Source organism: Nocardiopsis sediminis (genome assembly GCF_042650565.1).
GTDB classification, from domain to species: domain Bacteria; phylum Actinomycetota; class Actinomycetes; order Streptosporangiales; family Streptosporangiaceae; genus Nocardiopsis_B; species Nocardiopsis_B sediminis.
On the sequence record NZ_JBHSBH010000015.1, the window covers coordinates 254,032 to 310,018 of the forward strand.

The following is a 55,987-nucleotide window of genomic DNA, read 5'->3' on the forward strand; positions in this document are numbered from 1 at the left end:
CCCCCCGACGGTGGCCGTGAAGTCCAGGCCGGTCGGGACGGTGAAGGCGGTGGCGCCCACGGGCAGGGTGAAGCGCAGCAGGCGCGGCCCGGTATCGGCGGGGTCGAGGTCGGGGACGACGTCGAGCACCACACCTTCGGCTCCGGCGGGGCGCTCCAGCCACGATGCCCGCGGCAACGGGTGCGGCCGCGCCTGGAGGCAGGAGAACCGCGGGTCCTGCCACTGCCGGTGGCGGGGGCGCAGGGCGACGGGGTGACCGTCGCGTTCGGCGGTCCAGCCGCCGGCGCCGCTGAGCAGGCCCAGCCCGCCGCGCGAGCGGGGGACGGAGTCGACGAGCACCGCGGGGGTGCGACCGGCGTCGGTGCTGCGCAGGACGAGCCGGTTCGCACCGGCGCGCAGGAAAGGGGCCAGGTCGTAGGGGTGCAGGCGGGCGAAGCGGCGCTCGCCGTAGGGGTCGAACGCGCTCTGGCGGCCGACCTCCACGCCGTTGAGCAGGACGGTGCAGGGCTGCTCCGAGCCGATCTGCACCCGCGCGTCGGTGACCACATCCGGCCCCGCCACGGTGAAGTCGGAGGCGACCTCCAGGGTCGCGGCGGGGATCGAGCCGTCGCCGGGCTCCAGCCATTCGGGCCGCCGGTAGGCGGCGGGGTCGGTGACCAGGGCGAACGAGGCGCGGACGGCACCGTCGTCGGCCGCCCGGAACGCGATCTCCACGGTCCGGCGGCCGGGGGCGATGGGGCTGGTGGTCCAGTAGCCCTCCCCCGCCACCGGGGCCGGTGCGCCGTCGATGCCGACGGTGCGGTCGGCGTTGCCGCCGACGGCGAGCACCACCCCCTCGCCCCCCGGGACCTCGGGGACGTCCAGGACGGTGCGGACCCGGGCCCACTGCCCGCGCCGCAGCTCCGGCCAGGCGAGGAACTCCTCGGGCACGTACCCCTTGGGGCCCAGGGTCGCGCCGTGGGCGGGGTCGTTCTCGATGCCGCGGGACAGCGACCACTCGGCCCGTTCCCAGGCGTCGCCCTCCCCCACCGTGACCAGGGCGAACGGGCCGTACCCGGCGGTGACGGGCCGCCAGTCCGCCGGATCGGGGTCGGTGCCCTCGGCGTGGTCGAACCGCCACACCTCCACCGGGAGGACCTCGCGGCGGTCGCGCGGGCCCGCGTCGCCCCAGGTGTTGTCGAGCGTGGAGCGCGCATCGAGGCGCCAGTCCCGCAGCTCCACGCAGGCCCCGGCGGGGCCGGGCGCCGCGGCGGTCGCCGCGGGCAGGCCGGCGCCCAGGACCAGGATGGCGACCGATCCCTCCGTGAAGCCGGTCTCCACGGCCAGGCCGCCGCCGGGCTCGCGGACGGCCGCGACGTCGCGCCGGGTCCCGTCGCGCGGGTCCCACTGCTGGACGGCGACGTCGCCCAGGCCGTGCACTACGACGCGGGCACGCCGCCCGGTCACCGGCCGGAACGTGTAGCCGTTCTCGGTGGCGGAGGTCCAGTAGGTGTCCCAGGCGCCCTCGATCCAGGTGCCGCCGTCACCTGCGGTGATGATGGGCTGGGCGGTTCCGGTGCGCTCGTCGTGGGCGAACAGGGCCAGCACGTGGGTGTCGCCCACGCGGCGCAGCAGGGCGGGCGCGTCGGCTTCGGCGTGGACGGGGCCGCGCAGCAGCGCACCGGGGACGTCGTCGGCGTCCTCGACGCAGCGCACCGTGCCCGCGGCCAGCGCGGCGCGGAAGCGGGCCCCGGCCGTCCCGTCGTCGCCGGGGAACCGGGCCGGGGGCGCGCCGACGCAGACGACCCGGCCCCCGGCCGCGGCGAGGTCGGCCAGTACCGCGGCGGTGGCCGCATCGAGCGCATCAGCGGCGGGGACGATCACGTTGCGGTAGGTCTCGCGGTGGACGCGCAGCCCGCCGGGGCCGACGGTCCCGGAGGCGAGGGTCGCCTCGTCCAGGACGGCGTGGTCGCGGCCGGCGCGCTCCAGGCTGCCGGGGCGCTCGGCGTACCACGCGGGGGTCCCGTTGACCGCGTGGTAGGCGGCGCCCGCGGCGACCGCCTCGGGCAGCGGGCCGTCGAGGGTGGCGCCGGACTGGGCGGTGGTCGTGGGGAACAGCAGGACGGTGTCGGTGACGTGGTCGCCGGTGCTCAGCAAGGCGCACAGCCGCGCCACGGCGTCGGCGAGCACGTGGTAGGCGGGCCAGTAGGGCTGGCGCCAGCAGGTGGAGGGCGGGGCCCACTCCCACCAGCCGCCGGGGGTGGCGTAGTAGACGGCGTGCGGGTCGTACAGGGTGGCGCCGCGGCGCAGGAACGGGGCCAGCCAGTCGTAGGTCTCCTCCAGGGTGCCGCCCCAGCCCGAGGAGTGGAACGCCTCGATCCAGGTGCGCGGGTGGCCGTTGGCGTGCGCCATCGAGCTGTGCACCTTGGGGTCGCCCCAGTGGTCGCTGCCGGGGGCGCCGAACAGGGCGTGGGTGCCCAGGTAGTCGCCGTAGAGCCGGGCGGACCCGGCGGGGTCGCCCTCGCGCGCGGGGCTCTGCTGGTCGAACCCGCAGATCAGGCCGTTGGCGTCGAACCAGTCGCGCAGCGGGCCGAAGAAGGCGCGGCGCGCGCGTTCGGCGCGGTGGCGGTGGTAGTCCAGGCGCACCTGCGCGCCGTCGATCGCGGCTCCGTCGGCGCGGCCGAGGTCGACGGGGTCGCCCCACAGGGCGGCGAGCGCGCCGGTGAGGTCGTAGCCGTGCGCGCCGGCGAAGGACGCGGCGAAGCCGCGCCCCCAGGTGGGCATGGCGGGCAGCTCGTCCTGGAAGAAGCCGGCGATGACCGACCCGAACCACCGGCGGGCGCGGCGGGCGAACTCGCCGTGCACGGTGTCGATGAGCGCGGCGCAGGCGTCGGGGTCGAAGTAGTCGAAGCCCTGGTCGTGGGCGTAGACGAGGAAGAGCCGTCCCTCCCCGTCCCAGCGCGCGGTGCCTTCGCGCAGTTCAACGGGCACCGCCGCGCCGCCGTCGGCGGGAAGGGCGTAGGCGGCCAGCGGAACGGCACCCTGGGGGCACACCGCCTCCAGCGGGCCGCCGCCGTCACGGCCGCCTTCGACGCGGCCCAGCTCCTGGCCGGCCCAGCCGGGGTCGGCGGTGACCAGCCGGCCCTGGAGGTTGGCGCCCGAGAAGCCGATCTGGTCGTAGGGCCAGAACCGGAAGCCGAGCTCGGCGGCGTCGGCGCAGGCGCCGAGGAACACCTCCCACCACGCCTCGCTGAGGAACGGGGGGTCGTCGGCGAGCGCGCCGTGCAGCGGGCCGGTGGGGGCGAGGTTGAGGATGACGGCCTGGGCGACCCCCTGGGAGAGCAGCCGCTCCATCTGCCAGCGGAGCCGGTGGCGCTCGACGGGGGCGCCGCTCCACCACCAGATGGGAACGGGGCCGAAGGCGGCGGCATCGGGGGTGGCGAACGCGTCCGCCAGGGCGGCGGCCGGGGTGGGGCTGTCGGTCACTGCGCATCCTCACTGGTGCCAACGGGGGCGCCGGAACGGGGGGCCGGTGCCGCGGGGGCACCGGCCCGATCGCCTCGGCCGGGCGGTCACTCCCCTTCGGCGTAGGCCTCGTCCATCCGGGTCAGCGCCGCATCGACGTCGACCGACCCGGACAGCAGCTCCTGGACCACCGCGAAGTGGGTCTGCTGGACGCGGGCGTTGGGCCACAGCTGGTCCATGAACGGGTCGGTGCGGCCGTCGGCCTGGTACTCCGCCAGCGACGCCAGCGCGGGGTCGGCGGTGAAGTCGTCGTTGGGGATCGCGGGCAGCCCGTTGTTGGTCTCGGCGTAGGTGTTCATGCCCTCGGGCGAGGCGAGGAAGTCGATGAACTCGGTGGCCAGCTCGATGTTGGGCGCGTCGGCGTTGATCGCGTAGGAAGACCCCGCCGCCCCGGCCATGCGGGTGTCCTCGGGGTCGTCGGTGGCGGGCACCGGCAGCATGGTGAACTCGGTGTCGGGCGACTGCTCCCCCAGGGCGGTCAGGGAGTCGTTGACCTGGATGACGCCGAGCGCGTCGCCCGAGGCGACCGCCTCGAGGCTCGCCTCGTAGCTCGTCCCCAGCGGCTGGTCCTGGAAGCACCCGGAGTCGGCCATCTCCATGTACTGCTCCATGGTGTCGCGCCACGGGGAGTCGGCGAAGGTGGCGTCGCCCGCGGCCATCTCGGCGGGGAACTCCGGGTCGGGGCCGTAGACCAGGGTCGGGGCGATCGCGTAGTTCACGAGCTGGGTGACCCAGGGCGTCTGGGCGCCGAGGGAGAACGCGGGCACGCCGGCGTCCTGGGCGTCGGCGCAGAACTCCAGCAGCTCGGTGCGGGTCTCGGGCGGCTCCAGACCGGCGTCGGCCACGGCGTCCATGTTGTAGACCGCGCCGATCCCGGAGAAGGTCACCGGGGCGATCCAGGTCTGGCCGTCGATCTCGGTGACGGGCCGGATGCCGTCGGGGATGTCCTCCACCCACGGGCGGTCGGAGAGGTCGTGCAGGAACCCCGCCTCGGCGGCCACCTGCATGGCCATCGGGTTGCCGTCGCCGGGCCAGACGAAGAGCACATCGGGTGCGCTGCCGGAGGACAGCTGGGTGCGGGTGGTGGTCTGGTACTGGTCCACCCCCGAGGTCGTGACCTCGACGGTGACGCCGGGGTTGGCCTCCTCGAACGCGGCCGTGATCGCTTCGAGCACGATCGTCTCGCCGGAAGCGGCGGTGACGGTGAGGGTGTTCTCATCGCCCGAGGAGCTGTTCTGCCCGCAGGCGGCGAGCAGTCCGGACGTGGCAAGGAGCGCTGCGGCGGCGCTCAGTCGGCGGTGCTGCATGGGGGTTCCTTAGGGTCCGTTGAGGCACGGGGAGGGTGCGGGTGCGGCCGCGGGCGGCGCCGCCCGGCGGTGGGCGGGGTGCGGGCTCAGCCCTTCACCTGGCTGGCGAAGCCCTTGATGATGGTGCGCTGCATCAGGAAGTAGACGAGCAGGATCGGGGCGATCGTGATCACCAGGCCGGCGAACACGAGGTTCCACTGCGACACGTACTGGCTGACGAACGAGAACAGCGCCACCGGCACGGTCTGCTGGGTGCTGCCGGTGAGGTAGAGCAGCGGGGTGAGGAAGTCGTTCCACACGTGCACGACGTTGAGGATCGCCACGGTCCCGGTGACCGGGCGCAGCAGCGGGAACACCACCCGGACGAACCCGTTCAGCGGACCGCACCCGTCGATGGCGGCCGCCTCCTCGTAGGCGACCGGGACCGCCCGGATGAACCCCACGTAGAGGAAGATCGAGAAGGGCACCTGGAGCCCGGCGTAGTAGAGGACCAGCGACCAGCCGCTGCCGAGCAGGCCCAGGTCGCGGATGGTCGTGTAGAGCGGGATCAGCGCGAGCTGGAAGGGCAGCAGCAGGCCGAGCATGAACCCGTAGAACGCGAGCCGCGACCAGCCGCGCGCGACCCGCGCCAGGGGGTAGGCGGCCAGTGAGGAGATCACGACGATGATGAGCACGCTGGTGACCGTGACGAAGACGCTGGTCAGCAGCGCGCCGCCCAGGTCGGCCTGGGTCCAGGCGGCACGGTAGTTGTCGAAGGTGGGCGAGGTGGCGGGCGCCAGCGGCGACGACGGGTCGTCGGGCCGCTTGAGCGACAGGTTGACCAGGACGTAGATCGGCACGAAGAAGAGCGCGCCGACGGCGATCATCACGATCTCCAGCAGCAGCGTCCGGCCGCGGTAGCGCTCCATCACTTCCTCCACTGTCGTGACAGCAGCCCGTATTGCGCGCCCGACAGGACCGCCACGAAGCCGGTGAGGACCAGGGCCATGGCGATGCCGTAGGCGAAGTCGTTGAACTGGAACGCGTTCTTATAGATGAGCGTGGAGATGTTGTCGGTGGCGTTGCCGGGCCCGCCGCCGGTCATGACCCAGATCTGGTCGAAGAGCTTCAGCCCGCCGATGACCGACAGCATCAGGTTGATGGTGAGCGCGGGGCCGAGCTCGGGCCGGATGATCCACCAGAACCGGCGGACGGCGCCCGCGCCGTCGACGCGCGACGCCTCGATGATCTCGGCGGGCACGCCCTGGAGCCCGGCCAGGAAGATCACCATGGAGTAGCCGGCGTACTGCCAGATGACCACCCCGACGATCGACCATAGGGCGATGTCGGGGTCACCGAGCCAGTCCTGGCGCAGGGCGGAGAGGCCGGCCAGGTCGAGCAGCCGGTTGACGGCGCCGTTGGGGGTGAGCATGAACTGCCACAGGTAGGCGGCTGCGACCGGGGTGATGACGGCGGGGGCGAACAGCATGACCCGCAGCACGTTGCGGCTCTTGATCTTGGCGTGCACGCCCAGGGCCAAGAGCAGGCCGACGCCGTTCTGCACGATGGTGATCGCGGCGGCGATGAGCAGGGTGCGGCCGATCGCGCTCCTGGCCTCGGGGTCCTCCAGCAGGCGGCGGAAGTTGTCGGCCCCCACGAAGCTGCGGACGGGCGACAGGCCGTCCCAGTCGGTGAACGCGAACCCGGCGCCCTGGAGGCTGGGCCAGACGACGGAGAAGACGTAGAACGCGGCGGCCGGGAGCACGAACCACCAGGGGACCCGCACGGCCGGCCGCACCCGGCGCCGGCGCACGCCCGCGGCCGGGGTCGTCATCTCCCCCGCCGCTGGAGAGGCGTGGCGCGGATCCCTGCGTGCACGTCGGTCATGGGGGCGACCCTCCGGCTCGATTGAGACGTTTCAATTAGAGGCCGAAGTTAAGTGTGACCTAGGGCACAGGTCAAGGGTGCGTAACAGAAACGTGACACGAGAGGTCGGAGGAACACATCCCACCACCGGCCGATCCACCGGCAAGGACGCAGACGACGTCAACCCGCGGGACATTCGGGCAAAGCCTCAGCGGATCAAGGGTTTGAACGATTTAGTAGCGGCGGGATCCACTCTGCACGACCGGCGAAGATCGCGAAGCAAGCGCTTTCCACCCGGGCCGCGGAACCCACCGGGCGGCCGCACGGAGCCCGGCCTCGCGACCGCTCACCGGGTCACCGACATGGACCGGGGGTCGACGGATTCGGGACGTCAGAAATGAGCGCAGTAGAGCAGGCCGTGATAGGGAGTCAATCCGGTCCCGTACGAGCCGATGAAGCCGATGTCAGGAACGGGCTCAGGTTCGGTCCACTCCTGCATGTCCGGGTCGGCCCCCATCTTCGCCCACCAATTCTCCACGAACCCCCCGGCCTCCCGATATCCGATTGCATAAATCAGGCCGTTATAATGGGATATCCGCGTGCGATAGCTGTGATGCGTTCCTTTTATCTCCTCGTGCGGGCGCCACGCATCGGTCTTGGAGTCATAGGACGTCCATCGCGCATTTCCGCCGCCGCAGTACATGACGTACAGCCGTCCGGCATAGGCGGCGATCGACACCGGATATTGCTGGCTGGAGACATCCCAAAGGGGTTTCCACCCGGACCATTCATTCGTCTTCGAGCAATACATGTTCCACTGGAGCCGACCTCCGCGGTCCGGGACCATGATATGCAGAAAGTCGTTGTACGCAGTGATCGACGGGGGGCGATCCGAGGATATTCCGACGAGTTGCCGCTCCGGCCCCCATGAACTCTGCGGATCGGCGCCACGGAATCTCCATTGCACCTTCTTGTCGATATCCGTATAGCACAGGTGCAGGTAATCGTGGTACGGGGCGATCGTCCCCGTACCCATCGCGCCGAGGTTCACCGCCGGACTCCACGTGCCCTGCCCACCACCCTGCCTCGTGTACACGGTCCAGTTCAGCCGGTCGGAGGCATCGTTGTAGACGCAGTGCAGCCCCCCGGCGAAGGCCTCGATCGAGGGGGCCCTTTTCCCGGTGAAACCCAGTTCCTGACCTGGGGTCCAGGACTGCGTCGGCCAGTCGTAGTGGCTGAAGACCATATTGTTCTGACGCGGTCCGGATTTCTTCTTATCGCGATTGTGGACCAGCCGGCCGGCCACATACGTGGCCTCCACCGCACGGTCATCGCCCAGGGTCGCCAGAGCGAACAGCAGTTCTTCGATGCGACCCTCGCTCTTGCGGGTGCGGTTGGCCAGGACGGGGGTGGCCTCGGGGTCGAGGACGATGAAATCGGCCTCATAGCCCGGCTCCAGCTTGCCGATCTTCTTGTGCATGCGCAACGTCCGGGCCCCGCCGAGCGTCGCCAGATAGAAGAGGCGCACGGCGTCGACCGGGTAGTCCTTGAGCGCGGCGATCTTGTACGCCTCATTCATCAAGGCCAGGACCGAGAAGCTGGTACCCGCGCCGACATCGGTACCCAGGCCGACCTCGACCGGCCGGGCCCGACGTTTGGCGTCGCGGAGGGAGAACAGGCCACTGCCGAGGAACAGGTTCGCGGTCGGGCAATGGGCGAGAGCCGATTGCTTCTTGTGGCAGGTGGCGAGCTCCTTCAGCGTCAGATGGACGCCGTGGGCGAAGATCGCCCCCTTGCCGAGCAGCCCGTGCCGCTTGTAGACGTCGAGGTAGCCGTCGGCATCGGGGAAGAGGCAGCGCACTTTGGCGATCTCGTCGGGGTTCTCCGAGACGTGGGTGTGCATCAGGAGCCCCCGCCTGCTCTTCCACAGCTCGCTCGCGGCGTACAGCATCTCGCTCGTGCAGGAGATGGCGAATCTGGGAATGACGGCGTAGACGCTTCGGCCGTTCCCGTGCCATTTGTCGATGAGTTTCTCGGTCTGTCGCTTGGCCTCCTCGACCGACTCGTCGAGCAGCTCCTTTGGCGCATTCCTGTCCATAAGGACTTTCCCGGCCGCGAGGCGCATTCCTCGTCTATTGGACGCCTCGAAGAGCGCGTCGACCGACTGCGGATAGGTGGCGCACATCACCAGCGCGCTCGTCGTCCCATTGCGCAGCAGCTCGTCACAGAACAGATTGGCGACCTTATCCGCATACTCCTTCTTTCGGAATTTCATCTCCTCCGGGTAGGCGTATTTCTCCAGCCACTCGATCAGCTCTTCGCCGTACGACGCGATCATCCCGGTCTGCGTGTAGTGCGTGTGCGTATCCACGAACCCCGGCATGATGATGTGGTTCGGGTAGTGGACGAACGTCGCCCGCGGCGGCACCGCATTGCGCGCGGATTCATAGGGGCCCGCGTAGGTGATCTTCCCGTCCTCACAGACCAGCAGCCCGTCCTCGTAGTAGTGCACGGCCTTGCTCGGACAGGTGAGGAAGGGGTCGTCCCCGAACCACAGCAGCCGCCCCCGAACCGCCGTGAGGGAGCCGGGGACCAGGCTCCCCTCCTCAGCCGGGGTCGGCCCCCGGTCGGCCGGGCGGTCGTCGGCGTACCTCGCGTCCGGGACTTCCGGCTCGTCGTCGAACCCTTCCATGTCCAGCCTCCAGGAGTGGCAACGTCACGTCGAATCGACTGGGGTCCACCACCCGATCCACCGTGACCCGCGATGCCCCCGGTACTCGGCTCCCGGCTACCCGTACCGGATGCGGTCGTAACGCTCGGCGATCATCCGTTCACCCGTATCGACCCCCTGCCCCTACAGCGGCTGCGCCGCGCGCAGCCGTGTGTTGCGCGCCTCGATGGCCTCCCAGGTGGCGGGGACCACGAGGTCGGCCCCGCCGTGCGCGAACTCCTGGGCGGCCGCCGCGTGGGGGCGCCGGCGCTCCTCGTAGGCACTGAAGGCCGCCTCGATGTCGTCGCCGTGCCGGCCGAGCTCCTCGGCGAGCGTCCACGCCCCGAGCAGGGCCAGCGAGGTACCGCGCCCGGCCATCGAGGTCGCGCAGTGCGCGGCGTCCCCGATCAGCACGACCCGTCCCCGGTGCCAGGCCGGCATGTGGATCTGGGCGATCGCGTCGAAGTAGAGCTCGGGATCCTGCTGGGCGGTCTCGATCAGCTCGGGGACCTTCCAGTCCTCGATCCCGGCGAAGGCCTCGGCCAGGATGCGCTTCTGGGCGGCCAGGTCGCGGTAGTCGTGGTCGATCGGGTCGGACCGGAACTCGAAGATCGCCAGCGCCTTGTCGCGGTAGCGGGCCACGCCAGCGAAGCGCCCCGGCAGGTTGAGGATCTCCGTCACGCGGGTGCCGCCGGGCGTCGCCTGGCCGGGCGCGTCCGCGATCGCGACGTACACCCCGAGGGGCTTGGTGAACTCCTTCTCCGGGCCGAAGACGAGCCGGCGCACCCCGGAGTGCACCCCGTCGGCGCCGACGACGATGTCGTAGGCGGCCTCGCGGCCGGAGGCGAAAGTGACCGCCACCCGGTCCCCATCGTCGGCCAGCGTCGCGATGGACTCCTCGAAGCGCAGGTCGACCTCCTCGGGCAGGGCCTGCCGCAGGATGATCATGAGGTCCTCGCGGGGGAGCTCGATGTCATCAGTGCTCTCGTTGATCTCCTGCATCACCAGGGAGGCGACCGTCGCGCCGGACCGGTCGACGAACTTCGTCTCTTCGGTCATCGTGATCCGCCGCTCGTGCACCGCATCCAGGATGCCCATCTGGCGGGCCGTCTCGAGCGCGTCGCCGCGCACGTCGATGGGCGAGCCGTTGACGCGCAGGTGGTCCGAGCGCTCGACGATCTCGACCTCGTGCCCGGCGCGTGCCAGGTCGATGCCCGCACACAGCCCGGCCGCTCCCGCGCCGCTGACCAGGATCTTCATGGTGTCTCCCCTCAGCCCCATACCGATATAGCTAAAGCAACAATAGGTTGCTTTAGAGTCGCCGGACGGTCCCCGAGCATGGTGTGACTCGATCGTTGTGCCCGCGTGCTGACACACCCCGCGGACCGAGAGAGCCACGGTCCGAGGGAGCCGTTCACGTCGCTTCATCCGCATCCGGCTACGCGACCTCACCGCTTCAAAGAGCACCGGCTAAGCCGACCCGACGCGCAGGCGCCACAGTGACGTCGTCTCGGCCGCGCGGGCCCGGTGGAGGGGGTCGGCCGGGTCGGCGGCGCGCCGGTGGCGGGGCCGGGTGTCCGTCCGGCCGGCCACGCGCAGCCCGGCTGCCTCGATCTCGGCGAGCAGGCCGGCGCGGGTCCGCAGCCCCAGGTGCTCGGCGAGGTCGGACAGGATCAGCCACCCCTCGCCGCCCGGTTCGAGGTGGCCGGCGAGGCCGCCGAGGAACCCGCGCAGCATCCGCCCGTCGGGGTCGTATACGCCCTGCTCCAGGGTGCTGGTCGGCTCGGCAGGGACCCACGGCGGGTTGCACACGACCAGTCCGGCACGTCCCTCGGGGAAGAGGTCGGCGGCGACGACCTCGGCCCGCCCGCCCAGCCCGAGGCGGTCCAGGTTCTCGCGCGCGCATTCCCGGGCGCGCGGGGAGATGTCGGTGGCGACCACGCGCCCGGCACCGCGCCGCGCGAGCACCGCGGCGAGCACGCCGGTGCCGGTCCCGATGTCGAACACGGTCAACGGGGCCGACGCCCCAGACGTCCCGGGGGCCGCCCCACCCGAGGGCACCGGCAGCGGGGCGTCGGCGACCAGGTCCACGTACTCGCCCCGCACCGGGGAGAAGACGCCGTAGTGGGGATGGATCGGGTCACCGCCCAGAGCGGGGATCGCGACGCCCTTCCGGCGCCACTCCGCCGCGCCGACCGCGCCGAGCAGGTCCTTCAGGGCGATCATGTTCGGTCCGCCGCCCGGCGGCCCGAACGCCAGGGCACACGCCGGCCCTGTATCGGGGGCCCGGCGCAGAGCGAGGGCGTATCCGGCGTCGAGCTCCACCAGCAGCATGCCGAGGATGCGTGCCCGTCGCGCGCGGTCGCGGCGGTGCCGGTGGAACGCGGCGGCGGGGTCCGCGGCGGGGTCCGCGGCGGGGCCGCCGCCCCGCGCCGCGGGCGCGCGGTCGCAGCGCCGGGCCAGCGCCCGCAGCAGCTGCCGTGCGCCGTGGAAGTCGCCGCGCCACAGCAGCGCGGTGCCGGAGCGAGCGAGGCGGTGGGCGGTGTCGGCCCGCATGCGGTCGTCGGCGACGACGACGCGCCGCGGGGTCGGCCGGGTGGTGGAGAGCCAGCGGGCGGATCGGCGCTCGCCGGCCTCGGTCCAGTGGATTCGGGGCACATCGGCTCCAGGTGTTCGGACGTGGTCAGGGCACGTGGAACACCGATGCGAGAAGCCGGACGGACCGGGGCCGCGGCAGGCCGGAGAGACCGCGGGCGCGGCTCTCGGGATGGGCGGCCGTCCGGGGACGGATCCTGGGGGATCCTCCCGGGAATCACAGAGGACGCCGAAGGACCGGATCGGCCGGACCCGCCCGCCGAAGCGGCACGGGCCGGCACGCCCGGGAAGCTACCGGAGGACTGCCAGCTCCCGCATCGATGCGTGAGCCGGGCCGTCGTACACGACCATGCCGGGGACCATCGTCGTCCGCCTCCTTCTCGCCATCCATCGCCGCCGCGAACCGGGCGGGGAGCCGTGGGCGCCTCCCGGGTCCCGCCGCCTAAGACGGCACCGTCCCGGGACGTCCCTGGATGATAGCCCGCCCCACGGAGGAGAGCCGCGGTCGACGGGAACATCGGGGCTCGGCGGAGGGCGCCGGCCACGACCCGAGCAGCTCCCCTGCCACCGTCCCGGCCCCGAGTAATGTCCGCACCGACTCAGGGGACCAGCACGACCCTGCCGAACACCTCGCCCGCGTCCATCGCCCGGTGGGCCGATGCCGCCTGGTCCAGCGGTAGGACCTCGTGCACCACCGTGCGCAGGTCTCCGCGTGCGGCCTCGGTGAACTGGGACGCGCGCACGGCCTGCTTGTCGGGGCCGGGGACGGTATCGGTGCTGAGCGTGGCGAACGAAACGGACCGGCGGAAGGCGTCCATCAGCCGCACGCCGAAGTCCGTCGGCGGCGGCCCAGCGACCACGCCGAGGGCCACGAACCGCCCATTGGGGTTCAGCTTGTCCAGGAAGAGGGGAAGCAGGGAACCTCCCACCACATCGATCACCACGTCGAAGCCCGCTGGTGTGTCCGCGCCACAGCCCTCGCCTGAACGGTCGACGCCATGGGTCGCGCCCAGCTCCCGCAGGCGGGCGCCGCGCTCCGCCGACGAGGTGGTGACCGCCACCGCGCCCGCGCCGCCCCTGGCCGCGAGCTGGACCGCCGCGATGCCGATGCTGCCCGCGGCGCCGCGCACGAGCACCGACTCGCCGGGCGCGAAACGGGCGCGCTCCAGGGCGAAATGGGCGACCACGCCGGATCCGCCGAGGGTCACCGCGTCGGCGCTGGTCAGACCCTCGGGTAGCGGCAGGACGTCCTCGACCGCGGCGACGGCCTGCTCCGCGTACCCGCCGGACAGGCCGGTGAACGCCCACACCCGCCGCCCCGCCCACGAGGCATCCACTCCCTCCCCCACCGCGGTGACACGTCCCGCGACCTCGCTGCCGAGGAGATGGCCCTTCCGGAAGCCGAGGCCCGCCATCGTTCCCCGGCGGATCACGGCGTCCACGCCGCCGACCCCGATGGCCTCCGTGGCGATCCGCACCTGCCCGGGTTCGGGGACCGGTACGGGCAGGTCGACCACCTCCAGGCCCTCGGGGTCCCCGAACTCTCTGATCACGACGGCTTTCATCTTCACTCCTCGGGTCGGCGAACGCACGGGTCGCGGCCGCGACGGCCGCGGGCGGCGAGCCGACACCACGACCGGGGGCGGCGCCACCGCGACGGGACGCTACCGGACGCCCCCCGTCCGGTTAGCTAAAGTGAGAAGCGATGACCGGTCATTTGCCTCACCCCGTGCGCTCCGATGCCCGCGACAACCGGGCCCGCATCCTCGACGCCGCCCGCGCGGTGTTCGGCGACGAGGGACTGGACGTGCCGATGCGCAAGATCGCCCGGCACGCCGGTGTCGGCCCCGCCACGCTGTACCGGCACTTCTCGACCAAGCGCGCCCTGATCGTGGAGACCTTCGCCGAGCAGCGGCGGGGCTGTCATGCCATCGTCCGCGACGCCCTCGCGGACCCCGACCCGTGGCACGGATTCCAGAGCCTGATCGAGCGGATCTGCGAGCTCCACGCGCACAGCCGGGGGTTCGCCGACGCCTTCATGGCCGAATTCCCCGAGGCCATCGACTTCGCCGCCGACCGGGAGCGGATGGTGCACGCGGTCGCCGAGCTGGCCCGCCGCGCCAAGGCGACCGGCCGGCTGCGCCCCGGCTTCGTCGTCGACGACCTGATCCTGATGCTCATGGCCCACCGGGGCGTCCAGGACGCGCCGCGTGCCATCCGTCTCGCGGCCTCCCGCCGTTTCGCCGCCTACATGATCGAGGGGTTCAGCGCCGGACCGGAGACGGGGGAACACGCGCCGCTCCCGCCGGCTCCGCGGCTGCCCGTGCCCGGTCCCCCGGTACCGGGCCTGTAGCCGGCGTCGCGGTCAGCGGATCGGCGGGGCACCGGCCCCATCGCGCCACGCGAGCACGAGCAGCCCGATGGGGATGAGCACGCCTGCCCCGAGCGCGGCGATCAGGCCCGGCACGTCGACCGGATGCACGTGACCGGTGCTGATCCCGTGGAACAGCAGGTGCGTCGCGGCGTAGGTCAGGTAGCCCAGCAGAGCGGTGATGACCATCCGGCGCTCCATGACGACGGCCGCGCCCACCACGACCACGCCCAGCGCCAGGTTCAGCCCGCCCACGTCGCGCAGGAGATGGTCGTTGTAGGGCGGGTACGCCCCCACCCATTCCAGCGCGAAGAAGGAGCGCGGGAGCAGCGACTGCCAGAGGCCAACAGCGAGGCTGGACAGGCCCAGGAACCACAGTCCCGTACGGAGGAGGAGGGCTGGTGCGCGCACCGTGGTCACCCCCGCCCGTCGGTGCCGGCCGCGGGGACCGCCCGCACGGCGAGGTGGTCGGCGAAGGTGACAGTGCCGCGCTCTCCCCCGCCGGCCAGGTGACGTCCGGCCCGGTAGGCGGCGAAGGCGCGGCCGGGCACGGATACCGGCACCACGGGGCGGCGCCGTCCGGACCACCCCAGGTAGTGGCGCGCGAGGTCGGGGAACCGCTCGACGCGCGGCCCGCCCAGGTCGGGAACGCGCCCCGCCGGGGCGCCGACGGCGAGTCCGGCCAGGCGGTCGGCGACCTCGCCGGCGTCCACGGGCTGGACCGGCACGGCGGGCACCGGCAGCACCGGCATCCGTGACAGGCCCGCGCAGATGCGGCGGACCAGGTCGTGGAACTGGGTGGCGCGCAGCACGGTGAAGCCCAGGCCGGAGGCCTCCAGGGCCTGTTCGATGCGCACCCGGGACCGGTAGTAGCCGATGCCGACACGGTCGCAGCCGACGATGGAGACGGCGACGGTGTGGGGTACCGCGGCGCGGTGGGCGGCGGCGATCAGGTTCGCGGCCGAGCGCTCGTCGCCGCCGGTGTAGGTCGTGGCGCAGTGGACGATGGCGTCGGCACCGTCGACGGCGGCGTCCAGCCCCTCGCCGGTGCGCAGGTCGACCGCCATGTACGCGGGGTCTCCGGCTTCTCCGGCGGCGCCGCCTCCGGGGCGGGCGCGGCGGCTGAGCACACGCACGTCGTGCCCCTGTGCGAAGAGCCGTTCGACGACGGGCCGGCCCACCGTTCCGGTGCCACCGGTGACCAGGATCGTTCTCTTCAAGGCTGCCCTCCTCCGTGGCCGGGCCGGACAGGGCCGGGACGGCCGGATCCGGCGCGACGGCCGGTGTCACCCGCTAAGAACCGGCGGGCCGGCCCGGATGTGACAGTGGAGGTCGCGCGGGGCGCGGCGGAGGGGAGGACTGGCGGCCGAGGAAGCGGAGCTTCTCCGGGTTGAGCACGGAGCGCGGCCGCAAGGTACAGCGGTTCCCGGCCACAACCAGGCCGGAAGCACCCGGCGAAGGCCCGCTTCAGAGGTCCAGGGGACCTCTGAAGCGTCCCGCCGCCGTCACGCTACGCGGCGTGGGCCTTGATGAACTGGGACATGATCTGCTTCGCGGCGGCCCCGGTGATGTGGTCGCCGACGTGCTCCGCGCTGCCCTCGGCCTCACGGGCGGCGATCACCGCGTTGGTGGTGGCGGTGCCATAGTCGCCGTCGATTCCCGCGGCACCGACCGAGTGGCCCGCCTTGACCAGGAGTTCCTGGAGGAACTTCACCCGTTCCCCGGTGTCGCCCTGACGCAGTCCGACCATGTCGCCGTCTCCCGTCTGTGCTGAGCCCGCGGCGATGCCCCACGGGGAGGTGTCGTCGTACGGGCCCGTGGACTGGCCACTCGGCCCGACCCCCACGGACACGTGCATGTGCAGGTCGTGCGGGTTGGCTCCGGTGTAGGGGCGCCACCCCTCGGAGGCGCGCTCCTTGCTCCAGATGCGGCGGTTCCAGATCACGTACTTGACGGCCGGGTGGTTGAACGTGCTCAGCTGCACGGACAGCCTGTCCATGTCGGCACCGGCCCCGGGGTCGTTGGTGAGGTCCATCGCGCACACCACGCCGGCGGCGTTGGGGTTGTGATCGGACGGTCTGGTGGCGTGCGCGGCGTCGCCTATGGTGCCGTCCTCTTTCTTCGATCGCTCCGGCGCGATGGTGTTCACCTCGGTACGCAGCACCTCCAGGCTGCGCGCAAGTCTCCAGTCCATGGGCGGCCTCCAAATGAGAAGCCCCCGCCGAGGCGGGGGTACCCGGACTCTGCTGCCCAGATGACCCACAGGCGAAACCGGCCCGGTGTCCGCCCGTCCGGCCTGGGATCTGGAGCCGCCCGGTTCCGGGGCGGAGGCCGGTGTGTCACCCACTAAGAACCGGCGTGCCGGCCCGGATGTGACAGTTGTGACAGTGGAGGATGCGCGGGGTGTGGCGGAGGGGAGGATTGGCCGCTGAGGAAGCGCAGCTTCTCCGGGTTGAGCACCGACCGCAGGGCGCTGATCCGGTCGCCTGCGATCTCCACGACCAGGACCCCGACGAGGCGTCCGCCGCGGTGGCCGGTGATCGCCGGTGCCCCGTTGACCTCGGCCACGGAGATCTCCACGCCGTCGAGGTACTTGCCGAACCCGCCGGTGAGCAGCCGGGCGACGCGGGCGCGGCCGACGACCGGACGGCGCCCGGCGGTGGCCCGGCCTCCGCCGTCGGACCACGACACGACATCGTCGGTGAGCAGCTCCTCCAGTCCGCCGATGTCGCCCTCGCCCGCCGCCCGGAGGAACCGGTCGACGAGCCGGCGCCACTGCGCGGGGTCGGCGGTGAACCGGGCCCGGTCCTCGCCGACACGGAGCGATGCGCGCCGGTGGAGCTGCCGGGCGTTGGCGGGCGACACGTCGAGGGCCGCTGCGATCTCGCGGTGGCCGTAGCCGAACGCCTCGCGCAGGACGAAGGCCGCCCGCTCGGTGGGGGTCAGCCGCTCAAGCAGCGTCAGCAGCGCCAGCGACACGGCGTCGCGCTGCTCGGCGGAGTCGAGCGGGCCGAGCGTTCCGTCGGAGGTGAGGACGGGCTCGGGCAGCCAGGGGCCGACGTAGCGCTCGCGCCGGGTCCGCGCGGAGGCGAGCCGGTTCAGGCAGATGTTCGTCACGACCTTGGCGAGCCAGGCCGGAACGGACCGGATGGCGGCATGGTCGGCGCCCGCCCAGCGGATGTAGGCGTCCTGGACGACGTCCTCGGCCTCCTCGGCCGACCCGAGCATCCGGTAGGCGAGCCCGAACATGCGCCCGCGCTGCCCTTCGAACTCCACCAGCGACCCGTCCGCCACGCCACCACCGTAGCCCTCGGTCGCGGCGAGCGTCCGCCGCCCCTTCCCTCGTCCCCCGGTTCGCTCAAGAGCCGAGCCGAGTCGGCGGTCAATTGGCACTGCCGCTGCCGGAGGGGCCAGGCGCTGGGCAGGAGCGGGCTGGACACGGGCCAGGCGCGGATTCCTCGGTTGGTCACGGGCTCGGGGTCACGGCGGGCGGCGACGGCTGGTGGGGCCTGGGGCTGCGCGGACGGTCTGCGTGGTGCGGTGGCTTGGGTTCAGACAGGCGGCGACGGTAGCGGGGAGTTGGGCGGGGCGCGACCCCTGCGGGTGATCGCGGTGTTGGGGTTCAAGCTGGCAGCGACGGTCGGCGGCGGGGAGGGGTTCGCGGTCGGGTTCCGGCTTCCCGGTGGTGGGGTTCCGGTGTCGCGGGGTCGTCCCTGGCTCCCCTCCAGGCCCTGCCCTGCGGGGTGCCGGGATCCGGGCGGCTTCGCCAGGCCCCGGAACGTCCGGGCTCTCTCCCCTTCGGGCGGCGGGCCCGGTCCGCGGGTGCTCCGGCTTCCCTGGGCTCTTCGCGTCCTCAGGGCCCTTCGGGTTGTCCGGAGGATTCGGGGCTTTCGGGGTTCCTCCCCCCTCCCTGCCCCCTCTCCCGCGGTCCCCTTCCCGGCTTCCCGTGGGTTATTGGCTGGGGTAGGGGTCGCGGGTGGTGGTGTGGGTGCGGTTGTGGGGGGTGCGCCAGACCAGGGTGCCGGGGGAGGGCTGTGTGAGACTCCATGCCGGGTGCTGCTTGAGCCGGTGGTGTCGCCTGCACAGCGCGGCCAGGTTGCCCGCGCTCGTTGGACCCCCGAGGTGGTGGGGGGTGGTGTGCCCCACAGTCGGATTGAGACGATTCTGTAACCTGGCTGGCTCTAGGGCCGTGGTTGGCCGCTGACCTGGCTTCATGCGGAGGTTGCGGCGCTCCGAGCTGCGCCGTTCCGGTATCCAGCCGTCGTGGCGGTTCGATCCGGGGCGGCGCCTACCGGTGGTCGCATGGCGGCGGTCGGCCCGTCGACCTCGGTGCGGTCGTTGGCTTTTCCGGTCCCGCCTTCCGTGTTCGTTATGACCAGCTCAACCCCCCGACCGGTTGTTCCAGTCCCCGGCCACAGGGGGGCAACCCCAGCGGACCGTGACGGAGATCGCCTACCCGCACCACCACCTCAACCCCGCGCGCGTCGGTCACGCCGCCTGTGCCGTAACCCTGGCCGTCCGGCGCGGGTCGTGTTCCCGGCGTCGGTCACCACGGGGTTGGTCTCAGCCATCGATCGTCGTGAGAGCGACCGGAGAGGATGCCCACAGAGAATCGCTCCCAGTAAAGCGATTCCCGCGTGGAGGCGTGTCACGCGACCGCGCGGTCAGAGACCCACACGGGTTTCCCGGAAAGCGGCCCGGACGGCGCTTCGGGGCCTGGTGCTCGTTCCCGGTGCGTTCTCGCGCAGGTGAGGGCCTGTCCGGTGCGTCACTGCCGGCCGTAGCTTGCGTAGGCCGGAGCACTGGACAGGCGGGAAAGCCCGGTCTGATGCGGTCGTTGTTCGCGCGGGCGGGAGCAGACCCCGGACACAGACGGCGGGCGGGGTCGCAGCACGCGGGGAGGGCGGGGAGGGTCGGGCGGCGGGCGCCCGCGCGAGCACGCGACGAAGTCGCGCGCGCAGTCGCGAGGATGTCCGCAAGCCCGGACCGACCAACGGCCGTCGCTCCGGCGGACGTGCGGAAGCCGCCCGCGCGTAGCGCGGGCGGCTTCCCTTGATCTAGATCTAGTAGGGAAATTTGTAACCGATCTGCCTAACCGGCGTCTTCCCCCTGGTCGGCGAGCGGCCCGGCTGCGATGAACGCTTGGACGTCGGCGTCGCGGTAGCGCAGGTGTCGGCCCGGTGTGCGGATGCCGGTGAGCTTGCCTCGGCGGGTCCAGCGCGCGACCGTCTTGGCGTCTACACGGAACATCCGGGCGACTTCGGCGGCGGTCCACAATCGGGTGCTCTCGATCCCGGGCGGGGCTGCGTAGCGGCGGTCGGCGTCGGGTGGTGCGGCGAGTCGCGCGATCGGTCTGGGCGCTCCCTCCTCCGCCTCCTTCGTGGGGGTGGCGCCGGGGTCGCGCTTGGGAAGCGGGGGGCGGTCTGTCACGGGGCGTCTTCCTGGTGTCTGCGGCGGGTCCGGGCGGTCGTCGTCGGCTACTTCCACCAGCCTTTGCGCTGTTTCTCCTCCGCGCGTTCGGCGCCCTGCTCCCTGGCGTGGTGCACCTGCTTGAACGCCTTCCACCGCTCCACGCACGCCGGGGAGCAGAACACCGAGATGTCGTAGTGCACGGGGGCGGTGACCTGCCCCTCGCATTCCCAACAGGACTCCAACGTCAGACCAGCTCTCTTTCGGTCGGGGTGAAGGCCGCCGGACAGGGTCTGGGTTCGGCGACCGGTCCGCCCCCGGGTGACGGTGGCCACCAGGGTGCGGGGCATGGGGGCGTGCCCCTGCCTGCCCCCCGTGCTTGGGCGGGGACACGCCCGGTTCAGGGCCAGCGCAGGTAGAAGTACACGCCCCCGTCGTCGGGGAGTCGGTCCCAGACGTTGGTGAATGCGTCGATGAGCGCAGTGGCGTACCGCTGGGTGTCGGCATCGGCACGCGGCCACGGTGCGCGGGCACACACGCTTTCGCCGGGGCGGGCCTCGACGTAGAGCCAGTCGGCGCCCAGCGACACCGAGAGCACGACCGCGCCGGTACGGGCCATGGCGGCGGTCATCGCCTCCGACAGGCACAACACGGCGGCGGCGGCCGTGTCGTCGGGGATCCCGGCGCGGATGGGCAGCAGCGCCGTCAGCCACGCGCGCGCGTCGGCGACCTCGGCGCCGGAGTGGAAGACGCGTTCGCTGGTGCTGACCTTGGGAGCTTGGGCGTGCATCACGCGGCCACCAGGTCGTGAGCGCTGTAGGCGCCGGTCTCCCACGCGGCGTAGCCGCCGCGTACCACGTTGGCGGGGGGTGCGAGTTCGATCCGGTTGACGACCGGTGCGGGCTTGGGCTGGGGCGGTGCGGGGTTCAGGCGGTGCCTGGCCTCGTAGCTGGGGGCTCTGCGGCTACGGACCCTTTTCCCGGTGTGCGGGGGCCACACGGCCCGACAGAGCACCCGCAATGGGGCGATAAAGTCCATGTCGTCAGCAGCTCCTCATAGCTGGTGGCCACGCCCCCGGACGTTCTCCGACAGTTCGTCGCGGGGGTCTTCTGTGCCCGAAAAGCTATGGGGATGCTGGTCACCGGAGGGGTAGCACTCCTACCCCCTTAATCAGGGGTACATTCTGTACCCCCCGCCTTGGGCTCTAGGAATGCGGAGTAACCCCGATCTCACGCGCTAGATGCTCGGCGTCGGCGCGCACTAGGGCATTTCCCCGCGTCGCCAGGTCATTTACGGCACTTCGGGTGAATAGGTTGAATTTCACCGTCTCGGGAGATTTGGCGTACGCCTTGGAGAGGAGATGCATTACCGCGACATCTTCCTTTTGCAGCCGGTAGGCGCGCGCGGACTCGATCATATGGAAGCTCTGCCGGGTGAGCGATGGTATGGAGTTGAAGTCCACCTTTCCCGCTGCCTCAACAGCACTTCCGCTGCTGACGGAATCGAGATTGATGGTGATTGCGTACGCGTCAACCATTCCCCGTCCAAACAACAGCCAAGGGTGCGAGTATCCATCGCCAAGCTTTCTTGCGATACGGTCCGCCTTGTCCCAGTAATGATGTGCATCGCCAGACCTACCGATTTTAGCGAAGGATAGCGCACAGGCGAGTTGCAACAATCCGAATTCGGCGAGATCTTCGCGACTGGCGTCTGGGTCTAGCGTGCTTGCGGCTCGAACGGCCAAATCCACGCGCGATTCATGGGCTTCTCCCGCGTCCCGAAAAACGTGCGACATGTACCATGCCGCTGCGGCAATAGACCTCGGAGAATCTGCGTCCTGCGCCGCTGTCATTGCTCGATCACCCGTGAGGGTAACGAATTCTGCGGCAGGCTGGAAGCTTAGGAAAAGCTGCGAAATATGGTATGCTTGAGCAAGTAGTTTTCGGACCTTCCGTCGCTCATTGCCTTCATATGCGCGCTCGGCTTGACGCAGATCGGAAATCAGGTCCGGGATTAGTTCCGAAACCCCCGTCCGATGATATGGGGTGCCGTGCCACACCTTCCATGCGCGTGACACACGGTGCTCCAGTGAATCCACGGTTTCGGGCTCATCGCTGATTTCCCCGAAATGGTAGGCGGTGAGTGCTCGCCTAACGTCCGCCAGTGCATGATGGGAGGATTTATTGTACGTGACCGCCGACATGCCAGCATCCCCGACCAATTCACTGATGTCACTAACTCCGATGATCTCCCCAAGCCTCATCAGGACATGAATCCGAGGAATCTGCAATCGACCATTCTCTACGGCCTTTACCCATTCTGCGGACTTTCCCAGCAACTGGCCGACCACAGGTCGAGTGAGCCCGGCGCGTTCCCGGGCCGCCTTAACCCGTTTACCAAACGTACCCTCGTCATTCGACATATACAGCCTCCAAATACCTTGGTTTCCCAGCATAAGGGATGCGTGCCCACCACACCGAGCGGGCAGGCGTCGTAGCTGTTCCTATGAGCACATGGGGGGTGCTAGCGGGCGGGGGTGTGTAGTCGTCGGCGACGGCGGATCCGGGCGGTGTGGGCACCCCTAACAAGCTCCCCGGCGACCTGCCCCCCGCCGCGCCCGCCTCGCCCTGCTCCTCGCGCCCGGCCGCGCTACCGGCGCCTAGCACACGAGAGGGGGCGCCCCCGGGTCCTTCCCGGCGGCGCCCCTTCGTCACGCTCTACGCGGCGTCGAGCACCTCCACGCCGTCCCACGCGTGCCTCTTGCCGCGTCCTCTGCCGAGCGGATACAAGACGACTCTGAAGAGCAACCGCAGGATTTCCCGGCGGCGACCCAACGACAGCGTGTCCCACAACTGCGCGGCATTCTCCGCCCCCACGAACGGCGACAACGGGCTGTGGCTGGTGGATTCCGACAGCTTTCCGTCGATCTCCGAAATCTGCGCCTCCACCACCGTGGAAATCGTCGCCAGCTGCGCCGCGTCTATCTCGCCGTTCGCGAACGCCATAGCGGCCTCGCTCTTACGCGTGCGAAGCGTCGCCTTCTCTGCCCGGAGCTTCGGTACATCCACGTCGGGCTTCGCCTTCACCAGGTCGGCGAGATCCGGGCGCGACAGCCGGTCAATCACACAAAACTCCAAGTACCGATCAAGGGATTCAGCGTCGTGGTAACAATGACCTCCCTCGAAGCACTTGTACGCCAGCTTCCCCCCAGATTTCCGTCCCACCGCGTGGGTAGACTCGGGGTGCTCGGCGCACTCTGCGATACGGGACGCGAACCACCGGGGCGTATTCCCCGGGCTCACCCTCCTTGCCGGGTCGGAGAATAGCTCGATGAAATTCTGGCGCCGCTCCTCCGAAATGATCTCCGGCCACGCATTCCATTTCACAATCTCCCCCTTGTGCACCGAGTGTCCGGATACGCGTGGATGCGTGAGGATCCCGCGGATGACTTTCGACGTCCACCCCTGGTGCTCGACATCCCGGCCGCCGCGCCGGAGCGTTTTCCCTGCCTTCTGCGACACCGTCAGTACACCGCGTTTCTTCAGGTCAAGGAGGATCTGGTTCAGCTTCACGCCGTCGTCAAGGTCGTCGGCCCACCTGCGGATCTCGTCGCGCTCCTCGATGTTGTGCTGCGTCATGTCCAACACGGGGCGTTCCTCGTAGACCCTTTCCAGCGGCGGTGCCTTCGGGTTCACGCACACACTACGCACACGCCCAGAATCGACCCCCCACCCATAGGGGCGGCGTCCACCGCCATAGGTCCCATTGCGCCCCTGACGGCGTCGTGCAAGCGCAACCCGGTCGCCCCTGTGGCCGGACTCCCCCTGGGCCTTAAGCGTGTCCTCTAGGAAGTCCTGGCGCCCCTGATGGCGTCTGAAGTTGTATTCGGCGCCACGCGAATAGGAGTAGACGCGAACGTTCATCTCGATGCAGAGCTGCATGAACGCGTCGGCCTCGACAACTTGGCGGTGCAGTCGGTTCGCGTGCCAGATGGTCACCGACGCAATGGTGTTCAACCTGATGTCGGAAAGAAGGCGCTCGTAGTCCTTCCGAGGTGCCCCAGAGAACGCCGAGACGTCATTGTCGGCGTAGGAGCGGGTGATGTCGCGTCCGTCTTCAGCCGCGAAGTCGACGTTGTCATCGTGCTGCGAGCTGACGCCGTCCCCGGTGCCGCTCTGGTCCAGCGAAATGCGCGAGTAGTCGACGTGGATGCGGTCGTCGGTCGTGTGTTGAGGGGCCATGAATCCATGATGCGCCTCAATTCGACTTTCGGCTGGTCGGCATCGCATTCGACCGCGGGGCGGTTGCAGTGGGGGAACCGGCAGGTCCGGTCCCGGGAATCGATATGGGAGCGGAGTAGTGGGGGCGGCCGGTAGGCGGTGGTGCCATCGGCCACCGGGTTTCCGTCGTCGTCGACCACCGTGTAGCACCAGCGGGTGGCCTTGGAGGTCGCTCCCTTGGCCAGGTCCCGGGCGGCTTCTGCGAGGATCGGCCCGTGCCCCGCGATCTCCCCCAGCGCCCGGGACTCCTTGCCGCCCATCTCCTTCGGCAGCGCCGAGAGCGGGATGATCACGTGGAGCTTCCCCACGGGGCTGAAGGGCGCGGGGGTGGCGGTGGCCATCCCGGGGATGACCACCTGCGCCCGCCCCTGGTCCTCACCCGGTGTCTGGCCGGGGGTGCGGCCGCAGGCGGCGCACGCAGCGGCGGCCGGGGCGGCCGCAGTGCCTTCGGACCGCTCGGCGCGTTCTGCTCCGGTGTCCTCGACACCATGCTCGGCGGCATCGACCGGGATCTCCAGCCCCAGGGTCAGCGGCAGACGCCCCAGCAGCAGGCCCACGGCCACATCGGCGCGGATCTGGTCGAGGGTGACCTTCGCGGCCCAGTGGTCCATGTCCTTGGCGCCGGGGGCATCGGCGCGCATCGCGCGGGCGATGGCGGCGATGCGCTGTTCGACGGCCAGGGCGTCGGTGGCGTCGATGTCGGTGATCTCCACCGAGCCGGTTCCGGCTTCCTGGGGGCCGCCGTCGTAGATGCGGAGCTGGCGGTTGGCGATGGTGCGGGCCTTGCGCTCCTCGGCCTTGGCCGGGTCCAGCTCCACCACGGTCTTCTTGGCGAGGTTCATCAACGCGCGGCCGGACTTGTCGCCCATCTTGGCGAGCATGCGCTCCTGGTAGGCGGTGGTGGTGGCCGGGTCCCAGTCCTCGGGGGCGGCGTCGGCGACGACGCGGGTGCGGTACTCGTCGATCTGCCCGGCCACCAACGCCTCACGCACGGCGGGGAAGGTTGCGCCCAGCCTTTGGGCGTGGGTGAGGCGGGCGTGGGCCAATCCGGGCGGGATGCCGAGTTCGCAGCCGATCTCGGCTGCGGCGTCCTCTTCGGCGGAAACCTGGAGGGGTGCGGGGGCTTCGCGTGTGCGGGTGAGGGCGAAGGTGGCCATGGCGTCGAGCTGGAAGGCCTCCAGCCACCGCTTGCAGGTCTCGGCTCGGACGATCAGGTCGAGCTGTTCGTCGCCGGTGAGGGTGGCGGTGTCGAGGGTGAGCATCCACTCCGGCATCAGCCCCCCGGCCAGCGGCTCAGGCGCAAGGGCGGACTGGTCGTCGTCGGGGGTCACCTCCCGGGGGAGGTCGGTGATGGCGTGGGGAGTGCTCATGACCTCATTCTATCGAACACCTGTTCGCAACACAAGGAGTTATTTAATGACTTCTCTGGGTGGTTCGTGCTGATCAGGCGCAAGCCCGGACGTGCGCGGCGCCCCGCCAGGGACGCCGCCGCCCGGCTGCGGCCCCGCCGCCCACCGCCACCCGGAGCCGCCCCGACCCGCACCCCACGCACACGGACCATCCGACCGCCGGCCGGGGCCCACCGCTCACCGTCGCTGCCCGCTTGAACAGCAACCCCGCGACCACCCGGACCGTCCAAGCCACCCCGAACCCCCACTCGCCGTCGCTGCCCGCTTGAAGCCCAACCCACCGCGTTCGGCAGGACGACCGGGTCACCAGGGCACATGGACCCGATCACTCGACTCCGAGAGCCGCGAGGAGCCCACCAAGCGAGGGGAAATGCAGGTCCGGGGCGGTGATGCGGTCCGGGCGCGGTGTCGCGCCGAAGCCCGGTTTCTCGTGGCGGCGCTCGATCCAGCAGGTACGCAGGCCCAGCCGGGTCGCGACGCCGATGTCGTGGTACTGGCTCTGCGCCACGTGCAGCCAGTCCGCCCGGGAATGGCCGTGCGCGCTCTGCCGGGCGTGGCAGAACGAGAAGATCCGGGGATCGGGCTTCGCGGCGCCCGCGATGTCCGGGGTCACCAGGTCGTGGAAGGGGTCGCCCAGTGTGGCCGCCATCGCCCGGGCCGCCGCCGCGTCGGCGTTGGTGAGGGCGACGAGACGGAACCGGTGGCGCAGCGCCGCGAGCGCGTCGACGGCGTCGGGGAAGGCGGGCCAGTGCGGGATACCGGCGCGCAGCGTGTCCTCGGGGTCCGGGTAGGGCGGCAGGCGCAGCTCCGCGGCCATGTGCGGATAGGCGGCGTCGAGCAGGTCGGTGAAGGTGGCCTGCGGGTTCCGGCGGCCCTCGATGCGCTCGGCGCGTGCGTACGCCTCCAGGACCGCGCGGTCGGGGTGCCGCGCCCCGGTGCGCCCGGCCAGGCGGGCGACCGAGGCGAGGATGCCCGCCTCGAAGTCGATCAGCGTGCCGACCACGTCGAAGGTGAGCAGCCGGACCCCGAAGGGCCGGAACGTCCCGCTCGTCCGGGGACCGGACGAGCGGGACGGCGAGGCCTCGTGGTGCGTCACGGCTGCTCCCCCGGGGTGACGACGAGCTTGCCGAAGAAGCCCTTCGCCGTGAACGCCTCCTGCGCGGCGGCGAGCTCGCGCAGCGGGTACGCCCCGGCCAGCAGCGGGCGCAGGTCGCCGTTCTCGATGTGGGCGAGCAGCCGGGCGAAGTCGTCGTGGGTGCCGAACGACGATCCGATGAGGCTGAGTTGGCGCAGGTAGACGGTGCGCAGGTCGGCTTCGACGATCGGCCCGGCGATCGCCCCGGCGACCACGTAGCGGCCCAAGGGGGCGAGCGCGCGGATGAGCGGGGAGAACGAGGGACCGGCGACGACGTCGGCGACCACCGCGATCGGGCGGCCGGCGGCGGCGTCGCGCAGCCGTCCGGCGAGGTCGTCGGCGTCGCGCGGGACGGCGGCGATCGCCCCGAGGTCCAGCGCCCGGTCGCGCTTGGCGGCGCCCACGACCGCGATCACGTCGGCGCCGCGTGCGGTGGCGAGCTGGATCAGCGCGGAACCGACCCCGCCGGAGGCCCCGGTGACCACGACGGTCTCGCCCTTGGTGACGGCGGCGCGGTTCAGCATGCGCATCGCGGTCGCGTAGGCGGTGGGGAAGGTGGCGAGTTCGGTGTCCGACAGTGGGGAGTCGACGCGGTGGGCGTTCCCGGCCGGGACGGTGACGAGTTCGGCGAACCCGCCATCGCGCTCGCTGCCCAGGTACTCGGTGTCCACGAGTTCGCGCTCGCCGCCGCTGTAGAGCATGGGGTCGACGAGGACCCGTTCGCCGACGCGGGATCCGGGGACGTCCGGGCCCACCCGGTCGATGGTCCCGGCGACGTCGGCACCCTGGATCCGGGGGAAGGCGAGGGGCTCGCGGCGCCATCCGGCGCTCGACCCTGGGTCGTCCGGGGAGCCGTAGGCGCCTTCGCGGGTCCAGATGTCGGTGTTGTTCAGGCCCGCGGCCCCGACCCGGATGCGGACCTCGCCCGGTCCCGGGACGGGATCGGGGACGTCCGTGCGGTATTCGAGCCGTTCGGGGCCGCCGAAGCCGGTGAGGACCACAGCGCGCATTTCTCCTCCTCAGGATGGGTGGATACGACGGGTGAACCGGCCGGTCGATCGAGGTATACCGACCGGTGTGGTTACCTGACTTCGCCCACTCCAGCACGCCGCGGATCACGATGTCAATGGGAGGGGGAACACACCGGTCGGTATACTCGCGGCGAGGTGATGATCATGCAGGAGGAGAAGGCGGCCCCACTGACCCCGGCAGGGCGGCGGGTGCTGGACGCCGCGGCCGAGCTGTTCTACCGCGAGGGCATCCACGCGGTCGGCGTCGACGCGGTCTCGGCGGCTGCGGGGGTGACCAAGAAGACGCTGTACGCGTGCTTCGGGTCGAAGGAACGGCTGGTCGCCGCCTACCTCGCCGAGCGCGACGAGCGCTGGCGGACGTGGCTCACCTCATGGGTGACGGAGCGCGCGACGACGCCGGCCGAGCGGGTGACGGCGACGTTCGACGCACTGGAGGCCTGGCTCGACCGGGAGGGCACCCGCGGCTGCGCGTTCGTGAACGCCCTGGCCGAGATCCCGTCTGCGGACCACCCGGGACACCACGTGGTGCTGGAGCACAAACGGTGGATGCTCGGCTACCTCACCGAACTAGCAGCGGAGGCGGGCAGCCCCGACCCGGCCGCGACCGGCGGCGTGCTGTTACTGCTCCACGAGGGCGTGACGGTGTCAGCGGGCACGGGAGTCCCCCCATCGGCGACCACCCGTGCCCGCGAAGCGGCATCGGCCCTGCTCGCGGGGTGAGGGGTTAGAAGGCGTCGATATCGGCGACCAGCGCGGTCCACTCATGCGCAGAGAAGGAGAGTGTCGCCTCACTGCGGTGTCTACTGTCCCGGACCAGGGTCGGCGATCCCTCGGCGACCTCCACACAGTCGCCGTGGGCGTGGCTATACGTGCTCTTGTGGAACTCCGACATGTCAGATCTCCTTGATCAGATTCCATGAATCCACCGGCCGCAGAGCCTCCGCTTGCAAGAGGTTGGCGGCCGCACTGAAATGGGACACCGTGGCCGGATGATCAACAATGCCCCCACCCGCGGCGTGCTCGACGAACACAACGGATAGACGGTCCTCAAAACTGATCAGGCGGAACGCTCCCAGACTCGCCGCCAGGTGAACCCCTGCCGGGAGCACCTGGACCAGCACCGATTCTGTCAGCCCTTGGACGTACCTGAGTGCATCGGGTGCGATCTCCGGAGCCGCTCGGACGACGTGCTCCGGCAGCATCACGGTGATCTTGGGACCGCCGTCGCGGAGCAGGTGTTTGGCGCGCACTGTCCGTCGCTCAATCTCCGCTTCTATTTCCTGGTCAGAGGACAAAGGTCGTCCCAGTCGCAGGATTCCTCGCGCGTAGTCCTCGCTCTGGAGGACGATCGGAAGGATCGTCGGCTGCGAAATCCGTATCTCCGTCGCCTGATCCTCCACATCCGTGATGCGACGCATCCACTCCGGCTGCGCTTCACGACGCTTGGCATCCGCCCACCGACGCAGGAGGAGCCCCTGAGCTCCGAGGGCTTCGTCCATTGCCTCCACGGCCCCCCGCTTGGGCAATCTCACACCTTTGACCAGTGCGGATATCTGCGACGACGAGTACCCGCATTTCCGGGCCAGCTGGGACTGGTTGATCCCGGAAAGTTCTATTTGTGCCTTCAAGGCGTCCCCGAAGTTCTCCATCCACTCAGCATCCCGGCACTTTCCACTGTTTTCCCGGCGATCAATGGAATGCCAGGAAACTGTGGCCTCTATGGCAGGTCAGAACGTCCACAGTCGATTCTGAGTGCAACGAAACCCCGGACACCTATCCGGGCAGGCCGCTACCGAAAGGGCTGATGACGATGAACGACCGTACCTGCGGGCGACGCTCACGCGTCCGTCCGTATCTGTTCCGGGTCGGGGGGCGGTGATGGCCGTGGTCTACTACGCCCGATTCCCCGGGTGGGCCGAGCAGGTGAAGCGGGCGCGGCACTGGTGTGAGGACCTGCTGACCATCCACTCCGCCTTCGACATCCCCGGCGAGACCGTCGCCTCCGCTGTGCTGCTGCTCTCGGAAGCGGTCACCAACGCCGTCCGCTACACCGCCTCGGGCCGCGGCGGGACCTTCGACGCGACCCTCATGGTGGAGCAGCGCAAGATAACCATCGAGGTCGAGGACGAAGGGCGTCCCGCCGGCGGGACACTTCCCTTCATCCGGCCGCTGACCCCGATGGCGCAGCACGGACGCGGCATGACCCTGGTCGACTACCTCGCCGACACCTGGGAGCCCCTGCCCAAACCCCGCACCGGCGTCGGCTTCACCCTCACCTGGGCCGATCGCCCACGGCCGCGCACCGCCGCGGCCTCCGCCTGACCCCGTGTGGCCCTGCCTTCGAGGGGGAGGCAGGGCCACACGGCCAGTCTCCTTTCACCGCGCCCCTCACTCCCTCACTCCGTCACCCGGAGCACGACCTTCCCCCGGCCGTGGCCCTCCTCCGAGCGGCGGTGGGCCTCCGCCGCGCAGTGGAGCGGGTACACGCCCTCGACATAGACCGATATCGCGCCCGCGTCGATGAGGCGGGCGATCTCGGTCAGCGCCGCGCCGTCGGGCTCGACCATGAACGCGCTCGCCCGGACGCCCCGCTTCTCGGCCCGGTCGAGCAGCTCCGGCGACACCCCCGATGGCACGGCCACCAGGATGCCGCCCGGGTGCAGCACCTCCAGGGACCGGGTGCTGGTGTCGGCGACCGCGTCGCCGACGAGGTCGATCACGGCATGGACCCCGTCGCCGATCGCGTCCTCGAACCGGTCGGTGTGGTAGTCGACCACCTCGTCCGCGCCCAGCTCCAGCAGCCATGCGTGGTTGCGGGCGCTCGCGGTGCCGATGACCCAGGCTCCCCTCTGCTTGGCGATCTGCACGGCGAAGTGCCCCACCCCTCCCGCCGCGGCGTGGATCAGCACCCGGTCGCCCGGGTTCCACGCGCGCGACATCGGTGACCGTCTGCCACGCGGTCAGCGCCGCCAGCGGCACCGCCGCCGCGTGCTCGTGGTCCAGCGCGTCGGGCTTGGGCACGAACTGGCGCGACGGCGCGGTCACGTACTCGGCGTAGGCCCCGGCAGGCCGGGGGAACCAGGGCATGCCGAAGACCTCGTCGCCGACCCGCAGGGTGTGCACCCCGAACCCGAGCTCCGCCACGACGCCGGAGACGTCCCAGCCGAGGATGAACGGGGGCTCGCCGAGCAGCCCGCTCGCGCCCCCGCCCGACCTCGTCTTCCAGTCGACGGGGTTGACCCCGGCGGCGTGGACCCGCACGAGGACTTCGGTCGGCAGCGGCCGGGGCCGGGGAACCTCGGCCGTGTGCAGCACATCCGGGCCGCCGAACCCGTCCTGGACCACCGCCCGCATGGTCGTCGCCGTCACCGCGTCCATGGCGCTCCCCCCGGTGTCGTCTCCGGGGCCCCGACTACCCCGATCGCCGCGCCTACCCGCGTCCCGCCGCGTCTTGTTCGTTCCGCAGGCGCTCGAACTCGGCGTCGTTGATCTCGTCGTGCAGCTCCTCCGGGTCGACGGCGATCTCCGGCTCGTACACCTCCTCGTAGTCGCGGGTGCTCATGGGCACACCGTGCTCGATGAGGGTGTCGGCGAGCCGGGCGAAGTGCTCCTTCGGGTCCTCCTCGTCGTCGTAGAGCCGGACCATGTCGGCGGCGCACGCCTCGGCGAGGGAGCGGCCCTCCATGCCCCAGAAGGTGAACTCGGTGTCGAGCTCGATCAGCGGCACGGGCTTGTCGGCCGGCTCGTCGGGGTGGGTCCAGTAGCCGACCCACCCCTTGCCGTGTCGGGCGACGATGTGGAGGTGCTCGGCGACCGCGGACGAGGCGGCCCGGACGGCGATCATGCTGATATCGGCGCGCTCCTCCTCCCGGAGATAGCTCTCGTCGAGCATCGGGTGGACGTCACCAGGCTCCAGGAATTGGAGGTCGAGCAGGTGGAGGAGGTCCGTGCGCCCCTCCCAGTGCTCGGTCAGCAGGACGCGCAGGTCATCGGGGACCGGGCGGCCGCCCAGCCGTTCGCGGGAGAATTCCGCCAGTCGTTCTTCGGACATGGCGGACATCATGCCGCCCCCCTGCGACCGTCGCGACCGTCATCGCAGAGGGCCCCGCTCACAGGCCCCGCTCACACGGGCGCCGCGACCCCCGCTTCCCCGACGAGGGTGATCGGGTCCGGGTCGTCCGCGACCTCGTCGGGGTCGACGCCCGCATAGCGGGCGAGCACCCGCACGTCGTGCCCTTGAAGGAGCGGAAGCGCCTCCGCGATGCGGTCGTCGCTCCAGTGCCACCAGTCCAGCCGCCACAGCAGCCGCCGCGCCAGCGGATCGAACCGGCGGCGCACGATCCGGCCGCCCCCCACCACGACGGTGAACGGGGCGACGTCGCGCGCGACCACGGCGCGCGCCCCGATCACCGCCCCGGTCCCCAGCCGCACCCCGGGCATGATCAGCGCCTCGTAGCCGATCCACACCTCGTGGCCCACCACGGTGTCGCCGCGGGGCCGCCACGCGTTGCGCCGGGGCCCGGTGAAGAAGTTGAAGCCGTAGGGGGTGACCGCGCCGAGGTCGTGGCCGTGGTTGCCGCCGAGCATGAACTGCGTGCCCGATGCGAACTGGGCGAAGTTCCCGATGCGCAGCCGGTCGGTCGGGACCCCGTTGTACTCGGTCATGTCGGGCGGGGCGTAGCGGACGCGGCCGGCGAAGCCCTCGCCGTGGTGGTATCCGGCGTAGAGGCTGTGGCGCCCCTCGTCGAGGACGATCCCCTCGTGGGAGAGGACGTCGGGGTCGGTCTCCAGCCGCTGGACCTCGGTGACTCCGGTGAACCTGAACACGGGCACCCCCGCCTCTCGCCGTTCGGGGCACCACACGTTAACAGCGGAGTGTCCGCCGGTTCCGGGATTCTCCGATATCCGCCACCGCGCATCGATCCGCCGAGGGATACGGATCCCGCCCCTGCTCCGAGGGGGCGAAAGAGGCGGGCTCCACTCCTTCACAGTGCGCCATGGGACCACTACTCTCCTTTGAGCGCTGTCATGAGCGGCGGTCGATCGAGCACACACGGGGGCCATGTGAGTGAGGGAACGCGCACCGACCACGGCGAGCCGGTGTTCGAGGAGCCCGACGGCACGCCCCTGAAACGGGTCATGGGCCCGAAGCTGCTCCTTCTGTTCGTGATCGGCGACATCCTCGGCACCACGGTCTACTCGCTGACCGGCCAGGTCGCGGGGCGGGTCGGCGGGGCGCTCTGGGTGCCGTTCCTGGTGGCGTTCGTGGTCGCCTTCCTGACCGCGTTCAGCTACCTGGAGCTGGTCAGCAAGTACCCGCGCGCGGCCGGCGCCGCCCTCTACGTGCACAAGGCCTTCGGCGTGCACCTGCTGACCTTCATGGTGGCGTTCGCCGTGATGTGCTCGGGGATCACCTCCGCGTCGTCGGCCGCCCAGGGGTTCAGCGGCGACTACCTCGCCGCCGTGGTCGGGCCCGATGTGCCGGGCTGGGCGGTGGCGATCGGCTTCCTGCTCGTGCTGGCCGGGATCAACCTGCGCGGGATCAGCGAGTCCGTGAAGATCAACGTCGTCCTCACCCTGGTCGAGGTCTCCGGCCTGGTGATCGTCGTCGTGTTCGGCGCGATCGCGCTCTTCGGCGGTTCGGGGAACCCCGAGATCGCGCCCGACCCCGGGCGGCTCGTGCAGTTCGACGAGTCCAGCGGGCCCTTTTTCGCCGTCACCTCGGCCACCGCGCTCGCGTTCTTCGCCATGGTCGGGTTCGAGGACTCCGTGAACATGGCCGAGGAGACCAAGGACCCCGTGAAGACGTTCCCCCGGGTCGTCCTGCTGGGCCTGTGCATCACCGCCGTGATCTACCTGACCATCGCGGTGATCACCTCGACGCTCGTGCCCACCGACCTCCTGGCGGAGTCCGACGGCCCGCTGCTGCTGGTGGTCCAGGCTGCGGCGCCGTGGTTCCCGGCCGTCCTGTTCTCGATCATCGCGATGTTCGCGCTGACCAACACGGCGCTGATCAACATGCTCATGGCCAGCCGCCTGCTCTACGGCATGGCCAACGAGCGCATCATCCCCCGGGCCTTCGGGTCGGTGCTGGCGGCCCGCCGCACGCCGTGGGTGTCGATCCTGTTCACCAGCGGCATCGCGGTCATCCTGGTCAGCTCGGTGACGATCGCCGACCTGGGCGGCACCACCTCGCTGCTGCTGCTGGTCGTGTTCGCCGTGGTCAACGTCGCGGTGCTGGTGCTGCGCAAGGACAAGGTCGAGCACGCGCACTTCAAGGCCCCGACCTGGGCCCCAGTGCTGGGCGCCCTGACCTGCCTGTTCTTCGCGCTCCCGATCACGGGGCGCCCGCTGCGCGAGTACGCCATCGCGGGTGCGCTCCTGGGGATCGGCCTGCTGTTCTGGCTGGCCAACCAGGCCATCGGCCACCGCGGCAAGGCCGACCCCGCCGCCCCCGAGCCGCTGAGCAAGTAGCGGTTCCGGGGCCGCGGGCACGCAGTGTCAGTGGGCGCGGGGTGTCAGTGGGCGCGGACGAGGCCGCCGTCGCAGCGGATCTGCGCGCCGGTGACGTAGGAGGCCGCCCCACTGGCGAGGAACGCGACCACCGCCCCGAACTCGTCGGGGGTGCCGTAGCGGCCGACCGGGATGTCGGCCTGCGACGCCGCGCGCACCGCCTCGATGTCCGCGCCCTGCCGGTCGGCGCGGGCCCGTTCCAGGGAGGCGAGGCGCTCGGTGTCGATGCGGCCGGGCAGGACCATGTTGACCGTGACGCCGTCGGCGGCGACCTCGCCCGCGAGGGTCTTGAGGTAGCCGGCGAGCGCCGCCCGCCCGACGTTGGACGCGGCCAGCCCGTCGAGCGGCTGCTGGACGCCGCTGGAGCCGATCGCGATGATGCGCCCCCAGCCGCGTTCGCGCATCCGCGGCAGGACCGCCTCGACCAGCCGCACGTGCGGGAGCAGCAGCAGGTCGACGGCGGCGGCCGCCGTGCCCGATGTCATCCCGGCCGCGGTCCCCGGCGCCGGGCCGCCGCCGTTGAGGACGAGCACGTCCACGGGGCCGAACGCGTCGGCGGCGGCGCCCACCAGCGTCTCCGGCCCCGACGGGTCGGTCAGGTCGACCGCCACCCCGACCGCGGAGGGCAGCGCGGCGGCCTCCTCCTGCGCGAGCGCGGCGCGCCGGCCCCCGATGACGACGTCGGCGCCCTCGGCCGCCAGCGCCCGCGCCGATGCCAGCCCCAGCCCGGACGTGGCGCCCGGGACCACGGCCACCCTGCCGCCCAACCCGAAGTCCATCCGCTTCCCCTTCCTCGGCCACCTTCACGTGCGGCGCCCCGCCGCCGTGCAGCATTGTGCCGGACGCGGCATCCGGGGGTACCGCTCGCATTCCCGTTCCGGCAGTGGGGATGATCGCGCGGCGGTGCCCGCCGGGCCGCGCACCGCGTGCCTAAGCTGACCTACAGCGGACCGGCGGCCGATCCCCCAGCGTCGGCGGCGGTCAAGTGCCATCGGCCCGGCAGCGAACCACGCCAAGGAAGGCCACCGATGAGCGACCACACCGTCACCAGCCGCGAGTTCCGGCTCGCCTCCCGCCCGGCCGGCGAACCCGGCCCGGAGAACTTCGAGCTCGCCACGGTCGACGTACCCGAGCCGGGCGAGGGGCAGGTCCTGGTCCGCAACACCTGGATGTCGGTCGACCCCTACATGCGGGGGCGGATGAACGACACCAAGTCCTACATCGCTCCCTTCGAGCTCGGTGCGCCCTTGACGGGCGCCGCGATCGGCGAGGTCGTCGCCTCGCGCGCCGAGGCGGTCCCGGTGGGGGCGACGGTCTCGCACTTCCTGGGGTGGCGCGAGTACGCCCTGCTGGACGCCGCCTCCGCGACCGTCGTCGACACCGGCGTGGCCCGCCCGCAGGACTACCTGGGGGCGCTGGGCTCCACCGGACTGACGGCCTACCTGGCGGTCACCATGATCGCCCCGGTGCGCAAGGGCGACGTCGTCTTCGTCTCCGGCGCGGCCGGAGCGGTCGGCAGCGTGGCCGGGCAGATCGCCCGCATCCTCGGGGCGGCCAAGGTGATCGGGTCGGCCGGCGGGCCGGAGAAGGGCCGGAAGGTGGTCGAGACGTTCGGCTTCGACGCCGCCATCGACTACCGGGCCGGGTCGGTCGCCGACCAGCTGGCGGTTCTCGCACCCGACGGCATCGACGTCTACGTCGACAACGTCGGCGGCGACCACCTGGAGGCCGCCATCGGCGCGCTGAACGACTTCGGCAAAGCCGCCCTCATCGGTGCGATCAGCGTCTACAACGCCACCGAGCCCGTCCCGGGTCCCACGAACCTGTACCACGTGGTCACCAAGCGGCTCACCTTGAGCGGGATGATCGTGAGCGACCACCTCGACCGCTTCCCGGAGTACATCGCGAAGGCGGCCGGCTGGCTCGCCGACGGCTCCCTGCGCACCGAGGAGACGGTGGTCGAGGGCTTCGAGCGCGCCCCCGAGGCGTTCTTCGGCGTGCTGAGCGGCGCCAACACGGGCAAGATGCTCGTCCGGCTGGATTCCTGACCCGGCCGGTCCCGTACCGGCCCTGTGGACGTTCGGCGGCGGCGGGCGCGGCGGTTCCCTAAACTCTGGGTGACGTTTCATCACCAATCGTGATCGGAGTTCTCCGTGAACCGCTTGCTCTCCTGTGCCGCCGCCGCGGCGATCGCCGCCGGGGCCGTCCTCGGCACCGCCGTCCCCGCTTCGTCCGACGCCGTCCCCGCCGCCGCTCAAGGCGATCAGGCGAAGTCGTGCGACGACGGCCTGGGCGGCATCACCAAGCACTTCGGCGTCAAGGTCTGCCCGACGCTCGACGGCGCGGGGAAGGGGTGACCCCGGGGCCCGGCCGGTAACGGCGCTCCGGGCCGGCGCCGGTTCGCCGCGCCGCCCGGACACCCCGCGCCGCGCCGATCAGCGGCCGAGGGCCTCGGCGTAGACCCCGGTCCTCAGGTCGGCGCCCTTGATCCGGGCGGTCGTGGCCGCGTCCAGGAGCCCGGTCGCCTCCGAGTAGGTCGCGCCGCCCGCGGGCCCCAGCGGCAGGGCGATCGCGGGCGCGCCGGGCGTGTAGCCCTCCGGCGCCGGGTCCCCGTTGATCAGGGCGGTGATGGTCGCCGCCACCACCTCCGCGTGGTCGCCGGCGGCCTTCGCCGTCTTGGCCTCGGGCAGGGCGGTGACGTCGCCGATCGCGAAGACGCGCTCCCGGCCGACCACGCGCAGGTGGGGGGTCACCTCGATGTGGCCGTCGGCGCGCCGGGCGGCGGCGAGGCCGTCCGACAGGTACCCGCTGGCGGGCACGACCCCGAAGCAGCGGAACCAGATGTCGGCCGTGATGGGGCGGCCGTCGCCGGTTGCCACGGTGAACTCCCCCGCCCGGCCCATGGCGGTCGGCGGCTCGGCGGTGAGCGATGCGCCGAGGACCAGGTCAACGCCCAGTTCGCCGAGCTGGCGCCGCAGGTCCGCCCGCAGTTCATCGGGGAAGCGCCCGGTGAGGATGTCCTCGGCGGGATCCACGATGGTCACGTTCTTGGCGGGCCAGGCGGCGGTGATCTCGCCCGCGAGCTCCAGCCCGACCGGTCCCGCGCCGAGCAGCAGGACGCGGTCGGCCTTCTCCAGTTCGGCGCGGGCGGCGCCGAGCGCGGCCTTGGCCTCGGTGCTGTCCTCATCGGTGAACTTGGCCGGGAAGGGGTAGGCCGAGCCGGTCGCCAGGACGGTGTAGTCGGCGGCGATCCGCTCGCCGGAGCCGAGGGTGACGCCGTCGTCGTCGGCCCGCACCGCGCGGTCGCGGACCACCCGGCCGCGGGCGAGGAGCCGGTCGTAGGGGAGGAACAGCCGGTCGGCCCATTGCGCGTCGACCAGCCCGCGCAGCGCCGCCACGTTGTGGACGAACGCGTCCCGGGGCTCGACCAGCACCACGTCGGCCACGTCGTCCAGCGCCTTGGCGACGGTGATGCCGCCGTATCCGCCCCCGACGACCACCACGTTCGCGGTCATATGGATCTCCTAGGCATCTAGTTCACACTACGAATAATTCGTACTGCGAAGCAAGTTAGTTCGTCATGCCAACGACTGTCAACTAGACTCCGGGCAGGAGGCACGATGACCGAGACAGCGCACGTGCAGGAGCAGGAGATCGCGTCGGCCGAGCCGTGTGACGGCCCGCCCGCCCCCCGGCAGGGGCTCACGCTGGCCGAGGCGCTGGTGCGCGTCACCCATCTGGTGAACCAGGAGTTCGCCGAGGCCAGCCGCGGGCAGGGGCTCACCCCTCAGCAGGCCCAGCTGCTGTGCCAGCTGACCCCCGGACCCGTCGGCATGACCAGCTTGAGCCGGACGCTGAACCTGGAGAAGTCGAGCCTGACCGGCCTCGTGGACCGGGTGGTGCGGCGCGGCCTGGTGGAGCGCACCCGCGACTCCCAGGACCGGCGCGCCTGCCGGATCACCTTGACCGACACCGGGGCGCGGCTGGGCAACGCCACCCACGCCGACGTCGTCGCCCGGATCGACCGGCTGGCCGCCGGGCTGTCGGCCGCCGAGCGCGACCTGCTGGCGGCCTTCATCGGCCGGATGGTCCCCGGCGACGAAGCGGGCGCCGGCACCGCCCCGGAGGCCTCAGCGGCCGCGGCCGGCTAGCCCGCCCAGTGCGCGGGGCGGGTGCGCGCGGGCGGCAGCACGGTGCGGGCATCGCCCTTCGCCGACTCCACCTGCGGCTGGGTGAGGAAGATGCAGCCGGTGAGATCGGCGCCGGACAGGTCGGCGTCGCGGAGGTCGGCGCCGATGAAGTCGGCGCGCGTGAGGTCGGCCCCGCGCAGGTCGGCGGCGATCAGGTAGGCGCCGCGCAGGTCCGCGCCCGATAGGTCCGTGCCCGCAAGGCGCGCGCCGATGAGGTCGGCGCCCCGCCGGTCCTTGACCGACGCGCGGCGCGACCCCGGTGTGCGGGCGCCGCCGGCCCCGGAGCGCACCAGCTCGCTCGCGCGCAGCAGGAGCGCGTTGACCTCGCCCCGCTGCGCCGGCACATCGAGCGCCAGCAGTTCGGCGGGGCGGGCGCGCGTGAGGCGGTCGACGGTGTCGTAGGCGGCGCGCAGCCGCGGGTGCAGCGGGCGCGTCCGCTCGCGCCCCAGCGCGTCGTCCAGGTACACGAGCAGTTCCTGGAGCTGCCGCATGACCGGGAACACGTCGAACATCTCCCGCGCGGTGCTGGGGGCTCGCCGCCAATCGCGGCCGCCGTAGGTGGCCTGCGCGACCTTCTGGCCCGCGCCGAAGCAGTCGTAGACCGTGCACCCCGGGAAGCCTTCGTCGCGCAGGCGCGCGTGGATACCGCAGCCGAAGTCGGGCCGCAGGTTGTGACAGGGGCGACCGGCCTCCTTGTCGACCGCGAACCCCGCCGATGCCGCGAAGGGCAGCGCCACACAGCACAGCCCGAAGCAGTTCGCGCAGTCGCCGCGCAGTGCACTGCGTTCTGCGCCGCCCGCGCTGCCGTGTTCTCCTGGCACGTTCTGCTGCTTCCTCGCATCCCCGGCGGGCCCGTCTGACCTGCCCGGGCTCCATCCCATCGCACCGGGCGGGCGCGGGTCCAGCCGTTTTCGGAGCCCGGGGACGGGCCCGCCGGCTACTCGGCGGGCTCGGCGCCGCCCTTGTCCTCGTCCCCGCTCTTGCCGCCGATCCCGGTGGCGGCGGCGAAGCCGATCCCGATCGCGATGCCGATCGGGATCCCTATGGCCAGGTTGTCCATGGCGACACCGAAGACGACCCCGGCCATCATCCCCATGACGATGCCGCCGGTGAATTTCGTGCCCTGCCCCATTGCTCGCTCCGTTCCCCCGTGTTCCCTGGTGTCGAGCATGCCAGCGGGCCGTACCCGTCTGACAGGCGCCGATGTCACCGGACGGGGATGACAGGTGTCATACCCGCCGCGTTCCGGCGGTTCCCCTGCGGCCGAAATTGGTCAGTACGCGGTCAACCCCTGCCAAAACACGCGGAACCCCGCCGGTATATGAAAACGTCTCAAACTAGACAACGACGTCGCCGCAACGGGTCGGTAGGCTCGCTGGCGCGGGGATCGTCCATGAAGTCGGAACAACGGGGAACGCACGGTGGCACCGGAAACAGCAGCATTGGTCCTGATCATCGCGGTGGCCGTGGCGGGGGTGGCCGGGGTCGCCTTCCTCGTGGGGCGGGCGCGCTCGCAGCCGGCTCCGCCGCCCCCGAAGCCCGACCCCACCCCGCGCGACCCGTTCGCCGACCTCACCGAGTCCAGCGGCGACCCCACGTCCCTCAAGGCCGGCGACATGCTCGAATTCGGCACCGAGCGCAGCTGGATCCGCGGCACCCTGCGCCTGGCCGAGGGCGGCTCGGTATGGGCCGAGCACTTCCTCGAGATCGACGAGGGACGCCGCTGGCTCTCGGTCGAGGAGGACCCCGACGTCAAGATGGCGCTGTGGACCGGCCGCCCCGAACTCGACCTCACCCCCCACTCCAAGACGATCGAACTCGAGGGCGTCCGCTACCGACTGACCGAGCGCGGCACCGCCTCCTACCGCTCCGAGGGCACCACCGGCCTGCGCGCCAAGGGCGGCATGGACTACGCCGACTACGAGGGCCCCGGCGGCAGGCTGCTGGCGTTCGAGCGCTTCGACCACGGCAAGTGGGAGCCCAGCGTCGGCACGGCGCTCACCCCGGGCTCCTTCACCATCTACCCCGCGGGCTGACCCGGTGCTCCAGACGATCACGCAACCGTTCGTCGACACCCGGGCGGCCGACCTGAGCTGGACCATCGGGCACCCGCCCATCGCGCCCCTGGCCGCCCGCACCGTCGACCCCCTGGTCGGCGGGCCGCGTGTGGAGCTGCGCATCCTCGGCGCCTCCCACCAGGTCCTGGTGGAGGCCGCCGGGCCGGGCTGGCTCACCGAGACCGTGGCCTGCCTGCCCGGCACGGACGGCGGCCTGCCCGCGCAGGCGTCCCCCGCGGTCCACGGGGTCCGGCACTACGACTTCGCGAGCTCGGTGCGCCGGCTGGCGCCCAAGGCGTTCGCCGCGCAGGCGCAGAAGACCGCGCGCGCGGTGGCCGCCCACCCCTGCGGGCTGCTCGCCACGTTCCCCGGCTCGCCCGATGCGATCACCGGGCTCGTCGTCCGCGCCGACGGCCACGCACTCCTGTGGCGGAGCTGGCACGCCTACCCCCAGACCGGCGAGCTGGTGACGACCACGACCTCCCTGGACCCGCGCGGGACGCGATCCGCGCCGACCCCGGAAACGGAGACCTCCGGCGATGACCTCTGACCCCCCGTTCCGCGCCCGCGGCGCCCCCTTACGGGCGCTGGGCGCCGCCGCCTGCGCGGTGGCACTCGCTGCCACCCTGGCGGCCTGCACGACGTCCTCCCGCACCGTGTGCGGCGACTACGACCTGGACGACGGCCGCTACATCTACGCCCCCAACCGGGGCGAGTACGACCTCGTGGACGGCCGCTACCAGCACGTCGGGTGCCGGTCCAGCGGCTCCGGCGGCTGGGTCTTCATCGGCGGCGGCGGCTCCGGGAACAACAACCGCAACAACACCGGCACGTCGGGCACCTCCAGCGGGGGCACCACCGGCGACCGCAACGGCACCGGCACGTTCGGCACCGGTGACGGCGGCGGCAACAACCGCGGGGGCGGCCCCGGCTGGGGCAAGTGACGCCCCTGCCCACGCCCCGACACCCCTGAAGACCTCCGGCCCCTGAACCGCCTCCCCCTTCCTACGACGAGGACCCCCATGAACCTGCTCGCCGAACTCGGCTCCTGCCTGGCCTACGGCGTGGTCGGCACGCTGCTGATGGCCGTCGGCTATGCGATCGTCGACGTGCTCACCCCCGGCAAGCTGCACGAGCTGATCTGGACCAACCGCAACCAGAACGCCACGCTGATCGTCGCCGCCAACACGCTGGGGACGGCCGTCGTGGTGGTCTCGGCGATCATGGCCAGCGAGACCGGCCTGGTCAACGGGTTGATCAGCACCGCGGGCTACGGCCTCATCGGGCTGATCCTCATGGCCGTCTCCTTCCTGCTCCTCGACGCGCTGACGCCCGGCAAGCTGGGCTCGATCGTCGCCGAAGCCGAGCTCCACCCCGCCGCCTGGGTCAACGGGGCCGCGCACATCGCCGTGGCGCTGGTCGTCGCCGCGGCGATCTCCTGATGCCCGAAGCCGACGTGGCCGAACGCGAGGACGGCCCCCTGGACCTGCCCGTCCGGCCGGGCGCCGCCCGGTTCATCGTGCTGCTCGCCGTGTTCGGCTGCGCGGCCTGCGGGCTGGTCTACGAGCTGGCGCTCGTGGCGCTCGGCTCCTACCTGCTCGGCAACACGATCGTCCAGGCGTCGGTCGTCCTGTCGGTGATGGTGTTCGCCATGGGCATCGGCTCGCTGGCGGCCAAACCGCTCGCCCGGCGGCCGGCGGTCGGCTTCGCCGTGATCGAGGGGGCGCTGTCGCTGATCGGCGGCCTGTCGGTGCTGCTGCTGTACGCGGCGTTCGCCTGGTTCTCGCTCTACCAGCCCGCGCTGGTGGTCGTGGCCTTCGCCATCGGCGCCCTGATCGGCGCGGAGATCCCGCTGCTGATGACGCTGATCCAGCGCATCCGCCGGCAGGACGCCACCGAGGCGGTCGCCGACCTGTTCGCCGCCGACTACGTGGGCGGGCTGATCGGCGGGCTGGCCTTCCCGTTCCTGCTGCTGCCCCTGCTCGGGCTGCCGCAGGGCGTGCTGGCGGTGGGCGCCCTCAACGCGGTGCTCGGGGTGGCGGTCGTGCTGTGGCTGTTCCGGGCCTCGCTGGGCCGCGGGTCCCGGATCCTGCTGTCGGCCGGCCTGGTCCTGGTGCTGGTGGTGCTCGGGGCGGCCTTCGGCCTGTCCGGGCGGTTCGAGGTCGACGCGCGCCAGGCGCTCTACCGCGACCCCGTGGTGTTCGCCGAGCGGTCGGACTACCAGGAGATCGTGCTCACGCGCAGCTTCGACGGGGTCGACACCCGGCTCTTCCTCAACGGGGACCTCCAGTTCTCCTCGCTCGACGAGTACCGGTACCACGAGTCGCTGGTGCACCCGGCGATGAACGGGCCGCGCGGCGACGTGCTGGTCCTGGGCGGGGGCGACGGGCTGGCCGTGCGCGAGATCCTCGGCTACGACGACGTCGACCACGTCACCCTGGTCGACCTGGACCCCGCGGTGGTCGCCCTGGCCCGCGCCGAGCCGGCGATCACCGGCCTCAACCAGGGGGCCCTGGACGACGACCGGGTGGAGGTGGTCGCCGCCGACGCGTTCAACTGGCTGCGGGACAACCGCGAGCGCTTCGACGTGATCGTCGCCGACCTGCCCGACCCCGACGACGTCCCCACCGCCAAGCTGTACTCGGTGGAGTTCTACACGCTGGCGGCGCACGCGTTGGCCGAGGACGGGCGGATGGTGGTCCAGGCGGGCTCCCCGTACTTCGCCGGCGAGGCGTACTGGAGCATCGAGCGCAGCCTGGCCGAAGCCGGGCTGGCGGCCTCCTCCTACAACGTCGACGTGCCGAGCTTCGGCAACTGGGGGTTCCACTTGGCGGCCGCCGAGGGCGCCCCGGACGTGGAGCTGCCGCCGGACCACCCGCGCACGCGGTTCCTGGACGCCGCCACGCTGCGGGCCGCGCAGGTGTTCCCCAAGGACCGGCGGCCGGTGGACCCCCAACCCTCCACGCTCCTGCACCCGACGGTGATCACCTACCACCAGCAGGGCTGGCGCGGGTACTGACCCGCGGCCGCGGACGGACGGCGGCACGGCGCGGTCAGGGGAACGGGCGCGCCGGAGGGGTCACAGGAACGGGCGCAGCGGGATGAGGATCAGCTCACTGAGCTTCGCCAGCAGCGGCCGGGCGCGCCACTCGCTCCGGGTGAGGCGGCGCGCGTTGGTGCTGTCGTTGCCGAAGACGTGCTCCAGGTGGGCGGCCACGGCCTCGTCGAAGACCTCCACGTTGATCTCGTAGTTGCCGGTGAGGCTGAGCCGGTCGACGTTGGCGGTGCCGATGGTGGACCACTGGCCGTCGATGGTGGCGGTCTTGGCGTGCACCATGGCGTCCTGGAACAGCCAGAGGCCCACCCCGCCGCGCAGCAGCGCCGAGTAGAAGCCCCGCGACAGCCAGTCGGCCACCACATGGTTGGAGTTCTCCGGCACCAGGATCCGCACGTCCACCCCGCGCCGCGCCGCGGCGATCAGGGCGCGCAGGATCTCCCGGTCGGGGATGAAGTACGCCTGGGTGATGAAGATGCGGTCCCGCGCCCGGTCGATCGCCTCCAGGTACATCGCGCGGATCGGGAAGACCAGCAGCTCGGGCACGTTGCGGTGGGCGCGGATACGGGGGTCCCAGTCGCCGGAGCCGACGTCGTCGAGCAGCGGCAGGGCGGCGCGGCGGTTGGCGTTCCAGAAGTCGCGGAACGCGTTCTCCAGCTCCCACACCGACGGCCCGGCCAGGCGCAGGTGGGTGTCGCGCCAGGCGGTGGCGTAGGCGTCGCCCACGTTGTAGCCGCCGATGAACGCCACCTCGCCGTCGACGGCGAGGATCTTGCGGTGGTCGCGGCCGGACTTGCGCAGGTTGAGCAGGAGCAGCCCCGGCCGCACCGCCGGGTAGCGGATGACGTGCACGGAGGGCGGGAACCGGAAGAACGAGCGGGGCACGACGAGGTTGGCGAAGCCGTCGTAGACGACGTAGACCTCGACCCCCCGCTCGGCGGCCTCGATGAGGGCCTGCTTGAACGCCCGCCCCATGCGGTCGTCCTTGACGATGAACGACTCGAACATGATCCGCCGCCGGGCGCCGCGCATGGCGGCGAGCATGTCGGTGTAGACGTCCTCGCCGAAGGCGTAGACGGTCAGGGCGGTCTCGCCGACCCGGAACTCTTCGGGGGCGGTGCGGGGGAAGTCCGCGCGCCGGGGGCGGACCCGCTTGCGCCAGATGTCGAACGCGACGAGCCCCACGACCACGGCGATCTCGGCGGCGACCAGGCCCAGCGCGGCGCGCCTGACCACGGTCCACACGGTTCTTCGTCGGGGCATGCGTCGTCTCCAGTCCGGGCGTCTGCGACGTCGGCTCCGTGGGAACCCGGGGCCACATCCGTCACGTCTCGTGATCATCCCTCCCCTTGTGCCGCGCCCCGCACACCACCTGCGGTTCCGGGGCGCGGGCGTGTTTTGAGCGCGGCCGCGGATTCCTCTACGGTGGACCTCCACGTCCATGGAGCGGCCGCTTTCCGCGGTCCGGCACGCCGGGAGCCGGTGTGCCCGGGACCCGGACGCGGCGGGACACTGCGCCCCCGGGCCCTCGGGGCGTCCCCGGATCGCGGCTCCACCCTGAGAACGGAAACGGCAGGTGCCGCATGCGGCAGGTGCGGGCCCGGGCATATCTCGCGTTGGCCCTGCTCAACGTGTTCGTTCTGGTCGCGGGGGTGGTGGCGCTCGACCTCGTCTCGTCACGGCCGCTCGAGGTCGCCGCCGGACCGGCGGTGCCCGCCGCGACGGTGCGCGCCCCCGAACCGCGCGAATCGGGGATCGCCCCGGCCGCGCTCGCGGGCCAGATCGACGCCGCCATCGCCGCCTCGGGGCTCGCGGGCGTCTCCGGCTACGTCACCGACGGCGCCACCGGCCAGGCGCTCTACGACCTGGACGCCGAGACCCCCTCGGTCCCGGCGTCGACGACCAAGGTGATGACCGCGGTCGCCGCGCTCGCCACGCTCGGCCCCGACGCCCGCATCAGCACCGAGGTCGTGCAGGGCGCGGGCCCAGGCGAGATCGTGCTCGTGGGCGCGGGCGACCCCACGCTCACCGAGACCCCGATCCCCGGCGGCTACCCGCGCCTGGCCACGCTGGAGGACCTGGCGGAGCGCACCGCGTCGGCGCTCGCGGGCGCCGGGGTGGACACCGTCCGCCTGGGCTATGACAACGGCCTCTACGCCGGACCGGCGACCGGGCCGGGGTGGAAGCCGGGCTACATCACCGAGGGCAGCGTCGCCGAGGTGCACGCGCTCATGCTCGACGGCGGCCGGGTGGACCGGTCGATGAACTACGGCCCGCGCGTGGCCGACCCGCCCGCCACCGCCGCCGCGGCGTTCGCGCGGCGGCTCACGGCGGCCGGGATCGCGGTCGAGGGCGAGCCGGTGCCCGCCGAAGGCGGGGGCGAGCCCATCGCGGCCGTGGACTCGGCGCCGGTCTCGGCGCTGGTCGAGAAGATGATGCTGGAGAGCGAGAACAACATCGCCGAGGCGCTGTCCCGGCAGATGGCGATCGCGGAGGGCGCGGAGCCGTCGTTCGCGGGCGCCGCGGGGGCGGTCGCCGGCGTCGTGGCCCGGCTGGGGATCACCGGCGTTCACGCCGAGGACGGCAGCGGGCTGTCGGTGAACAACCGCATCACGCCCAAGGCACTGGTCGACCTGCTGGCCCTCGCCGCCGACCCCGAGCGCCCGGAGCTCGCGTACACGCTCAGCGGGCTGCCCACGGGCAACTTCACCGGGAGCCTCGACGACCGCTACTCCGCCATGAGCGGTTCCGGGACGGGCGCCGGGACCGTGCGCGCCAAGACGGGGACCCTGGACGGGGTCTCCGCCCTGGCCGGGACCGTGCGCGACCTGGACGGCAACCTGCTGTTCTTCACCTTCATCGCCAACGACCCGGCCGCCCAGGGCCCGACCCTGGACACCTTCGCCGCGGCGATCGCGGAGTGCGGCTGCGGCGCGTCCTGACCCGCGCGGACCTCAGGAGCTCCCCTCCGAGGCGGGGGCGGTCCGGGCGGCGGGGTCCTTGGGGCGGAGGACGTCGGGCTCGATGTAGATGAGCGTGGCGATCGGCACGGCCTCGCGGATGCGGGCCTCGGCGCCGTTGATCGCGTCGGTGACCTCGCGGGCGTCGTCGGTGGGGTCGATCGCGATCTTGGCCGCGACCAGCAGCTCCTCGGGGCCCAGGTGCAGGGTGCGCATGTGGATGACGGCGTCGACGCCGTCGCCGGCCACGATGGCCTGCTCGATCGCGCGCACGTGGGCATCGGTGGCGGACTCGCCCACCAGCAGGCTCTTCACCTCGGCGGCGAGCACGATCGCGATGACGACCAGCAGGATGCCGATCGCGGCGGTGCCCAGGCCGTCCCAGATGCCGTTGCCGGTGACCAGGGTGAGCCCCACGCCGATGAGCGCGAACACCAGGCCGAGCAGGGCCCCGGTGTCCTCCAGCAGGATGACCGGCAGCTCGGGCGACTTCGAGTGGCGGACGAAGCTGACCCACCCGGCGTTGCCCCGCACAGCGTTGGACTCCTTGACCGCGGTGCGCAGCGCGGAGGACTCCAGCACGATCGCGATCAGCAGCACCACGACCGGCACCCACTGCCAGGAGGTGATGGGGTGCGGGTCGCTGATCTTGTGCCAGGCCTCGTAGAGGGCGAACAGGCCGCCGAGCGAGAACAGCACGATCGACACCAGGAACGCGTAGATGTAGCGCTCGCGGCCGTAGCCGAAGGGGTGCTCCGGTGTGGCCTCGCGGCGGGCGCGCTTGCCGCCGATCAGCAGCAGGGCCTGGTTGCCGGAGTCGGCCACGGAGTGGATGGACTCCGCCAGCATCGACGACGACCCGGTCAGCGCGTAGGCCACGAACTTGGTGACGGCGATCCCCAGGTTCGCCGCCAGCGCCGTGACGACGGCCTTCGTACTTCCCTCAGCACTCACGGACGGCCGGGCCTTTCCCTTGGTGATCGATGGCCGGCGGGTACCGGCCATCGATCATCATGGCGAACGCGGCTGCCGGGTGCCAACCCGCCGCAGCGCCGTGCGCAGCGTGAACGCCGCCGCCGGGCCGTGCGGGAGGGCCAGGCGGCCGCTCAGCCGAGCACGCGGTCGAGCCAGCCCTTCCACGCCCGGTCCTCGGTGTCGCGGTCGGCATCGCCGGCGAAGAGGTGGTGGCCGACCACCACGGTGTCGCCGTGGCCGTGGAACCGGTACAGGGCGTTGTCGGTCCGCACCCCCAGGAAGTCGGGGTGGCCCGGGACGGTGTAGTCGGCGACGCCCTTGACCGGCGGCAGGCCCTCCGGGGTGAGCAGGACGGCCGCGCCGCGCGGGACGGACTCCGGGATCCCCAGGGCCTCGGCGACCCGGGGCCAGGCCCGCGAGCCGTCGGCCGTGCGCGGCCCCTCCGCATAGACGAAGGTGCCGGCCTTACCCGGGAAGTGGGTGAGGTATTCGCCCAGCGTGTGCAGGTACATGTCCCAGCCGTGTCCCGTCTGGGCGACGTACTCCTCGCCCCAGTCGCCGCCGAGGAAGCCGCTGTGCACGAACCGCAGGACGGTGCTGCCGCCCTCGCGGCCCTCGACGATGTACTCGAAGGCGTGGAAGGTGCCGTCCTCGGCCTCGGCCCCGCGCGTGCACAGCCGGGTCGGCGGCTCCCAGGCGGTGACCGTGCTCTCGTCGACGGAGTCGTGGACGGTCAGCCGCGCCGCACCGCCCTCGCGCGGCTCGACCTCGTAGGGCCCCATGAACCACGACTCGATGCCCGGGCCGGTGGCGATCGCCGCCCAGACCTGTTCGGGGGTGGCGTCCAGCTCGACTTCCTTGCGCAGTTCGAATTCGCGGCCCATCTCATGACTCCTTCGTGTGTTCGCCGGCCGACGGGTGGACGGCGACGACCACCCGGTGGTCGCGCCCCCCTTCGGCGGCTTCGTCGTGGTACTTGGCGACCAGCGCGGTGACGGCCGCGGCCAGTTCCGCGGCGAACGCGGCGCGGTCGGTGGCGGTCGCGAAGCGGACCTCGCCGTCGATGGCGAAGGTCGCCACGCGGCGTCGTTCCCGCTCCGCGCCGGTGATCAGCGAGCCGACGTCGCGCACCAGGCGCGCCGCCACGGCCAGCAGCCAGCGCGCCGACAGCCGGTCGGGCGCGCGCTCCGGGTCGGGCTGGACCGCGGCGAGCGCGACGGGCGAGATCACATAGGAGGCCGCCGACGCCTGGAGCACCCGCTCGGTGACATTGCCCTTCCGCCGTTCTTCCACCAATGCGACCAGGCCATGCCGCTCCAGCGCCCTGAGGTGGTAGTTCACCTTCTGCCGGGGCAGCCCGACCCGGGCGGCCAGCATGGTGGCGGAGGCGGGCCGGGCGAGTTCGGCCAGCAGCCGCGCGCGCACGGGGTCCAGGGAGGTTTCGGCCGCGGCCGGGTCCTCGATCACCGCTACATCGTCCATGGGAGGACGGTGTCACCGAACGATTTTTTTGTCAAGAAATATCAAATTGTCGGTACTTGTCGGCGGCTCTCCTCTCCTCACCGGGCGGCCCGCGCGTCGGCGGGAGCGGCGGCCGGCGGCGTGGTATGTTCGCGCGGCGCCGCGACGGCGCGGTGCATCGGAAGGGGAGGACCGTGGGGATCAAGCGGCTGCTGACGCGCCTGGGCTGGGGCGGCGCAACGGTCGAGACCGTGCTGCGCGACGAGGCCGTTGTGCCCGGCGGGACCATCCACGGCCGGATCGACATCGACGGCGGCGAGGTGGACCAGCGGATCGACCGGCTCACCACCGGCCTGGTCGTCCGGCTCCAGGACTACAGCGACGTGGAGTTCCGCCGCGTTGAGGCCGGCGCCGCGTTCCGGGTGGCCGGGGGCGACACGGTCACCCGCGAGTTCACCATGGACGTGCCGTGGGACATGCCGGTCACCGTCCACCGCGGGCAGCCGCTCAAGGGCATGGACGTCGGCGTTAACACCCAGCTGCACATCGCCGCGGCCGTCGACCCCGGGGACTTCGACCCGATCGCCATCGCCCCATTGCCGGCGCAGGCGGCCGTCCTGGACGCGCTGGCCCAGATGGGCTTCGACTTCTACAGCGCCGTCGTCAAGCACGGCCGGATCGCCGACGCCCACGCGGGTGCGGGCACCGACCGCCAGCGCTCGCCGCTGTTCCAGGAGATCAAGTTCTACCCGCCCAGCGGGTCGCGGTCGCCGCTGGACAAGCTGGACGTCACGTTCGCGACCGATGCCGAGGCCACCGATGTCATCCTGCGCGCCGAGACCTTCGACGGGGTCATGGCCGACGCCGTGAAGACCTCCACGGCGTTCACCGTCGCCCACGGCGACGCCACGGCACCCGACTGGCCCGCGCTGGTCGGCGGCTGGCTGGCCACGCTGCCCGCCCGCCGCGCCTGACCGGTCCAGCGGCGCCGCCGCGGCGCGGATCCCCGCCTCCACTCTTCCGGCCCCATTCGCGTTGAGAGCTGCGCGAATGGGGCCGGAAATCGTTTTGCACATACGCCCGGCTCATTGCCTTTCCCGGGTTATTCGCGCCCTTTGAAACGCGGCCGAAACCGTGCCCGGAAGCGCCATGGAAACCGTCCTTTCCGGACGGGCGGGCACAGCCCCCGGAAAGCCGGACGGCCGGCGCTGCCGCACGAAAACCCGTGCCCGCCGGTGATCCGCACCGAACCGGCCGTGTATCGTGACCGGGTGATCACCCCTGGGAAGATGATCACTCAGGAATCGCCCGGATAAAGGCGGCTGAATTGCGGAGGGCGCGATGATCCGGTTCGGCGTTCCCGGATCCGTGCGGCCGCCGACCGTTCCCAGGGCCCACTCGCCCGATGGTGTGAATACGCGGAAAACCCCGGACCGGCCGCCACTGCCGGCCCGCCGGGACGCCCGCGCCGACGCGTTCCCCGGGAACCGCGAAACGGCGCCCCTCGCCCAATGGCACCGGCGCGATCCGCATGCATCCACCACCTGCGCCCACGAACTTCCCCGTCCGGGCACGGCCGGGGCACCGGGAACCACGACTACGGAGTAGAGGAGAGACGGCGATGGGTGCGACGACCTACGACCGGCTGGTCGATCTGCTGGTGACCCGATTCCAGGTGGACCGTGAGGCGATCTCCCCGGACGCGACCTTCGAGGAGCTGGAACTGGACTCGCTGTTCCTCGTGGAGCTGCTGCTGGTGGTCCAGTCGGAGCTGGGGGTGGAGATCAGCGAGGACGCGACGTCCCCTCAGGACACCGTGCAGCACGCGGCCGGGCTGATCGACGCCGAGCTGACCGCGGCGGACAGATGAGCCCCGGCGCAGTCGCGGTCACCGGCATGGGGCTGGTGACCGCCGCCGGATTGGGCACGGAGGAGAACTGGTCGCGCGCCTGCGCGGGCGGCTCCGCCGCCGCGACCGACCCCGCCCTGGCGGGGCTGCCGGTCGACATCTCGTGCCGGGTCCCGCCGTTCGACGCCGACGCGCTGATCGGCCGGCGCAGCTCCATGACCCTCGACCGGTTCACCCAGTTCGCGATGGTCGCCGCGGCCGAGGCCGTCGCCGACTCCGGGCTGGACCCGCAGACCTGGGACGGCGCCCGCGTCGGCGTGGTGCTGGGGGTCGGGATCGGCGGACTGGCCAGCTATGACGCACAGCAGCGGCGGCTGGACGAACAGGGCCCGTGGGCGGTCTCCCCGCTCCTGCTGCCCATGCTGATCCCCAACATGGCGGCCGGCCACATCGCACTGCGGTTCGGCGCGCAGGGGCCCAATTTCGTCACCGCCACCGCATGCGCATCGGGGGCCACGGCCATCGGATGCGCGCTGGGACTGCTGCGCGGCGGCACCTGCGACGTGGTGATCACCGGCGGCACCGAGGCCGCGATCGTCCCCCTGCTGGTGGCGGGGTTCGGGCGAATGGGCGCGCTGTCGCGGCGCACCGGTGAGCCGGCCGCGGCCTCGCGGCCCTTCGATGCCGGCCGCGACGGCTTCGTGATCGGCGAGGGCAGCGGGATCATGGTCCTGGAGCGCGAGGCCGACGCGCGTGCGCGCGGCGCGCGGATCCGCGGACGGCTGGCGGGCTACGGCGCCTCCGACGACGCCCACCACATCACCCGCCCCGACCCCGAGGGCGCGGGGGTGGCGCGGGCGATCTCCGCGGCGCTGGATGACGCCGGGGTGGGTGCGGCGGAGGTGGGCCACGTCAACGCGCACGGCACCTCGACCCCGCTCAACGACGCGGCCGAGGCGCGGGTGCTGCGCCGGGTGATCGGCGACCACGCAGCGGTCACCTCGACCAAGGGGGTGGTCGGGCACGCCCTGGGCGCCGCGGGGGCGATCGAGGCCGTATTCACCGTGCTCACGCTGGAGCGAGGCGTGATCCCGCCGACGGCGAACCTGGAGAAGCAGGACCCCGAGATCGAACTCGACATCGTGGCGGGCGCACCCCGCCCCCACACGGCGGAGGTGGCGATCAGCAACTCGTTCGGTTTCGGCGGGCAGAACGCGGTCCTGGCGTTCACGGCGGGCGCGTAACGGAACGGCGAGCCGACGAGCGAGCGGAGGCGGCGCCGCCTCTGGCCGAAGGCCCCCACGCGGGGCCGTTGGAGCGGAGCGAGGAAGTGAGCGTTCCCAAAGAAAGAGACAGCGCCTCCACCGCGACCCGCCCCCGTCCACGAAGGAGGGCTCCCGGGTGCCCGCCCGGGGGCCTCCGTGTCCCTGTACGTGCCTGAGAGGTCGGGGATCAAGGCTCAGGCGAGGATGCCCGCCATCGTCGTCTCCTCGAAGCGGGTCAGGGCGGCGTGTACCGCGCCGGTGACCACGGCGCGGTCGCCCAGGGCGGACAGTGCCAGTTCGGGCGGGAACAGCACGGTGCGGGCGAGCGCCTCGGCCAGCGGGGCGTGCAGGACGTCGCCCATGCTGGACACGCCGCCGCCGAGGACCAGCAGCTCCGGATTGAGCGCGAGCAGCAGGGGCGCGATCCCCTCGGCCAGGCGGCCGCAGAGCCGCTCCAGCACGCGCAGAGCGGCGGGGTCGCCGTCGCGGGCGCCTGCTGCCAGGGCCGGCAGTCGGCCGTCCGCCTCCTCCCCGGTTGTGAAGGCGCGGCGCAGCGGCGAGTCGGCGGGGGCGTCCGGCCGGGCCAGCTCCTCCTCGACCATGCCCACGATCGCGTGCGCGTTGACGTGCGACTCCAGCGGCCCGTACCCGGCCGGCGGCGGCTCGTCGGCCCCGCCGTGGCGGATGTAGCCGATCTCGCCGGCCGCGCCGTTGCGGCCGCGCAGCAGCCGCCCCCCGGTCGTGATCCCCGCCCCCAGCCGTTCGCCCAGCAGCACGAAGACGACGTCGGAGCGATCGCGCGCCACGCCCACCGCCTGCTCGGCGACCGCGGCGAGGTTGGCGTCATTGTCGATGTCCAGCGGGCAGGCCAGGAAGTCGCGCGCCCACGCGCCGAAGTCCACGGAATCCCACCCCGGCAGCGCGGGCGCCAGCAGGACCCGTCCCCGCCGGGGGTCGACCGCACCGGGGGTGGCCAGGCACGCGGCGAGCACCGGCGCCGATGCGGCACCGCGCAGGACGTCGCCGACCGCGGTGCGCGCCTCGTCCAGGCGGACGTCGGCGGGGGTGCCGGGGCCGACGGTGCGGCGGGCCACCGCGAGCCGGCGGCCGCGCAGGTCGGCGCGGCAGGCCGAGACCTTGTGCGCGCCCACGTCGATGCCCAGGACCCAGCCGGCGCGGGCGTTGAAGGCGTAGGTGCGCGCCGGGCGGCCGGGTGACTGGCGGCCGGCCAGGGGCACCCCCTCGGCCGCGGTGGCCCACCCCTGCGCGCTCAGCGACTCGGCCAGCGTCTCGACGGTGGGGCGCGACAGGCCCGTGACCTCCATCAGGTCCAGGACCCGCAGGGGCGTGCCCGCTGCGCGCAGCGCGTTGAGCACGGTCGCCGTGTTGAACTTGCGCACCCCGGTCATCGAGCCGGCGACCGGCTTGGTCATGGTGGTCGTCTCCCGAAGGGTGTTGACATCTCCGCGACCCATCCTATTCGATTTATAAATCGGATTTCGAAACGAATCCCCGGACGGAGGCGGCATGGCCACCAAGGGTTCGGCGGGACCAGGGTTACGAGCGGGCGCCCTCGCACTGGGGGTCGCCCTTGCCGCGGCCGGCTGCGCCGGCAGCCTGCCCGATGAGGACACCGACGCCGTGGTGACCTTCGCGGTCACCCGCGGCGCCGGCGCCGACATGGCCGAGATCATCGAGCGCTACAACGAAGCCAACCCCGACGCCCGCGTCCGGGTCGCCCACCTCGCCGCCGACGCCGACTCCCAGCGCGCGGCGCTGGTCCAGGACCTCCAGGCCCGCGCCGGACGCTACGACGTGCTCTACACCGACGCCGTGTGGACCGCCGAATTCGCCGCCCGCGGCTGGCTGGAGCCGCTCGACGCCGACCGGTTCGCCGGTCCCGGCATCCTGCCGGCCGCCGCCGAGACCGGCACCTATGAGGGCACGCTCTACGCCGCCCCCTTCTCCACCGGCACCGGGATGCTCTACTACCGCAGCGACCTGATCGACGAGCCGCCCACCACCTGGCAGGAGCTGATCGACGCCTGCCCGGTCGCCGAGGAGAACGGCATGGACTGCTACGCGGGCCAGTTCAGCCGCTACGAGGGGCTCACCGTCAACGCCACCGAGGCCATCGCCTCGGCCGGCGGCGCCATCTTCGACGACGACGGTGACGTCGTGGTCGACTCCCCCGAGGCCCGCGCCGGGCTGAGCTTCCTCGTCGACGGCCTGGCCGAGGGCCACATCCCGCCGGCGGCGCTGACCTACATGGAGGACGAGGCCCGCCTCGCGTTCCAGCGGGGCGACCTGCTGTTCATGCGCAACTGGGCCTACGCGTGGCCGGCCATGCAGGAGCCGGGCCCCGAGTCCCGCGTCCAGGACAGGTTCGACGCGGTGCCGCTGCCCGGTCTCGACGGGCCCGGCACCGGGACCCTGGGCGGCAACAACCTCGCGGTGTCGGTCTACAGCGGGCACAAGCCCGAAGCCCTGCGGTTCGTGGAGTACGTGCAGAGCCAGGACGTGCAGCACGAGTGGATGGCCACCACCAACACCCCCACCTCCTGGACGGCCAACTACGAGGACCCGGAGCTGATGGCCGCCTCACCGCACCTCGTCCCCCAGCGCGCGGCCCTCGACAGCGTGCAGCCGCGCCCGGTCTCGCCCCGCTACACCGATGTCACCAACGCCGTGCAGCGGCACGTGTACGCGGCGCTCACCGGCGACAAGACGGTCGACGAGGCGCTCGCCGACCTCCAGGCCGAACTCGAACGGGTGGTGGAGACCGCATGACGGCCACCGGCACCCCGCCCGCCGCACAGCGCAGGCCCGCCGCCACCCGGCGGCGCGGCACCACCGGCGAGCGCGCCGCGGAACGGCGGCTGGCCGTCTGGCTCCTGGCCCCCACGCTGGCCGCCCTCGGGCTCGTCGTGGCCTACCCGGTGGCCTCCGCGGTGTACCGGTCGCTCTTCGACGACCCGATCGGCGCCGAGCCCGCCTTCGTCGGCCTGGCGAACTACGCCGACGCGCTCGTCGGCTACGGCAGCGAGGGGTTCTGGGCGGCGCTGGGCAACACCGTCATGTTCGCCGCCGTCAGCGTGGCGGTGGAGACCCTGATCGGGCTGGGCATGGCGCTGGTCATGCACCGCGCGTTCCGCGGCCGCGGCATCGTGCGCGCCGCGGTGCTGCTGCCCTGGGCTCTGCCCACCGCCGTCAGCGCGGTCATGTGGGGGTGGATGCTCCAGCCCGAGGGCATCGTCAACGCACTGACGGGCACCGAGGTCGTGTGGGGCGGCGCCGAATGGCCGGCGAAGTGGTCGATCATCCTCGCCGAGGTGTGGAAGACCGCCCCGTTCGTCGCGCTGCTCATCCTCGCCGGGTTGCAGACCATCCCGCCCCACCTCTACGAGGCGGCGGCCATCGACGGCGCCTCGGCGTGGCGGCGGTTCACCTCGATCACCCTGCCGCTGGCCCGCCCCGCGATCGTGGTCGCCGTGCTGTTCCGCACCCTGGACGCGCTGCGCATGTACGACCTCCCGCAGATCCTCACCGGCGGCGCCAACAACACCGAGACCCTGTCGATGCTGGTCGTGCAGGCGGCCACCCGGGAGCTCAAGCAGGGCTACGGCGGCGCGCTGTCGACCCTCACCTTCCTGTTCGTCTTCCTGTGCGCGTTCCTGCTCATCCGCACCATCGGGGCGAACGTCTTCGCCGGGTTCAAGGGAGATGACACGCGATGAGCACCCCCACCGCCCCCACCGCAGCGGGCCGCCGCACGGCCCGCCGGCCGGCCACCTGGGAGTCGTGGGTGATCGGCGGCGCCACCGTCCTGCTCGTCCTGTACTGCCTGGCGCCGTTCTACTGGATGTTCGTCTCGAGCCTGAAGGGCCCGGCCGAGATCGCCACGAACACCCTGTGGCCCGAGGCGCCCACCCTGGCCAACTACCGGGGGGTCTTCGGCGGCGTCAACGACTTCGGCTACGCCGTGCGCAACAGCCTGGTCATCGCCACCACCACGACCGCGCTGGCCATGGTGATCGCCGTGCTTTCGGGGTACGCGCTGGCCCGG

53 protein-coding genes and 2 pseudogenes (1 of these 55 cut by a window edge) are annotated in these 55,987 nt (G+C 71.8%); 19 read left to right on the plus strand and 36 right to left on the minus strand.

Annotated elements, in window-relative coordinates; genetic code table 11:
* Nucleotides 1–3,551 precede the first annotated feature (3,551 nt).
* The 7 genes from ACFOVU_RS23685 to ACFOVU_RS23715 all read right to left on the minus strand — a co-directional run bounded on the left by ACFOVU_RS23685 (nt 3,552) and on the right by ACFOVU_RS23715 (nt 13,526).
* Entirely contained in the window at nt 3,552–4,811 is a 1,260-nt protein-coding gene (locus ACFOVU_RS23685) for an ABC transporter substrate-binding protein (protein ID WP_378537115.1), read from the minus strand.
* An 86-nt stretch (nt 4,812–4,897) separates the two neighbouring features.
* Entirely contained in the window at nt 4,898–5,719 is an 822-nt protein-coding gene (locus ACFOVU_RS23690; protein WP_378537117.1) for a carbohydrate ABC transporter permease, read from the minus strand.
* Complete coding sequence (locus ACFOVU_RS23695; protein WP_378537118.1) at nt 5,719–6,624, minus strand: carbohydrate ABC transporter permease; 906 nt, start codon at nt 6,622–6,624, stop codon at nt 5,719–5,721. The genes ACFOVU_RS23690 and ACFOVU_RS23695 overlap by 1 nt, the downstream gene beginning before the upstream one ends.
* A 423-nt stretch (nt 6,625–7,047) precedes the next feature.
* Nucleotides 7,048–9,348, minus strand: coding sequence for a guanine deaminase (gene guaD / locus ACFOVU_RS23700; RefSeq protein ID WP_378537120.1), 2,301 nt, complete (start codon nt 9,346–9,348; stop codon nt 7,048–7,050).
* Between the two features lie 162 nt (nt 9,349–9,510).
* Complete coding sequence (locus ACFOVU_RS23705) at nt 9,511–10,626, minus strand: FAD-dependent monooxygenase (protein ID WP_378537121.1); 1,116 nt, start codon at nt 10,624–10,626, stop codon at nt 9,511–9,513.
* Between the two features lie 210 nt (nt 10,627–10,836).
* The gene (locus tag ACFOVU_RS23710) at nt 10,837–12,024 is read right to left on the minus strand and encodes a methyltransferase (protein ID WP_378537123.1); all 1,188 of its coding nucleotides are present in this window, start codon (nt 12,022–12,024) and stop codon (nt 10,837–10,839) included.
* Between the two features lie 536 nt (nt 12,025–12,560).
* Nucleotides 12,561–13,526: a zinc-binding dehydrogenase gene (locus ACFOVU_RS23715; protein WP_378537124.1), complete on the minus strand. Its 966-nt coding sequence runs from the start codon at nt 13,524–13,526 to the stop codon at nt 12,561–12,563.
* A gap of 140 nt (nt 13,527–13,666) precedes the next feature.
* Between ACFOVU_RS23715 and ACFOVU_RS23720 the strand changes: the two genes are divergently transcribed.
* Nucleotides 13,667–14,314 (plus strand): TetR/AcrR family transcriptional regulator, encoded by a 648-nt coding sequence (locus ACFOVU_RS23720; RefSeq protein ID WP_378537126.1) that lies wholly within the window; start codon nt 13,667–13,669, stop codon nt 14,312–14,314.
* A gap of 12 nt (nt 14,315–14,326) precedes the next feature.
* Here ACFOVU_RS23720 and ACFOVU_RS23725 read toward each other — a convergent pair whose 3' ends face one another.
* The 14 genes and pseudogenes from ACFOVU_RS23725 to ACFOVU_RS23790 all read right to left on the minus strand — a co-directional run bounded on the left by ACFOVU_RS23725 (nt 14,327) and on the right by ACFOVU_RS23790 (nt 27,575).
* Nucleotides 14,327–14,743 carry a hypothetical protein gene (locus tag ACFOVU_RS23725; RefSeq protein ID WP_378537127.1) on the minus strand — a complete coding sequence of 139 codons (417 nt, stop codon included), beginning with the start codon at nt 14,741–14,743 and terminating at the stop codon, nt 14,327–14,329.
* Between the two features lie 5 nt (nt 14,744–14,748).
* Nucleotides 14,749–15,552 carry an SDR family oxidoreductase gene (locus tag ACFOVU_RS23730; protein ID WP_378537129.1) on the minus strand — a complete coding sequence of 268 codons (804 nt, stop codon included), beginning with the start codon at nt 15,550–15,552 and terminating at the stop codon, nt 14,749–14,751.
* Nucleotides 15,553–15,842: 290 nt separating this feature from the next.
* Complete coding sequence (locus ACFOVU_RS23735) at nt 15,843–16,526, minus strand: peptidoglycan-binding domain-containing protein (protein WP_378537130.1); 684 nt, start codon at nt 16,524–16,526, stop codon at nt 15,843–15,845.
* 152 nt (nt 16,527–16,678) lie between these two features.
* A complete protein-coding gene (locus ACFOVU_RS23740) occupies nt 16,679–17,626 on the minus strand; it encodes an RNA polymerase sigma-70 factor (RefSeq protein WP_378537132.1) in 948 nt (315 codons plus the stop codon).
* A gap of 657 nt (nt 17,627–18,283) precedes the next feature.
* Complete coding sequence (locus ACFOVU_RS23745; protein ID WP_378537133.1) at nt 18,284–18,478, minus strand: HNH endonuclease; 195 nt, start codon at nt 18,476–18,478, stop codon at nt 18,284–18,286.
* A 945-nt stretch (nt 18,479–19,423) separates the two neighbouring features.
* Complete coding sequence (locus ACFOVU_RS23750; protein ID WP_378537135.1) at nt 19,424–19,762, minus strand: helix-turn-helix domain-containing protein; 339 nt, start codon at nt 19,760–19,762, stop codon at nt 19,424–19,426.
* 47 nt (nt 19,763–19,809) lie between these two features.
* Entirely contained in the window at nt 19,810–19,986 is a 177-nt protein-coding gene (locus tag ACFOVU_RS23755) for a hypothetical protein (protein WP_378537136.1), read from the minus strand.
* Between the two features lie 155 nt (nt 19,987–20,141).
* Nucleotides 20,142–20,531, minus strand: a complete 390-nt coding sequence (locus ACFOVU_RS23760; protein WP_378537138.1) for a hypothetical protein — start codon at nt 20,529–20,531, stop codon at nt 20,142–20,144.
* Nucleotides 20,531–20,779, minus strand: coding sequence for a hypothetical protein (locus ACFOVU_RS23765; protein WP_378537139.1), 249 nt, complete (start codon nt 20,777–20,779; stop codon nt 20,531–20,533). Before ACFOVU_RS23765 ends, ACFOVU_RS23760 begins: the two co-directional genes overlap by 1 nt.
* Before the next feature lie 166 nt (nt 20,780–20,945).
* On the minus strand, nt 20,946–22,163 hold the full coding sequence (locus ACFOVU_RS23770; protein WP_378537141.1) for a helix-turn-helix domain-containing protein: 1,218 nt from the start codon (nt 22,161–22,163) through the stop codon (nt 20,946–20,948).
* A gap of 295 nt (nt 22,164–22,458) precedes the next feature.
* Entirely contained in the window at nt 22,459–23,982 is a 1,524-nt protein-coding gene (locus ACFOVU_RS23775; RefSeq protein WP_378537142.1) for a recombinase family protein, read from the minus strand.
* A gap of 101 nt (nt 23,983–24,083) precedes the next feature.
* A pseudogene (locus ACFOVU_RS23780) lies at nt 24,084–25,391 on the minus strand (DUF222 domain-containing protein); the annotation flags it as partial.
* A gap of 364 nt (nt 25,392–25,755) precedes the next feature.
* Nucleotides 25,756–26,526: an HAD-IA family hydrolase gene (locus tag ACFOVU_RS23785; protein ID WP_378537144.1), complete on the minus strand. Its 771-nt coding sequence runs from the start codon at nt 26,524–26,526 to the stop codon at nt 25,756–25,758.
* Entirely contained in the window at nt 26,523–27,575 is a 1,053-nt protein-coding gene (locus tag ACFOVU_RS23790) for an alcohol dehydrogenase family protein (protein WP_378537145.1), read from the minus strand. The genes ACFOVU_RS23785 and ACFOVU_RS23790 overlap by 4 nt, the downstream gene beginning before the upstream one ends.
* Before the next feature lie 165 nt (nt 27,576–27,740).
* On the opposite strand from ACFOVU_RS23790, the gene ACFOVU_RS23795 reads away from it, so the two are divergent.
* Complete coding sequence (locus ACFOVU_RS23795; protein ID WP_378537146.1) at nt 27,741–28,316, plus strand: TetR/AcrR family transcriptional regulator; 576 nt, start codon at nt 27,741–27,743, stop codon at nt 28,314–28,316.
* Between the two features lie 4 nt (nt 28,317–28,320).
* Here ACFOVU_RS23795 and ACFOVU_RS23800 read toward each other — a convergent pair whose 3' ends face one another.
* Together ACFOVU_RS23800 and ACFOVU_RS23805 are read right to left on the minus strand one after the other, a co-directional pair.
* Entirely contained in the window at nt 28,321–28,488 is a 168-nt protein-coding gene (locus ACFOVU_RS23800) for a DUF397 domain-containing protein (RefSeq protein ID WP_378537148.1), read from the minus strand.
* A 1-nt stretch (nt 28,489) separates the two neighbouring features.
* Nucleotides 28,490–29,245 (minus strand): helix-turn-helix domain-containing protein, encoded by a 756-nt coding sequence (locus ACFOVU_RS23805; protein WP_378537149.1) that lies wholly within the window; start codon nt 29,243–29,245, stop codon nt 28,490–28,492.
* Nucleotides 29,246–29,474: 229 nt separating this feature from the next.
* On the opposite strand from ACFOVU_RS23805, the gene ACFOVU_RS23810 reads away from it, so the two are divergent.
* Nucleotides 29,475–29,918 (plus strand): ATP-binding protein, encoded by a 444-nt coding sequence (locus ACFOVU_RS23810; RefSeq protein ID WP_378537151.1) that lies wholly within the window; start codon nt 29,475–29,477, stop codon nt 29,916–29,918.
* 74 nt (nt 29,919–29,992) lie between these two features.
* Here the strand turns inward: ACFOVU_RS23810 and ACFOVU_RS23815 are convergent, their stop codons facing one another.
* From ACFOVU_RS23815 to ACFOVU_RS23830, 4 genes and pseudogenes are all read right to left on the minus strand, one after another.
* Entirely contained in the window at nt 29,993–30,535 is a 543-nt protein-coding gene (locus ACFOVU_RS23815; RefSeq protein ID WP_378537152.1) for an NADP-dependent oxidoreductase, read from the minus strand.
* Between the two features lie 127 nt (nt 30,536–30,662).
* Nucleotides 30,663–30,974: pseudogene (locus tag ACFOVU_RS23820) on the minus strand (alcohol dehydrogenase catalytic domain-containing protein); the annotation flags it as partial.
* Nucleotides 30,975–31,026: 52 nt separating this feature from the next.
* A complete protein-coding gene (locus ACFOVU_RS23825; RefSeq protein WP_378537154.1) occupies nt 31,027–31,647 on the minus strand; it encodes a hypothetical protein in 621 nt (206 codons plus the stop codon).
* 71 nt (nt 31,648–31,718) lie between these two features.
* Nucleotides 31,719–32,429 (minus strand): CatB-related O-acetyltransferase, encoded by a 711-nt coding sequence (locus ACFOVU_RS23830; protein WP_378537155.1) that lies wholly within the window; start codon nt 32,427–32,429, stop codon nt 31,719–31,721.
* Nucleotides 32,430–32,660: 231 nt separating this feature from the next.
* On the opposite strand from ACFOVU_RS23830, the gene ACFOVU_RS23835 reads away from it, so the two are divergent.
* Nucleotides 32,661–34,070, plus strand: a complete 1,410-nt coding sequence (locus ACFOVU_RS23835) for an APC family permease (protein WP_378537157.1) — start codon at nt 32,661–32,663, stop codon at nt 34,068–34,070.
* Between the two features lie 44 nt (nt 34,071–34,114).
* Here the strand turns inward: ACFOVU_RS23835 and ACFOVU_RS23840 are convergent, their stop codons facing one another.
* Nucleotides 34,115–34,888, minus strand: coding sequence for an SDR family oxidoreductase (locus ACFOVU_RS23840; protein ID WP_378537158.1), 774 nt, complete (start codon nt 34,886–34,888; stop codon nt 34,115–34,117).
* Between the two features lie 249 nt (nt 34,889–35,137).
* Between ACFOVU_RS23840 and ACFOVU_RS23845 the strand changes: the two genes are divergently transcribed.
* Complete coding sequence (locus ACFOVU_RS23845) at nt 35,138–36,157, plus strand: NADP-dependent oxidoreductase (protein WP_378537160.1); 1,020 nt, start codon at nt 35,138–35,140, stop codon at nt 36,155–36,157.
* Between the two features lie 105 nt (nt 36,158–36,262).
* Nucleotides 36,263–36,466 (plus strand): hypothetical protein, encoded by a 204-nt coding sequence (locus ACFOVU_RS23850; RefSeq protein WP_378537161.1) that lies wholly within the window; start codon nt 36,263–36,265, stop codon nt 36,464–36,466.
* 78 nt (nt 36,467–36,544) lie between these two features.
* Here the strand turns inward: ACFOVU_RS23850 and ACFOVU_RS23855 are convergent, their stop codons facing one another.
* Nucleotides 36,545–37,624, minus strand: a complete 1,080-nt coding sequence (locus ACFOVU_RS23855) for an FAD-dependent oxidoreductase (protein ID WP_378537163.1) — start codon at nt 37,622–37,624, stop codon at nt 36,545–36,547.
* A gap of 105 nt (nt 37,625–37,729) precedes the next feature.
* Between ACFOVU_RS23855 and ACFOVU_RS23860 the strand changes: the two genes are divergently transcribed.
* Entirely contained in the window at nt 37,730–38,260 is a 531-nt protein-coding gene (locus ACFOVU_RS23860; RefSeq protein ID WP_378537165.1) for a MarR family winged helix-turn-helix transcriptional regulator, read from the plus strand.
* On the opposite strand, the gene ACFOVU_RS23865 is transcribed toward ACFOVU_RS23860, so the two are convergent.
* Together ACFOVU_RS23865 and ACFOVU_RS23870 are read right to left on the minus strand one after the other, a co-directional pair.
* Entirely contained in the window at nt 38,257–39,120 is an 864-nt protein-coding gene (locus tag ACFOVU_RS23865) for a pentapeptide repeat-containing protein (protein ID WP_378537167.1), read from the minus strand. The genes ACFOVU_RS23860 and ACFOVU_RS23865 overlap by 4 nt on opposite strands.
* 116 nt (nt 39,121–39,236) lie before the next feature.
* Nucleotides 39,237–39,431 (minus strand): hypothetical protein, encoded by a 195-nt coding sequence (locus ACFOVU_RS23870; protein ID WP_378537169.1) that lies wholly within the window; start codon nt 39,429–39,431, stop codon nt 39,237–39,239.
* Between the two features lie 310 nt (nt 39,432–39,741).
* Between ACFOVU_RS23870 and ACFOVU_RS23875 the strand changes: the two genes are divergently transcribed.
* The 5 genes from ACFOVU_RS23875 to ACFOVU_RS23895 all read left to right on the plus strand — a co-directional run bounded on the left by ACFOVU_RS23875 (nt 39,742) and on the right by ACFOVU_RS23895 (nt 43,375).
* Nucleotides 39,742–40,335 (plus strand): DUF4178 domain-containing protein, encoded by a 594-nt coding sequence (locus ACFOVU_RS23875; RefSeq protein WP_378537170.1) that lies wholly within the window; start codon nt 39,742–39,744, stop codon nt 40,333–40,335.
* A gap of 4 nt (nt 40,336–40,339) precedes the next feature.
* Nucleotides 40,340–40,906: a DUF2617 family protein gene (locus ACFOVU_RS23880; protein WP_378537172.1), complete on the plus strand. Its 567-nt coding sequence runs from the start codon at nt 40,340–40,342 to the stop codon at nt 40,904–40,906.
* Nucleotides 40,896–41,300 carry a hypothetical protein gene (locus tag ACFOVU_RS23885; protein ID WP_378537174.1) on the plus strand — a complete coding sequence of 135 codons (405 nt, stop codon included), beginning with the start codon at nt 40,896–40,898 and terminating at the stop codon, nt 41,298–41,300. The genes ACFOVU_RS23880 and ACFOVU_RS23885 overlap by 11 nt, the downstream gene beginning before the upstream one ends.
* Nucleotides 41,301–41,378: 78 nt before the next feature.
* On the plus strand, nt 41,379–41,798 hold the full coding sequence (locus ACFOVU_RS23890) for a DUF350 domain-containing protein (RefSeq protein ID WP_378537176.1): 420 nt from the start codon (nt 41,379–41,381) through the stop codon (nt 41,796–41,798).
* The gene (locus ACFOVU_RS23895) at nt 41,798–43,375 is read left to right on the plus strand and encodes a polyamine aminopropyltransferase (RefSeq protein WP_378537177.1); all 1,578 of its coding nucleotides are present in this window, start codon (nt 41,798–41,800) and stop codon (nt 43,373–43,375) included. Before ACFOVU_RS23890 ends, ACFOVU_RS23895 begins: the two co-directional genes overlap by 1 nt.
* Nucleotides 43,376–43,435: 60 nt before the next feature.
* Here ACFOVU_RS23895 and ACFOVU_RS23900 read toward each other — a convergent pair whose 3' ends face one another.
* Nucleotides 43,436–44,674 (minus strand): phospholipase D-like domain-containing protein, encoded by a 1,239-nt coding sequence (locus tag ACFOVU_RS23900; RefSeq protein WP_378537179.1) that lies wholly within the window; start codon nt 44,672–44,674, stop codon nt 43,436–43,438.
* A 320-nt stretch (nt 44,675–44,994) separates the two neighbouring features.
* Here ACFOVU_RS23900 and dacB point away from each other — a divergent pair, with 320 nt between their 5' ends.
* On the plus strand, nt 44,995–46,353 hold the full coding sequence (gene dacB / locus ACFOVU_RS23905; protein WP_378537180.1) for a D-alanyl-D-alanine carboxypeptidase/D-alanyl-D-alanine endopeptidase: 1,359 nt from the start codon (nt 44,995–44,997) through the stop codon (nt 46,351–46,353).
* Nucleotides 46,354–46,365: 12 nt separating this feature from the next.
* Here the strand turns inward: dacB and ACFOVU_RS23910 are convergent, their stop codons facing one another.
* The 3 genes from ACFOVU_RS23910 to ACFOVU_RS23920 all read right to left on the minus strand — a co-directional run bounded on the left by ACFOVU_RS23910 (nt 46,366) and on the right by ACFOVU_RS23920 (nt 48,828).
* Nucleotides 46,366–47,325 carry a cation diffusion facilitator family transporter gene (locus ACFOVU_RS23910; protein WP_378537182.1) on the minus strand — a complete coding sequence of 320 codons (960 nt, stop codon included), beginning with the start codon at nt 47,323–47,325 and terminating at the stop codon, nt 46,366–46,368.
* Nucleotides 47,326–47,477: 152 nt separating this feature from the next.
* The gene (locus tag ACFOVU_RS23915; protein ID WP_378537184.1) at nt 47,478–48,230 is read right to left on the minus strand and encodes an SRPBCC family protein; all 753 of its coding nucleotides are present in this window, start codon (nt 48,228–48,230) and stop codon (nt 47,478–47,480) included.
* Between the two features lies 1 nt (nt 48,231).
* Nucleotides 48,232–48,828, minus strand: coding sequence for an ArsR/SmtB family transcription factor (locus ACFOVU_RS23920; protein WP_378537185.1), 597 nt, complete (start codon nt 48,826–48,828; stop codon nt 48,232–48,234).
* Nucleotides 48,829–49,001: 173 nt separating this feature from the next.
* Here ACFOVU_RS23920 and ACFOVU_RS23925 point away from each other — a divergent pair, with 173 nt between their 5' ends.
* From ACFOVU_RS23925 to ACFOVU_RS23935, 3 genes are all read left to right on the plus strand, one after another.
* Nucleotides 49,002–49,781 (plus strand): sporulation protein, encoded by a 780-nt coding sequence (locus tag ACFOVU_RS23925; protein WP_378537186.1) that lies wholly within the window; start codon nt 49,002–49,004, stop codon nt 49,779–49,781.
* A 647-nt stretch (nt 49,782–50,428) separates the two neighbouring features.
* On the plus strand, nt 50,429–50,677 hold the full coding sequence (locus ACFOVU_RS23930; RefSeq protein WP_378537187.1) for an acyl carrier protein: 249 nt from the start codon (nt 50,429–50,431) through the stop codon (nt 50,675–50,677).
* Nucleotides 50,674–51,900 carry a beta-ketoacyl-[acyl-carrier-protein] synthase family protein gene (locus ACFOVU_RS23935; protein WP_378537188.1) on the plus strand — a complete coding sequence of 409 codons (1,227 nt, stop codon included), beginning with the start codon at nt 50,674–50,676 and terminating at the stop codon, nt 51,898–51,900. The genes ACFOVU_RS23930 and ACFOVU_RS23935 overlap by 4 nt, the downstream gene beginning before the upstream one ends.
* A gap of 215 nt (nt 51,901–52,115) precedes the next feature.
* Here the strand turns inward: ACFOVU_RS23935 and ACFOVU_RS23940 are convergent, their stop codons facing one another.
* Complete coding sequence (locus ACFOVU_RS23940) at nt 52,116–53,396, minus strand: ROK family protein (RefSeq protein WP_378537189.1); 1,281 nt, start codon at nt 53,394–53,396, stop codon at nt 52,116–52,118.
* Nucleotides 53,397–53,448: 52 nt separating this feature from the next.
* On the opposite strand from ACFOVU_RS23940, the gene ACFOVU_RS23945 reads away from it, so the two are divergent.
* The 3 genes in view from ACFOVU_RS23945 to ACFOVU_RS23955 are tightly spaced (each overlapping or abutting the next) and all read left to right on the plus strand, a layout consistent with a single transcriptional unit that may run on beyond the window.
* A complete protein-coding gene (locus ACFOVU_RS23945; protein WP_378537190.1) occupies nt 53,449–54,711 on the plus strand; it encodes an ABC transporter substrate-binding protein in 1,263 nt (420 codons plus the stop codon).
* Nucleotides 54,708–55,658, plus strand: coding sequence for a carbohydrate ABC transporter permease (locus ACFOVU_RS23950; protein WP_378537191.1), 951 nt, complete (start codon nt 54,708–54,710; stop codon nt 55,656–55,658). The genes ACFOVU_RS23945 and ACFOVU_RS23950 overlap by 4 nt, the downstream gene beginning before the upstream one ends.
* Nucleotides 55,655–55,987, plus strand: the 5' portion of a protein-coding gene (locus tag ACFOVU_RS23955) for a carbohydrate ABC transporter permease (RefSeq protein WP_378537192.1). Its footprint extends 543 nt past the window's final position; the window shows 333 of its 876 coding nt (coding positions 1–333); it begins with the start codon at nt 55,655–55,657; its stop codon lies beyond the right edge, outside the window. The genes ACFOVU_RS23950 and ACFOVU_RS23955 overlap by 4 nt, the downstream gene beginning before the upstream one ends.

Coding starts and splice junctions, on each gene's coding strand:
- ACFOVU_RS23935 (WP_378537188.1), top strand. CDS start 50,674: ATGAGCCCCGGCGCAGTCGCGGTCACCGGCATGGGGCTGGTGACCGCC.
- ACFOVU_RS23760 (WP_378537138.1), bottom strand. CDS start 20,531: ATGCACGCCCAAGCTCCCAAGGTCAGCACCAGCGAACGCGTCTTCCAC.
- ACFOVU_RS23900 (WP_378537179.1), bottom strand. CDS start 44,674: ATGCCCCGACGAAGAACCGTGTGGACCGTGGTCAGGCGCGCCGCGCTG.
- ACFOVU_RS23720 (WP_378537126.1), top strand. CDS start 13,667: ATGACCGGTCATTTGCCTCACCCCGTGCGCTCCGATGCCCGCGACAAC.
- ACFOVU_RS23895 (WP_378537177.1), top strand. CDS start 41,798: ATGCCCGAAGCCGACGTGGCCGAACGCGAGGACGGCCCCCTGGACCTG.
- ACFOVU_RS23840 (WP_378537158.1), bottom strand. CDS start 34,888: ATGGACTTCGGGTTGGGCGGCAGGGTGGCCGTGGTCCCGGGCGCCACG.
- ACFOVU_RS23940 (WP_378537189.1), bottom strand. CDS start 53,396: ATGGGTCGCGGAGATGTCAACACCCTTCGGGAGACGACCACCATGACC.
- ACFOVU_RS23930 (WP_378537187.1), top strand. CDS start 50,429: ATGGGTGCGACGACCTACGACCGGCTGGTCGATCTGCTGGTGACCCGA.
- ACFOVU_RS23815 (WP_378537152.1), bottom strand. CDS start 30,535: ATGTCGCGCGCGTGGAACCCGGGCGACCGGGTGCTGATCCACGCCGCG.
- ACFOVU_RS23790 (WP_378537145.1), bottom strand. CDS start 27,575: ATGCGCGCTGTGGTCCTCACCGGCTTCGGCGGCCCCGAACGGCTCGAA.
- ACFOVU_RS23870 (WP_378537169.1), bottom strand. CDS start 39,431: ATGGGGCAGGGCACGAAATTCACCGGCGGCATCGTCATGGGGATGATG.
- ACFOVU_RS23945 (WP_378537190.1), top strand. CDS start 53,449: ATGGCCACCAAGGGTTCGGCGGGACCAGGGTTACGAGCGGGCGCCCTC.
- ACFOVU_RS23860 (WP_378537165.1), top strand. CDS start 37,730: ATGACCGAGACAGCGCACGTGCAGGAGCAGGAGATCGCGTCGGCCGAG.
- ACFOVU_RS23695 (WP_378537118.1), bottom strand. CDS start 6,624: ATGACGACCCCGGCCGCGGGCGTGCGCCGGCGCCGGGTGCGGCCGGCC.
- ACFOVU_RS23915 (WP_378537184.1), bottom strand. CDS start 48,230: ATGGGCCGCGAATTCGAACTGCGCAAGGAAGTCGAGCTGGACGCCACC.
- ACFOVU_RS23890 (WP_378537176.1), top strand. CDS start 41,379: ATGAACCTGCTCGCCGAACTCGGCTCCTGCCTGGCCTACGGCGTGGTC.
- ACFOVU_RS23775 (WP_378537142.1), bottom strand. CDS start 23,982: ATGGCCCCTCAACACACGACCGACGACCGCATCCACGTCGACTACTCG.
- ACFOVU_RS23845 (WP_378537160.1), top strand. CDS start 35,138: ATGAGCGACCACACCGTCACCAGCCGCGAGTTCCGGCTCGCCTCCCGC.
- ACFOVU_RS23690 (WP_378537117.1), bottom strand. CDS start 5,719: ATGGAGCGCTACCGCGGCCGGACGCTGCTGCTGGAGATCGTGATGATC.
- ACFOVU_RS23800 (WP_378537148.1), bottom strand. CDS start 28,488: ATGTCGGAGTTCCACAAGAGCACGTATAGCCACGCCCACGGCGACTGT.
- ACFOVU_RS23810 (WP_378537151.1), top strand. CDS start 29,475: ATGGCCGTGGTCTACTACGCCCGATTCCCCGGGTGGGCCGAGCAGGTG.
- ACFOVU_RS23885 (WP_378537174.1), top strand. CDS start 40,896: ATGACCTCTGACCCCCCGTTCCGCGCCCGCGGCGCCCCCTTACGGGCG.
- ACFOVU_RS23805 (WP_378537149.1), bottom strand. CDS start 29,245: ATGGAGAACTTCGGGGACGCCTTGAAGGCACAAATAGAACTTTCCGGG.
- ACFOVU_RS23855 (WP_378537163.1), bottom strand. CDS start 37,624: ATGACCGCGAACGTGGTGGTCGTCGGGGGCGGATACGGCGGCATCACC.
- ACFOVU_RS23795 (WP_378537146.1), top strand. CDS start 27,741: ATGCAGGAGGAGAAGGCGGCCCCACTGACCCCGGCAGGGCGGCGGGTG.
- ACFOVU_RS23770 (WP_378537141.1), bottom strand. CDS start 22,163: ATGTCGAATGACGAGGGTACGTTTGGTAAACGGGTTAAGGCGGCCCGG.
- ACFOVU_RS23735 (WP_378537130.1), bottom strand. CDS start 16,526: ATGGACTGGAGACTTGCGCGCAGCCTGGAGGTGCTGCGTACCGAGGTG.
- guaD (WP_378537120.1), bottom strand. CDS start 9,348: ATGGAAGGGTTCGACGACGAGCCGGAAGTCCCGGACGCGAGGTACGCC.
- ACFOVU_RS23825 (WP_378537154.1), bottom strand. CDS start 31,647: ATGTCCGAAGAACGACTGGCGGAATTCTCCCGCGAACGGCTGGGCGGC.
- ACFOVU_RS23920 (WP_378537185.1), bottom strand. CDS start 48,828: ATGGACGATGTAGCGGTGATCGAGGACCCGGCCGCGGCCGAAACCTCC.
- ACFOVU_RS23715 (WP_378537124.1), bottom strand. CDS start 13,526: ATGAAAGCCGTCGTGATCAGAGAGTTCGGGGACCCCGAGGGCCTGGAG.
- ACFOVU_RS23685 (WP_378537115.1), bottom strand. CDS start 4,811: ATGCAGCACCGCCGACTGAGCGCCGCCGCAGCGCTCCTTGCCACGTCC.
- ACFOVU_RS23765 (WP_378537139.1), bottom strand. CDS start 20,779: ATGGACTTTATCGCCCCATTGCGGGTGCTCTGTCGGGCCGTGTGGCCC.
- dacB (WP_378537180.1), top strand. CDS start 44,995: ATGCGGCAGGTGCGGGCCCGGGCATATCTCGCGTTGGCCCTGCTCAAC.
- ACFOVU_RS23705 (WP_378537121.1), bottom strand. CDS start 10,626: ATGAAGATCCTGGTCAGCGGCGCGGGAGCGGCCGGGCTGTGTGCGGGC.
- ACFOVU_RS23950 (WP_378537191.1), top strand. CDS start 54,708: ATGACGGCCACCGGCACCCCGCCCGCCGCACAGCGCAGGCCCGCCGCC.